At 40.9% G+C, this 57,671-nt stretch carries 52 protein-coding genes and 1 pseudogene (1 of these 53 running past the window's edge); 39 read left to right on the top strand and 14 right to left on the bottom strand.

Translation table 11 applies throughout. The features are described from left to right. The 6 genes from QZ135_RS11205 to QZ135_RS11180 form a co-directional block, all read right to left on the bottom strand. Nucleotides 1–719 carry the 5' portion of an ABC transporter ATP-binding protein gene (locus QZ135_RS11205; RefSeq protein ID WP_294608997.1) on the bottom strand. It extends 106 nt beyond the left edge of the window, so 719 of the gene's 825 nt are visible here — the first part of the coding sequence; the start codon lies at nt 717–719; its stop codon lies off the left edge, out of view. Nucleotides 720–827: 108 nt separating this feature from the next. Beyond that, entirely contained in the window at nt 828–1,487 is a 660-nt protein-coding gene (locus tag QZ135_RS11200; protein ID WP_294608995.1) for a hemolysin III family protein, read from the bottom strand. Between the two features lie 370 nt (nt 1,488–1,857). After that, complete coding sequence (gene gcvP, locus QZ135_RS11195; protein WP_294608992.1) at nt 1,858–4,704, bottom strand: aminomethyl-transferring glycine dehydrogenase; 2,847 nt, start codon at nt 4,702–4,704, stop codon at nt 1,858–1,860. A 21-nt stretch (nt 4,705–4,725) separates the two neighbouring features. Beyond that, entirely contained in the window at nt 4,726–5,364 is a 639-nt protein-coding gene (locus QZ135_RS11190; protein WP_294608990.1) for an MBL fold metallo-hydrolase, read from the bottom strand. Between the two features lie 31 nt (nt 5,365–5,395). Further along, nucleotides 5,396–6,016: a 16S rRNA (guanine(527)-N(7))-methyltransferase RsmG gene (gene rsmG, locus QZ135_RS11185; RefSeq protein ID WP_294608988.1), complete on the bottom strand. Its 621-nt coding sequence runs from the start codon at nt 6,014–6,016 to the stop codon at nt 5,396–5,398. Nucleotides 6,017–6,104: 88 nt separating this feature from the next. Then, a complete protein-coding gene (locus tag QZ135_RS11180) occupies nt 6,105–6,956 on the bottom strand; it encodes a DUF3298 and DUF4163 domain-containing protein (protein WP_294608986.1) in 852 nt (283 codons plus the stop codon). Nucleotides 6,957–7,095: 139 nt separating this feature from the next. Between QZ135_RS11180 and QZ135_RS11175 the strand changes: the two genes are divergently transcribed. From QZ135_RS11175 to QZ135_RS11160, 4 genes are all read left to right on the top strand, one after another. Further along, nucleotides 7,096–7,503, top strand: coding sequence for a hypothetical protein (locus QZ135_RS11175; protein WP_294608984.1), 408 nt, complete (start codon nt 7,096–7,098; stop codon nt 7,501–7,503). Nucleotides 7,504–7,800: 297 nt separating this feature from the next. After that, nucleotides 7,801–10,017 (top strand): TonB-dependent receptor, encoded by a 2,217-nt coding sequence (locus QZ135_RS11170; RefSeq protein WP_294608982.1) that lies wholly within the window; start codon nt 7,801–7,803, stop codon nt 10,015–10,017. Nucleotides 10,018–10,173: 156 nt separating this feature from the next. Continuing rightward, nucleotides 10,174–10,485 (top strand): heavy-metal-associated domain-containing protein, encoded by a 312-nt coding sequence (locus QZ135_RS11165; protein WP_294608980.1) that lies wholly within the window; start codon nt 10,174–10,176, stop codon nt 10,483–10,485. 158 nt (nt 10,486–10,643) lie between these two features. After that, complete coding sequence (locus tag QZ135_RS11160) at nt 10,644–12,851, top strand: heavy metal translocating P-type ATPase (protein WP_294608978.1); 2,208 nt, start codon at nt 10,644–10,646, stop codon at nt 12,849–12,851. On the opposite strand, the gene QZ135_RS11155 is transcribed toward QZ135_RS11160, so the two are convergent. Then, complete coding sequence (locus tag QZ135_RS11155) at nt 12,848–13,687, bottom strand: helix-turn-helix domain-containing protein (protein ID WP_294608976.1); 840 nt, start codon at nt 13,685–13,687, stop codon at nt 12,848–12,850. The two genes, QZ135_RS11160 and QZ135_RS11155, sit on opposite strands and share 4 nt — an antisense overlap. A gap of 62 nt (nt 13,688–13,749) precedes the next feature. Here QZ135_RS11155 and lipB point away from each other — a divergent pair, with 62 nt between their 5' ends. After that, entirely contained in the window at nt 13,750–14,412 is a 663-nt protein-coding gene (gene lipB, locus QZ135_RS11150; protein WP_294608975.1) for a lipoyl(octanoyl) transferase LipB, read from the top strand. Nucleotides 14,413–14,495: 83 nt separating this feature from the next. On the opposite strand, the gene QZ135_RS11145 is transcribed toward lipB, so the two are convergent. The 4 genes from QZ135_RS11145 to QZ135_RS11130 all read right to left on the bottom strand — a co-directional run bounded on the left by QZ135_RS11145 (nt 14,496) and on the right by QZ135_RS11130 (nt 21,682). Beyond that, nucleotides 14,496–16,604: a S9 family peptidase gene (locus tag QZ135_RS11145; RefSeq protein ID WP_294608973.1), complete on the bottom strand. Its 2,109-nt coding sequence runs from the start codon at nt 16,602–16,604 to the stop codon at nt 14,496–14,498. 40 nt (nt 16,605–16,644) lie between these two features. Next, complete coding sequence (locus QZ135_RS11140) at nt 16,645–17,976, bottom strand: MATE family efflux transporter (RefSeq protein WP_294608972.1); 1,332 nt, start codon at nt 17,974–17,976, stop codon at nt 16,645–16,647. 174 nt (nt 17,977–18,150) lie between these two features. Beyond that, nucleotides 18,151–20,001 (bottom strand): membrane protein insertase YidC, encoded by a 1,851-nt coding sequence (gene yidC, locus QZ135_RS11135; protein ID WP_294608971.1) that lies wholly within the window; start codon nt 19,999–20,001, stop codon nt 18,151–18,153. A 55-nt stretch (nt 20,002–20,056) separates the two neighbouring features. After that, nucleotides 20,057–21,682: a CTP synthase gene (locus QZ135_RS11130; RefSeq protein ID WP_294608970.1), complete on the bottom strand. Its 1,626-nt coding sequence runs from the start codon at nt 21,680–21,682 to the stop codon at nt 20,057–20,059. A gap of 262 nt (nt 21,683–21,944) precedes the next feature. On the opposite strand from QZ135_RS11130, the gene QZ135_RS11125 reads away from it, so the two are divergent. From QZ135_RS11125 to galE, 9 genes are all read left to right on the top strand, one after another. Then, nucleotides 21,945–23,387, top strand: a complete 1,443-nt coding sequence (locus tag QZ135_RS11125) for a DUF3078 domain-containing protein (RefSeq protein WP_294608968.1) — start codon at nt 21,945–21,947, stop codon at nt 23,385–23,387. Nucleotides 23,388–23,707: 320 nt separating this feature from the next. After that, nucleotides 23,708–24,127: a SoxR reducing system RseC family protein gene (locus QZ135_RS11120; RefSeq protein ID WP_294608967.1), complete on the top strand. Its 420-nt coding sequence runs from the start codon at nt 23,708–23,710 to the stop codon at nt 24,125–24,127. Nucleotides 24,128–24,169: 42 nt separating this feature from the next. Further along, nucleotides 24,170–25,033 (top strand): Fe-S cluster domain-containing protein, encoded by an 864-nt coding sequence (locus QZ135_RS11115; RefSeq protein WP_294608965.1) that lies wholly within the window; start codon nt 24,170–24,172, stop codon nt 25,031–25,033. Between the two features lie 126 nt (nt 25,034–25,159). Next, the gene (gene rsxC / locus QZ135_RS11110) at nt 25,160–26,497 is read left to right on the top strand and encodes an electron transport complex subunit RsxC (RefSeq protein ID WP_294608963.1); all 1,338 of its coding nucleotides are present in this window, start codon (nt 25,160–25,162) and stop codon (nt 26,495–26,497) included. 6 nt (nt 26,498–26,503) lie between these two features. After that, on the top strand, nt 26,504–27,496 hold the full coding sequence (locus QZ135_RS11105) for an RnfABCDGE type electron transport complex subunit D (RefSeq protein ID WP_294608961.1): 993 nt from the start codon (nt 26,504–26,506) through the stop codon (nt 27,494–27,496). Beyond that, nucleotides 27,493–28,155: an RnfABCDGE type electron transport complex subunit G gene (locus QZ135_RS11100; protein WP_294608959.1), complete on the top strand. Its 663-nt coding sequence runs from the start codon at nt 27,493–27,495 to the stop codon at nt 28,153–28,155. The genes QZ135_RS11105 and QZ135_RS11100 overlap by 4 nt, the downstream gene beginning before the upstream one ends. A gap of 17 nt (nt 28,156–28,172) precedes the next feature. Beyond that, complete coding sequence (locus tag QZ135_RS11095; RefSeq protein WP_044137435.1) at nt 28,173–28,757, top strand: electron transport complex subunit E; 585 nt, start codon at nt 28,173–28,175, stop codon at nt 28,755–28,757. 78 nt (nt 28,758–28,835) lie between these two features. Then, a complete protein-coding gene (gene rsxA, locus QZ135_RS11090; RefSeq protein ID WP_007217954.1) occupies nt 28,836–29,414 on the top strand; it encodes an electron transport complex subunit RsxA in 579 nt (192 codons plus the stop codon). Nucleotides 29,415–29,566: 152 nt separating this feature from the next. Continuing rightward, nucleotides 29,567–30,601: a UDP-glucose 4-epimerase GalE gene (gene galE, locus QZ135_RS11085; protein ID WP_009128415.1), complete on the top strand. Its 1,035-nt coding sequence runs from the start codon at nt 29,567–29,569 to the stop codon at nt 30,599–30,601. A 303-nt stretch (nt 30,602–30,904) separates the two neighbouring features. Here the strand turns inward: galE and ispE are convergent, their stop codons facing one another. The 3 genes from ispE to QZ135_RS11070 all read right to left on the bottom strand — a co-directional run bounded on the left by ispE (nt 30,905) and on the right by QZ135_RS11070 (nt 33,070). After that, nucleotides 30,905–31,735, bottom strand: coding sequence for a 4-(cytidine 5'-diphospho)-2-C-methyl-D-erythritol kinase (gene ispE, locus QZ135_RS11080; RefSeq protein WP_294608955.1), 831 nt, complete (start codon nt 31,733–31,735; stop codon nt 30,905–30,907). A 222-nt stretch (nt 31,736–31,957) separates the two neighbouring features. After that, on the bottom strand, nt 31,958–32,656 hold the full coding sequence (locus QZ135_RS11075) for a DUF4373 domain-containing protein (RefSeq protein ID WP_294608953.1): 699 nt from the start codon (nt 32,654–32,656) through the stop codon (nt 31,958–31,960). Between the two features lie 48 nt (nt 32,657–32,704). Continuing rightward, nucleotides 32,705–33,070, bottom strand: coding sequence for an SH3 beta-barrel fold-containing protein (locus tag QZ135_RS11070; protein WP_294608951.1), 366 nt, complete (start codon nt 33,068–33,070; stop codon nt 32,705–32,707). 1,181 nt (nt 33,071–34,251) lie between these two features. Between QZ135_RS11070 and QZ135_RS11065 the strand changes: the two genes are divergently transcribed. The 25 genes and pseudogenes from QZ135_RS11065 to QZ135_RS10945 all read left to right on the top strand — a co-directional run bounded on the left by QZ135_RS11065 (nt 34,252) and on the right by QZ135_RS10945 (nt 57,626). Beyond that, nucleotides 34,252–34,788 (top strand): UpxY family transcription antiterminator, encoded by a 537-nt coding sequence (locus QZ135_RS11065; protein ID WP_294608949.1) that lies wholly within the window; start codon nt 34,252–34,254, stop codon nt 34,786–34,788. Nucleotides 34,789–34,843: 55 nt separating this feature from the next. Next, entirely contained in the window at nt 34,844–35,332 is a 489-nt protein-coding gene (locus QZ135_RS11060; protein WP_294608947.1) for a UpxZ family transcription anti-terminator antagonist, read from the top strand. Between the two features lie 1,032 nt (nt 35,333–36,364). Continuing rightward, nucleotides 36,365–36,775, top strand: a complete 411-nt coding sequence (locus tag QZ135_RS11055) for an FdtA/QdtA family cupin domain-containing protein (protein WP_294608945.1) — start codon at nt 36,365–36,367, stop codon at nt 36,773–36,775. Continuing rightward, nucleotides 36,762–37,178, top strand: a complete 417-nt coding sequence (locus QZ135_RS11050) for an FdtA/QdtA family cupin domain-containing protein (protein WP_294608943.1) — start codon at nt 36,762–36,764, stop codon at nt 37,176–37,178. Before QZ135_RS11055 ends, QZ135_RS11050 begins: the two co-directional genes overlap by 14 nt. Next, a complete protein-coding gene (locus tag QZ135_RS11045) occupies nt 37,175–37,774 on the top strand; it encodes an acyltransferase (RefSeq protein WP_294608941.1) in 600 nt (199 codons plus the stop codon). The genes QZ135_RS11050 and QZ135_RS11045 overlap by 4 nt, the downstream gene beginning before the upstream one ends. Beyond that, the gene (locus QZ135_RS11040; RefSeq protein WP_294608939.1) at nt 37,767–38,708 is read left to right on the top strand and encodes a GNAT family N-acetyltransferase; all 942 of its coding nucleotides are present in this window, start codon (nt 37,767–37,769) and stop codon (nt 38,706–38,708) included. The genes QZ135_RS11045 and QZ135_RS11040 overlap by 8 nt, the downstream gene beginning before the upstream one ends. Continuing rightward, complete coding sequence (locus tag QZ135_RS11035; protein ID WP_294608937.1) at nt 38,705–39,622, top strand: DegT/DnrJ/EryC1/StrS family aminotransferase; 918 nt, start codon at nt 38,705–38,707, stop codon at nt 39,620–39,622. The genes QZ135_RS11040 and QZ135_RS11035 overlap by 4 nt, the downstream gene beginning before the upstream one ends. Continuing rightward, on the top strand, nt 39,619–40,119 hold the full coding sequence (locus QZ135_RS11030) for an acyltransferase (RefSeq protein ID WP_294608935.1): 501 nt from the start codon (nt 39,619–39,621) through the stop codon (nt 40,117–40,119). Before QZ135_RS11035 ends, QZ135_RS11030 begins: the two co-directional genes overlap by 4 nt. 2 nt (nt 40,120–40,121) lie before the next feature. Then, complete coding sequence (locus tag QZ135_RS11025; protein ID WP_294608933.1) at nt 40,122–41,219, top strand: DegT/DnrJ/EryC1/StrS family aminotransferase; 1,098 nt, start codon at nt 40,122–40,124, stop codon at nt 41,217–41,219. Next, the gene (locus QZ135_RS11020) at nt 41,220–42,707 is read left to right on the top strand and encodes an oligosaccharide flippase family protein (protein WP_294608931.1); all 1,488 of its coding nucleotides are present in this window, start codon (nt 41,220–41,222) and stop codon (nt 42,705–42,707) included. After that, nucleotides 42,704–43,717, top strand: coding sequence for a glycosyltransferase (locus tag QZ135_RS11015; RefSeq protein WP_294608929.1), 1,014 nt, complete (start codon nt 42,704–42,706; stop codon nt 43,715–43,717). Before QZ135_RS11020 ends, QZ135_RS11015 begins: the two co-directional genes overlap by 4 nt. Before the next feature lie 370 nt (nt 43,718–44,087). Beyond that, complete coding sequence (locus tag QZ135_RS11010; protein ID WP_294608927.1) at nt 44,088–45,122, top strand: polysaccharide biosynthesis protein; 1,035 nt, start codon at nt 44,088–44,090, stop codon at nt 45,120–45,122. Nucleotide 45,123: 1 nt separating this feature from the next. Then, complete coding sequence (locus QZ135_RS11005) at nt 45,124–46,212, top strand: DegT/DnrJ/EryC1/StrS family aminotransferase (protein ID WP_294608925.1); 1,089 nt, start codon at nt 45,124–45,126, stop codon at nt 46,210–46,212. 3 nt (nt 46,213–46,215) lie between these two features. Further along, complete coding sequence (locus QZ135_RS11000) at nt 46,216–47,139, top strand: DapH/DapD/GlmU-related protein (RefSeq protein WP_294608923.1); 924 nt, start codon at nt 46,216–46,218, stop codon at nt 47,137–47,139. Nucleotides 47,140–47,145: 6 nt separating this feature from the next. Next, entirely contained in the window at nt 47,146–48,183 is a 1,038-nt protein-coding gene (locus QZ135_RS10995; RefSeq protein ID WP_294608921.1) for an aminotransferase class V-fold PLP-dependent enzyme, read from the top strand. Between the two features lie 28 nt (nt 48,184–48,211). After that, nucleotides 48,212–49,312 (top strand): glycosyltransferase, encoded by a 1,101-nt coding sequence (locus tag QZ135_RS10990; protein ID WP_294608919.1) that lies wholly within the window; start codon nt 48,212–48,214, stop codon nt 49,310–49,312. Beyond that, nucleotides 49,313–50,542, top strand: a complete 1,230-nt coding sequence (locus tag QZ135_RS10985; protein ID WP_294608917.1) for a hypothetical protein — start codon at nt 49,313–49,315, stop codon at nt 50,540–50,542. A gap of 8 nt (nt 50,543–50,550) precedes the next feature. Further along, the gene (locus QZ135_RS10980; protein ID WP_294608915.1) at nt 50,551–51,468 is read left to right on the top strand and encodes a hypothetical protein; all 918 of its coding nucleotides are present in this window, start codon (nt 50,551–50,553) and stop codon (nt 51,466–51,468) included. Between the two features lie 224 nt (nt 51,469–51,692). After that, nucleotides 51,693–52,505, top strand: a complete 813-nt coding sequence (locus tag QZ135_RS10975; protein WP_294608913.1) for a glycosyltransferase family A protein — start codon at nt 51,693–51,695, stop codon at nt 52,503–52,505. 20 nt (nt 52,506–52,525) lie between these two features. Next, nucleotides 52,526–52,912 (top strand): annotated as a pseudogene (locus QZ135_RS10970) (GDP-mannose 4,6-dehydratase); the annotation flags it as partial. Nucleotides 52,913–53,073: 161 nt separating this feature from the next. Continuing rightward, entirely contained in the window at nt 53,074–54,078 is a 1,005-nt protein-coding gene (locus QZ135_RS10965) for an acyltransferase family protein (protein WP_294608911.1), read from the top strand. A gap of 215 nt (nt 54,079–54,293) precedes the next feature. Continuing rightward, nucleotides 54,294–54,497, top strand: a complete 204-nt coding sequence (locus QZ135_RS10960) for a hypothetical protein (RefSeq protein WP_294608908.1) — start codon at nt 54,294–54,296, stop codon at nt 54,495–54,497. 221 nt (nt 54,498–54,718) lie between these two features. Further along, entirely contained in the window at nt 54,719–55,798 is a 1,080-nt protein-coding gene (gmd, locus tag QZ135_RS10955) for a GDP-mannose 4,6-dehydratase (protein ID WP_294608906.1), read from the top strand. 55 nt (nt 55,799–55,853) lie between these two features. Further along, a complete protein-coding gene (locus QZ135_RS10950) occupies nt 55,854–56,990 on the top strand; it encodes a glycosyltransferase family 4 protein (protein WP_294608904.1) in 1,137 nt (378 codons plus the stop codon). Between the two features lie 27 nt (nt 56,991–57,017). Next, on the top strand, nt 57,018–57,626 hold the full coding sequence (locus QZ135_RS10945) for a sugar transferase (RefSeq protein ID WP_294609005.1): 609 nt from the start codon (nt 57,018–57,020) through the stop codon (nt 57,624–57,626). The last annotated feature ends 45 nt before the right edge of the window (nt 57,627–57,671 follow it).

Here is a 57,671-nt window from a genome sequence, read left to right as displayed (position 1 = left end):
AAATATCCGGGTAATTCCTGTTCACTGTAAATGCTGTCTTCGGGCAGACTGTCTGTCCGGACAAAGAGGAGGCGCTGGCTGATTTCGTCCAACGAACGGTTCAGCAAGATTTCGCCTTCGCCGAGGATAATGAGGTGATCCAGCAGGTTCTCGAAGTCGTGTGCCTGGTGAGTGGAGATGAGGAGCGTACTGTCATCATCTATGCTGCGGCTGATGATACGTTTCAGAGCTTGTCGGGATGTGATGTCCAGCCCGTTTGTAGGCTCGTCGAGTATCAGGAGCGGGGTATGCAGTGCAAAGGCATACGCCAGCATCGCCTTTTTCTGCTGACCATAGGAAACTGCGGATAACTTCTGTTTCCTGTCAATCTTCAGTTCTTCAAGATTCTGTTCAAACTCTTTGTGGTTGAAGTGAGGATAGAAAGCAGAATGCCGTGTGGCAAAAGCGGAAATGCTTTCGGAAGGCATCTGCATTTCTTCGGGCAGAAAGAAGTAGCGGCTCAATAAGGCGGGTGCTCTTTTTGCCGGATTCATTCCATCAATGCTGCATTCTCCTTTCCAGGGAAAAAGTAGTCCGCAAAGGAGATGTATCAGTGTGGTTTTACCTACACCGTTCTCTCCCAGAAGTCCGTATATTCCGTTGCCTATTTCCAAAGATATATCATTGAAAATAGGACGGTTAGACTTGTAGCCGTAGCTGACGTTTTCTATCTTTATCATAGTTTCTTAAGTGTTGCACTGATGTACAACACTGCAAACGTAAACGAAGCGGAGGAGAAAAGCAAGGAAGGGGGAGGATTATTAATATATTTTAGCAGTTGGTAGCAACTATAGAATCAGCCATACCGCCATCATGTGGCACACCGAACCTCCCAGTACAAAGAAATGAAATACAGAATGCATATAGCGTTGCCGGAAAGAGTAAAACACTGCTCCGGTGATGTAACAGATGCCTTCACCGATCATCCAGTAGCACGTTCCTGCGGCAACGGCATATAGAGGTTTGAAGGCAACCAGTACGGACAGCCCCATAACGATGAAGCAGATTGTCTCTACATTGCTATGTTCCTCCATTTTGCGGAAACTCACGATGGTGCCGATAATGGCACATAACCAGACAAAACCGAATAATCCCCATCCCCAGGCACCTTCACCCCGTAGTGCTATCAATGTAACGGGCGAGTAACTGCCCGCAATATGCCAATAGATAGCCGCATGGTCCCAGTTCCGCAACCGTTTCTTCCAGGGATTATGGTATTTCAGTGCATGGTAGAGGGTGGAGGCAACGTAAGAACCGAGCATGCCGAAGAGATAGAGCCAGATGCCGAATACAGCCCAGAAGTTTCCACTCTGATAGCTTTTTACGAGAAATATCGTGCCGACAACGACTCCCATCAGGATGCCTGCGGCATGCGAGAGGGTATTTATTCTCTCTTCGGTTTTCGTGTAGAAAAGTCCGTTTTGTTTCTTTTTCCGGATGATGCTCATTTATAAAAGTGCGATGGTTATACTTCCCTTTTTATCTCTTTCATATCATTCTCTGTGTGTTATTGCTTCAATATGAGGCGTTATCTTTATCACTCGACACTGCTTTTGTTGCGCAACATTGCAAAAGTACTTTATTCTTTCCGAAAGAACAAAGGAAGCGGACGGAAAGTTGTTGTCCGGCAATATCAAGTATTATAGGAGTAATGTCAACAAGAGAAAGGATTACAGTTATATCGAAAGAGGGTGAGAGCAATAGTTGCCTTAAAAACAAAATAGAGTGTTTCAATTCCCCTCATCCATCGGACGAGGGGAATTGAAACACTCTATTTATTGAATACGGGTTATCTGTATTATTATGGGGAAATGCAATTTAGAAACATCCGTAGCACGTCGGCAACAACTTACGGTCGCCCAGCGTGTTATCCACACGTGCCACATTTATCCAGAACTTGTTTTCGCGTACACTTTCTATCGGATAAGCTGCCTTTTCCCTTGTATAGCTGTGTTCCCAGTTATTGGCAACTACCTCATATTCGGGATGCGGGGCATTTATCAGAACGTTATCTTCCTTATCCGCTTTTCCTTCTTTCACTTCCTGGATTTCCCCCCAGATGGTCAACATCACGTTCACGAAGTTATCCAGTTCGGCAAGGCTTTCGCTTTCCGTAGGCTCTATCATAAGCGTGCCGTGAACGGGGAAGGAAAGGGTAGGAGCATGATAACCATAGTCCATCAGTCGTTTGGCGATATCGTTTTCGCTGATACCCGTCTCTTCGTGTACCTTGCGGCATTCCAATATCATTTCATGACCCACAAAACCGGTTGCGCCCCGATATACGATACCATACGTATCTTTCAGACAGGCTGCCAGGTAATTAGCGCTGAGAATAGCGATTTTGGTAGCACGTGTCAATCCTTCCGTACCCATCATACGGATATATCCGTAAGTGATAGGCAGAATACCCGCACTACCGAACGGAGCGGCAGACACCGTATTGGCAGGATTACCGAAAAGCGGATGTCCCGGCAGGAACGGAACCAGATGTTCCGCAACGCAGATAGGACCTACCCCCGGACCACCACCGCCATGAGGCGAAGCGAATGTCTTATGCAGGTTCAGGTGGCAAACGTCCGCACCGATAAAGCCGGGATTCGTCAGGCCAACCTGGGCATTCATATTGGCACCGTCCATATATACCTGTGCTCCGCAATCATGGATGATACGGCAGATTTCTACGATTTCAGTCTCAAAAATGCCGTGCGTGGAAGGATAGGTAATCATCAGTGCGGCAAGGTCGTCTTTGTTTTCTTCCGCCTTGGCACGAAGGTCATCCATATCCACATTGCCCTGTGCATCGCAAGCACAAGTTACGGTAGTGAAACCTGCCTGGATGGCAGATGCGGGATTGGTGCCGTGGGCGGAAGCAGGAATCAACACTTTGTTGCGGTGCCCCTGACCGATGTTTTCCAGATAAGCGCGGATAACTCGTAGTCCTGTATATTCACCTGCTGCACCGGAGTTCGGTTGCAGACTGACACCTGCAAAGCCTGTGATGACTTTCAGTTCTTCGCTAAGATTGTTTATCAATTCACGATACCCCTCTGCCTGATCCTCGGGAACAAGCGGATGCATGCACATAAATTCCGGACGGCTGAGGGGGAGCATTTCTGCCGCAGCATTCAGTTTCATGGTACAGGAACCAAGGGAAATCATGGAGTGGGCGAGGGAGATGTCCATACGGTCGAGACGCTTGATGTAACGCATCATCTCCGTTTCCGTATGGTATTTATTGAAGACCTCGTGTGTCAGATAGGAACTACGGCGCTCCAAAGCCTTGCTGATAGTGCTGCTAACGGGAATATCTTCTGTCTTTGTCCAGTCTTTACCGGCGGCAATGGCAAAAATGGAAAGCAGGACGTTGGCAGCAGATACATCTGTTGTTTCGTCGATACTCATACCTACATCTCCATTATGGAAATAGCGCAGGTTGACTTCTTTACTCAGGGCGATGGTACGTATCTGTTGTGCCGAAACGGTATCGGGCAATGCGAAACGCAGAGTATCGAAGTACTGGGCATTCACTTGCTTGTACCCCAGTTTATTAATGGTCTTCTCCAGATATGCAGCGATGCTGTGGATGCGCTCTGCAATGCTGTGGATACCTTCCGGTCCGTGATATACGGCATAGAAACCTGCCATTGTAGCCAGTAAAGCCTGTGCGGTACAGATGTTTGAAGTTGCTTTTTCCCGTTTGATATGCTGTTCGCGGGTTTGCAGTGCCATGCGGTAACAGAGCTTTCCATATTTATCTTTCGACCAGCCAATGATGCGTCCCGGCATATTACGTTTGTATTCATCGCGGGTGGCGAAGTACCCGGCAGACGGACCGCCGTAGAACATCGGCGTACCGAGACGCTGGGTGGTTCCGAATACGATATCGGCTCCCCATTCTCCCGGAGGGGTGAGTAAGGCTAGACTCAGGATGTCGGCAGCAACAGCTACTTTACAGTTTGCTGCGTGCGCTTTCTCCACAAAGCTACGGTAATCTTCCACATTTCCGCTTGCATTGGGATATTGCAGTACGCAGGCAAAGATGTCCGGAGTGAATTCCATTTCGGAATATTTTCCTGTGCGTATCTGGATACCCTGCGGAAGGGCACGCGTAGTCATTACTGCCAATGTCTGCGGGAAGATTTTCTCGTCCACAAACACAACGTTTGCACCGGACTTCTGCATATCGCGCGGACGCAAGGCATACATCATGGAGACGGCTTCGGCCGCAGCCGTCGCTTCATCCAGCAGTGAGCAGTTGGCAAGGGGCATACCCGTCAGGTCGCAGACGGCCGTCTGGAAGTTCATCAACGCTTCGAGGCGTCCTTGCGAAACTTCTGTCTGATAGGGGGTATATGAGGTATACCATACCGGATTCTCGAATACGTTCCGTTGAATAACGGCGGGGGTGATGGTGTTGTACCAGCCGAGGCCGATGTACGTAGTGTAAAGTTTGTTTTTGCAAGCCAATCGGGTGATGTGCTGTCCGAATTCATATTCTGTCATTGGTTCGGGCAATGCCAACGGTTCTTTCAGACGAATATTTGCAGGGATGGTTCTGTCTATCAACTCATCCAGACTGCTGACTCCTATTTTGTGGAGCATCTTTTCTTCATCTTTCTCGCTGATGCCGATATGGCGGCAAGCTAATAGGTCGCTTTTCATGATAGTATCTGTTTTTTAAGTTTATCTGAAGAATGGGTTTTCTGCCTTTTCAATGCCGATGGTAGTCGGTGCACCATGTCCAGGATAGACAATCGTCTCGTTGGGCAGAATGAACAGGCGGCTGCAAATATGCTCTTTCAGTTCGTCAAAATTGCCACCGGTGAGGTCAGCACGTCCGATACTTCCCTGAAAGAGTACATCGCCGGAGAACATACAATGGTCTTTGGCAGAATAATAAACCAGGCTGCCCGGTGAGTGTCCCGGCACGTGGATGGCTTCAAGTGTTGTGTTACCAAAGGTGATGATGTCTCCGTCGTGCAGGTATTGCCCTATTGGCGCCGGTATTTCGTTCCATTGGAAACCGAACATGCGGCTTTGCTTCGGAGCTTCGTCAATCCAGAATTCATCTGCCTTGTTAGCTTCCACCGGCAATCCGAATTCCTTGACCATATAAGCGTTTCCGAAGATGTGGTCCAGATGCAGATGTGTGTTGAGGAGGTGTTTCACGTTCAGTCCATTCTTTATAATGAAATTCTTCAACGCTTGTTTTTCCTCCTCATAAAAGCAGCCGGGATCTATCACGGCGGCTTCAAGGGTGTCGTCCCACAGAACATAACAGTTCACAGGGAACATATTAAACTCAAACCTTTTTATTTTCATGATAGGTATATGTTAGTCATTACTTTTGCAATCAGGGTACCGCGTAGACCACTTTTTTTGTTTCAAAGAATTCTTCGTGGAAGTAATCTTTCAGGTCGTACATCATGGTTTTGTGCTTGAAAGGCATAGCTTCGTTTGCCAGTTCACCACCTTTCAGGCAAATCAGTCCGTTGGGCAAAGCATTGTGCTGTTCAGGGGCAATGTTTTTGCGGATGATTTTCAGCAAATCCGCGAGTGGCATTACGGCACGGCTCACGACAAAATCGAATAATTGTTTCTCTTCCTCAGCCCGTGCGTGGCGGAAGGTAACGTTTTTCAGTCCTATACTGTTTGCAACTTCCGTGGCTACGCGTACTTTTTTGCCGATGCTGTCAACGAGGTGAAACTTCACTTCGGGAAATAAGATAGCAAGGGGAATGCCCGGAAAGCCACCGCCTGTGCCCAAGTCCATAATGCGGGTGCCGGGCTTGAAGCTAATGATTTTGGCTATGCCCAATGAATGAAGCACGTGGTGTTCGTACAGGTTTTCGATGTCTTTACGGGATATAACGTTTATTTTTGCATTCCAGTCCGTATAGAGGTCATAGAGGGATGCGAATTGCTGCTTCTGCGCCTCTGTGAGGTCTGGGAAATACTTCAGAATGATTTCCATTTTATTTAAATATTAAATTAAATACAAACTATTAAATATTTAATTATTAATTGCGAGCCGGAATTATGAATCTGCATAGGATTAATAATTAATAATTCATAATTAACACCCCTTTTTCATCGCTCAGCAGGTGCGACATAATCTCATAAGGTAAGGTGATTTCTACCGGCCCCATTACGTAGGGAGCGATTTCGTAGATATTATAATAGAAAGTGATGCCTTTGTCATCGAGATAAAAGTTTTCTGTAGGTTCCAGGTCACCGGTACTTGTGTAACCCATTTCCTCTACTTCCTGGCGTGTCGCAACTTTATTGTCTGCCATAAGTTGGTTCCACAATAAATCGGTGAGCGCTTCTTTATATTCCCCTACAAAAATATCATCCAGGCGTACGGGACTCAGCGTGCGCAAATCCATATTGAGGAAGGTGGACATATAAATGCCATGTGCGCCTCCGGTGAACTCATTATAATCGATGCGATAAACCAGCAAATGTTTCTTATAGAACTGTACGTGGCTTTCGATACCTTTATAATAAGAATACCACGCAAGTATGGAGGCGGAATCTTCTTTTTCCGCTTCATCCTTGGCATACATCGGTTCCAGATCTTTGAGGTAATCTTTGATGTAAGTTTCCTTGTAGAGTTTCACAGCTTCTTTGGGCTTCAGCGTCATGTACTTATCGCCGAAACAAGCAGAGAGGAAATAAGTGTTCAGACTATCTTTCAATTTTTCATCGGTCGACTTGCTGGCGTATGCAAAGTTGATGGTGATGTTACAACCGGGCTTTGCGGTATCTCCAAAAAGGTGTCCGACTTCGTTTACCTGTATACTATCGAACTCCAACGCGCCTGCGTTTTTGTTCACGGTGTTACCGCAAGAAAATAAAAAGCCACTTGCCGCAAGTAGAATGACAAGTAGGCTGACATATTGCTTTTTCATTTGGACTTTCTTCGTTAAATTCAACATTTCTCTTTCGATTCGCTATCGACAAATATAGAACATATTAACGAATAGAACATATAAAAAATGAAAAAATAATAGGCATGAATGCTTTTATCTGCCTATCTTTGCATTGGATATGAAGAGACTTCGTTACATATTGGCAGTTTTACTGTCCCTGACAGTTATCTATGCGGGGGCGGGAGTTTCTATTGTCCACTATTGTTGTGCCGGTTGCGAGACGGCGCAGGTATGTTGCACTCATGGTTGTGCCAAATGCCATAAATCTCATAAATCTTCTCATAAACCGGAAAAATCTTGCAAAGACGAAGGCTGTACGGCTACCTTTTATAAGGTAGACTTGGTGAAATACTCGTGCGAAAGCCCTGTAATAACCGTACCTGTCATCCAGCTTTTCTGCGAGGCATTGCCGGATTTCCAATGCTCCTTGCCTACGGGTGAATTGAAAGAGGTGTCATATGCCGTACCTCCGCATCCCGACAGTTCGAGGCAGTATCTGGCTTTATATTCTGTTCTCATTATTTAAAATCGATTGGCGTGCAAGAAGTGTTTCCCTTCTTGCCCGGTTCCATCCAAAGGTATATTTGAGCCGTATCCGGTCCGTACCTGCTCCGTAGTTTGTCCGTATCTAAGAGTACGGAGATGATACGGACGAGGTACGGACAAGCTACGGAGATACTATGGAGCCGCTACGGAGATTGTACGGACGGAATAGAGATTTTCTTTGTCCGGTCTCTTTTTAATTGATAGCTGGATAGTCTTGCAACCTTGTTGCACAGCATATATCCTATTTTTGTACCCTCTAATTAATGAATTCAGATATATGAAACATATATTTTTATTAGTATTTCTTTTCACTTTTCAATTTATACAGGCTCAGGTAACAGGTGTTGTAAAAGATGCTGCTGGTGAACCTATTCCGGGAGCCAATATCTTTTGGATGAATACCACTGATGGAGTAACTACCAACGAAGATGGCAATTTCTCCATCCATAAGCCTGCCCGCAGCCACATGCTCGTAGTTAGCTTTATCGGTTTTGAAAATGACACGATACATGTGGATAAAGCGAATCAGCACCTCGATATTGTGATTCGTGAGGGAGTGGAATTGAATGAAGTGAATATCGTATCCCGTAAACTGGGTACGATGAAATTGCGTACCAGTGTGATGAATGAAGATATGATTAGCAGTGCCGAACTGACGCGTGCAGCTTGCTGTAATCTGGGAGAGAGCTTCGTTACGAATCCTTCCGTAGACGTCAGCTACTCGGATGCGGCCACGGGTGCCAAGCAGATTAAATTATTGGGACTCTCCGGTACGTATGTGCAGATGATGACCGAAAACATTCCGAACTTTCGGGGGGCTGCTTCTCCTTATGGATTGGGTTATGTGCCCGGACCGTGGATGCAGAGCATACAGGTCAGCAAAGGTAGCTCGTCCGTAAAGAACGGGTATGAGTCTATAACCGGACAAATCAATGTCGAGTTCAAGAAACCACAATTGCCGGAAGCGGACTGGGTGTCGGCAAATCTCTTTGCCAGCAGCACAAACCGTTATGAAGCGAATGCGGATGCTACGGTGAAATTGTCGAAACGATGGAGTACTTCGTTGTTGGCTCACTATGAGAATGAGACGAAATCTCACGACTCTAATGATGATGGTTTTGTTGACATTCCACGTGTGGAACAGTATAATTTCTGGAATCGCTGGGCATATATGGGAGATAACTATGTATTCCAGGCTGGTGTGAAAGTATTGCAGGAAACGCGTAATAGCGGTCAGACTGCACACGGACAAGCTCCGTCTCACGACCTTTATGAGATAGGTATCAAGACGAATCGTTACGAAGCGTTTACCAAGAATGCCTATATATTCAATAAGGAAAAAAACACGAATCTTGCCTTGATTCTACAAGGAACGTTGCATAATCAGGATGCCACTTACGGGCGTAAACTGTATGATGTGGACCAAAGCAACTTTTATGCTTCGTTGCTTTTTGAAACGGAGTTCAGTAAGCAGCACAGTCTTTCTACCGGATTGAGTTTCAATTATGATGGTTACGACCAGCATTATCGGTTGACAAATCAGGTGGAAGATGGGCTAACGAAGAAGTTTGTTAAGGAATCCGTTCCGGGCGCATACGTTCAGTACACCTTCAATCTGAATGATAAACTGATGCTGATGGGGGGACTTCGCGGAGATTATAGCAGTGAGTACGGTTTCTTCGTTACACCGCGTGCGCACGTCAAGTATAATCCGAATGAGTATGTGCACTTCCGCGTGTCTGCCGGTAAGGGATACCGTAATACGCATGTATTGGCAGAGAACAATTATCTTTTGGCAAGTAGCCGTAAGGTGAAGATTGCTTCCCATCTGGACCAGGAAGAAGCATGGAACTATGGAGCAAGTGTATCGACTTACATTCCGGTTTTTGGTAAGACGCTGAATGTGAATGCAGAGTACTATTATACGGATTTCCTGAAACAGGTAGTTGTGGATATGGATAGTAATCCGCATGAAGTGGCTTTCTATAATCTGGACGGGCGTTCCTATTCGCAGGTGTTTCAGGTAGAAGCCAATTATCCATTGTTCAAAGGCTTCACTCTGACGGCGGCTTACCGTCTGACGGATGCAAAAACTACCTATAATGGTAAATTAATGGAGAAGCCACTTACTGGTAAGTATAAAGGCTTGTTGACTGCTTCTTATCAGACTCCTCTGGGTTTGTGGCAATTTGATGCTACTTTACAGTTGAATGGTGGTGGACGGATGCCTGAACCTTATGAACTGGCGGACGGAAGCCTTTCATGGGAACGGCGCTATGGTAGTTTCCAACAATTGAGTGCGCAGGTGACGCGCTATTTCCGTCGCTGGTCTGTTTATGTAGGAGGTGAGAACCTGACGAACTTTAAACAGAAAAATCCGATAATAGATGCTTCCAATCCGTGGGGAGAAAACTTTGATGCCACTATGGTGTGGGGGCCGATGCATGGGGCGAAAGCGTATATAGGGTTGAGATTCAACTTGGCAAGAAACTAGTCTAGCTACGAGCTACAAGCTACGAGTGACAAGTACCTTTCGGTGTGATAGCCGGGCGAAAATTATTCGTTCCTAGTATATAGCGTAGCCACTCGTAGCTTGTAGCTTGTAGCTCGTAGCTTAAAATATTATTAACCAATAAATAAGGAGGTATTTATGAAAACAAAGAGAATGATGGCTGCCCTTGTAGTAGCTTTATTGAGTGTAACGGCAGTAATGGCGAAAGACATCCGTACCGCTGTCTTCAAGGTTTCTCAGATGCACTGTGAGAATTGCGAAAAGAAAGTGAAGAACAACATTAAATTTGAGAAAGGAGTAAAAGAATTCTCTACAGACTTGAAAACGAAAACAGTTTCCATCACATACGATGCTGAAAAGACAAATGTAGACAAACTGAAAGATGGTTTCAAGAAGTTCAACTACGAAGCCGAATTTGTGAAGGAGACGAAGCAAGAGGACAAGAAGTAATCGAACAAACGACCTGTAGAGATTGTTTATAACACTGGGTAGAACACAAATTACGCGAATTATACGAATCTCCTTCGCGCTTGTAGCGAAACCTGCATTTGTGTGATTCGTGTAATTTGTGTTCTGTTTTTTCGGAACTTCTAAAAAACAATATATATATGGGTAATATAAAAAAACAGACGTTTCCTGTGCTGAATATGCACTGTGCAGGATGCGCCAATAATGTAGAAAAGACAGTTCGCAAGTTGGTGGGTGTTACGGATGCCTCGGTCAACTTTGCTTCCAACACACTGTCTGTCTCTTATGAGACGGATAAGCTGACACCCGGAGAAATCCGTGCTGCCGTGCTGTCTGCGGGCTATGACCTCATCATTGAGGAAGAGCATGCCGAAGAACGCCAGGAGGAAGAACAACATAAACGCTATCGACACCTGAAAGCGCGCGTGATAGGAGCGTGGATATTTGCTGTTCCCCTGTTGCTGCTTTCCATGGTCTTTATGCATATGCCTTATTCCAACGAGATACAGATGGTGCTGGCTATCCCTGTACTGGTGTTGTTCGGTACGCCGTTCTATACCGGTGCCTGGAAACAAGCACGTCTGGGACGCAGCAATATGGATACACTGGTTGCACTAAGTACATCCATCGCCTTTCTGTTCAGTGTCTTTAATACTTTCTTCCCCGATTTCTGGTATAGCCGTGGGTTGGAACCTCATGTCTATTACGAAGCTGCTGTTGTCATCATCGCCTTTGTCCTGACAGGTAAATTGATGGAAGAGCGTGCCAAAGGGAATACTTCTACTGCCATTCGTAAGCTGATGGGTTTGCAGCCCAAGATAGCCCGTGTAGTGCGTGATGGTAAGGAACAGGATATTCCTTTGGAACAACTGAACATAAACGACTTTGTCAGCGTCCGCCCCGGCGAGCAAATCCCCGTGGATGGTTTCCTGACCGAAGGTGACTCTTATGTGGATGAAAGCATGATTAGCGGCGAACCTATTCCGGTAGAAAAGAAGATTGGTTCACACGTATTGGCGGGAACCATCAACCAGAAAGGTTCGTTCATTATCCGTGCCGAGAAAGTAGGCGGGGAAACGGTGCTGGCGCGTATCATTCGCATGGTGCAGGAAGCGCAAGGTAGCAAGGCGCCTGTGCAGCGCATTGTGGACAAGGTAACAGGAATCTTTGTTCCTGTCGTATTAGGTTTATCCGTCCTGACATTCTTTATCTGGATGTTCTTTGGCGGTGTAGATATGCTTTCTCATGCTATGTTGTCGGCCGTTTCCGTGCTGGTGATTGCCTGTCCCTGTGCATTGGGATTAGCTACCCCTACTGCCTTAATGGTAGGCATCGGTAAAGCTGCCGACCATCATATCCTGATAAAAGATGCTGTTGCGCTGGAACAGATGCGGAAGGTGAATGTGGTTGTATTGGATAAAACCGGTACATTGACCGAAGGCCATCCCACTGTTACCGGTTGGCTTTGGGCACAGCCGCAGGAAGAACATTATAAAGATGTGCTTCTGGCAGCCGAACTTAAATCCGAGCATCCGTTGGCTGGTGCCATTGTCACCGCCTTGCAAGAGGGGGAACAAATCGTTCCCGCTACTTTTGATGGTTTTCAAAGCATTACCGGAAAAGGCATCAAAGTATCTTATCAGCATACTGAGTACTGGGCAGGCAGCCATAAACTTTTGAAGGATTATCATGCCACCCTTACCGATGTATTAGGCGAAATGTTGGCTCAATACGAGTCCGATGGCTGCAGTATCGTTTACTTCGGACGTGAGAATGAACTTCTTGCGATTGTTGCCATCAAAGACCAGATAAAGGCAACTTCCGTTGAGGCTGTCCGCGAACTCCGTAATCAAGGTATTGAGGTGTGTATGCTGACGGGAGACGGCGAGCGTACGGCTTCAGCAGTTGCTGCACGATTAGGCAACATCCAGTATATTGCCGATGCCTTGCCGGACGATAAAGAAGAATTTGTCCGCCAGCTCCAGCTTCAGAGAAAAACGGTTGCTATGGTAGGTGACGGTATCAACGACTCGCAGGCTTTGGCTTGTGCCGATGTCAGCATTGCCATGGGTAAAGGAACGGATATTGCGATGGATGTGGCGATGGTCACTCTTATGACTTCGGATTTGCTGTTGTTGCCGAAAGCATTCAACCTCTCCCGTCAAACGGTAAAGCTGATTCGTCAGAATTTGTTCTGGGCATTCATCTACAACCTGATAGGTATTCCTATCGCTGCCGGATTGCTTTATCCCATCAACGGATTGTTGCTGAACCCCATGCTGGCAAGTGCTGCCATGGCATTCTCCAGCGTATCAGTGGTGTTGAATAGTCTTCGCTTGAGATACTAACTATTTCTATATTCCAACGGACTCATCCCCATGTGCCTCTTGAAATACTTTCCGAAGAAAGAGGCGCTGGGGAAGTTCAGTGAATAGGCTATCTCCTGGATAGTCATATCTGTAGACTTTAACCGTGCTTTGACGTCAATGATTACTACATGCGAAATGATATCGAGCACATTTCTTCCTGTCACTTGCTTTACGGTGGTGCTGAGATGCTGCAATGAAATCCCCAGTTTGTCGGCATAGAATTGGGCACGCCGCTCGGTCATATAATTCTCAATAACCAGTTGCACGAACTTTTGGCAAATCTCTTCTTTACGGCTCTTGGCAAGAATGCTTTGAGGATGGCGGGCATAGAGGGTGTTTATCCCAAGCAGAATGCTGTGAAGCACACTTTGCGCCATTGCTGTACTGGTGGCAGTTGGGTGGGAGATGGATATACGTGTCAGCAATGCAAAATAATCCACGAAATAGGAGGCCACTAAATCGCTGACGCTGACAATAGGGTTTTCCCATATCTTGGAAAATGATCCCATAGTGGCTTGCAGCAGATTAATGCCATTGACACAATGAGAAGAGAAACCAACAAAGCAGAATCGTACCTTTTCTTTTTGCTCGTTGAGCTGTATAATAGTACCCGGCATCAGAATAACCAAATCGTTCTTTTTTATTTCATGTTCCATCAGGTTGATGGTTACTTTGATCGTTCCTTCTGTGCAAAGTGCAAATATACAAGCCTTCAATCGGCATGACTGGCGATAGAGGTTCAGAATATCTTCTGTAACGTCTCTCCATGCCAGCATTTCGACCGGCAAATCTACTTGTGGGAAGTTATGTTTCATCTTTATTCATTTTGCTGTCGGCAAATATACGATTTTATCCCTAAAATCTTAACTTTGCCCTCATGAAACTGAATATAACAGACTGGAATATCATTCCGTATGCCGAAGCGTGGACCCGGCAAACGGAGTGTTTTGATGCTCTTATCCATGCCAAGCAGGCGGGAGAGGAGTATGAGAATCATATCATTTTGTGCGAACATCCGCATGTCTACACCTTGGGGCGTAGCGGAAAAGAAGGAAACATGTTGCTGGGTGAAGAACAACTTCAGCGGATAGGGGCTACACTCTATCATATAGACCGGGGCGGAGATATAACTTATCATGGTCCGGGGCAATTGGTGTGTTATCCTATCTTGAATCTCGAAGAATTTTCTCTGGGATTGAAAGAATATGTTCATTTGCTCGAAGAAGCTGTTATCCGCGTTTGTGCTTCCTATGGTATTACTGCCGGAAGATTGGAGAAAGCCACAGGTGTCTGGTTGGAAGGCGATACGCCGCGTGCCCGAAAGATTTGTGCTATCGGCGTGCGTAGCAGCCACTTCGTCACCATGCACGGGCTGGCGCTAAATGTGAATACTGATTTGAGGTATTTCAGCTATATTAATCCTTGCGGATTTGTGGATAAGGGAGTGACTTCACTGCAACAGGAACTGAAAAGGGAAATACTGCTCAGTGAAGTAAAAGAGCATTTATGTGTAGAATTAAAAGACTTGCTCCGGAAATAAAAAACAGACCATCTATTTATGTGAAATAGATGGTCTGTTTGTATCAGATAGACGGTCTGTTTGAGGTTAACAGACCATCTGTTTTATTTCAGCCATTTGTCCAGCCATTCAAAGAATGTGCGCTGCCACAGAATGCCATTCTGTGGCCTCAATACCCAGTGGTTTTCATCCGGATAAATCAGCAACTCGGCAGGAACGCCACGCATTACTGCGGCATCAAATGCTGCCATAGCTTGGTTGGCAAGGATGCGGTAGTCCTTTTCACCGTGGATGCAGAGAATAGGTGTATCCCATTTATCTACGAACTGATGCGGAGAGTTGGCAAATGTGCGTTGTGCCACCGGATTTTGTTTTTCCCAGTATGCACCGCCCATATCCCAGTTGGCAAACCACTTCTCTTCTGTTTCCAGATATTGCATTTCCATATTGAAGATGCCGTCGTGAGCGATGAACGCCTTGAAACGTTTGTCATGATGTCCGGCAAGCCAGTAAACGGAGAAGCCGCCGAAGCTGGCACCTACACAACCGAGGCGGTCGTTATCTACAAACGGTTCTTTTGCCATTTCATCAATCGCTGTGAAGTAGTCTTTCATGCACTGACCACCATAATCTCCACTAATGGCTTCATTCCATTCCACACCGAAGCCCGGCAGACCGCGACGATTGGGAGCTACGATAATATAATCGTTTGCCGCCATAATCTGGAAGTTCCAGCGATAGCTCCAGAATTGGCTGACGGGACTTTGCGGACCACCTTCGCAGAACAGGAGGGTAGGATACTTCTTGTTCGGGTCAAACTGTGGCGGATAGATTACCCATGTCAGCATCTGTTTGCCGTCTGTAGTTTTCATCCAACGAGCTTCAACTTTACCCATTTCCAGTTGATCGTAAATCTGTTTGTTTTCAAAGGTCAGTTGTTTTGCCTCGGCAAAAGCATCACTGTTACGGGTAGCAGCTACAGCATAGATTTCATCACCCATACTCATGGAGTGGCGTAAAGCGATAATCTTATTACCCGCAAGGGCGAGCGAAGCATAATCATACATGCCGTCCGTCAGTTGCGTAACCTTATCATTGGCTGCCAGATCGATGTTGTAAATCTGTGTTTCACCATGCCATACGCCGATGAAGTAGATGCTCTTGGAATCCTTGTTCCAAAGGAAACCATCTACATTCGATTCGAATGCTTTGCTGACGAAACGTTTCTCGCCTGTCTCCAGGTTCATGATGAAGAGGCGGTTCAGGTCGGCTTCATATCCGTCACGTTCCATGCTTTGCCAGGCAATGTATTTGCCGTCGGGAGAATATTGCGGATTGGTGTCGTAACCTTTGTTCTCTTCGGTGATATTCTCTGTTTTCCCGGTGGCAAGATCATAGATATAAATATCCGAGTTGGTGGATATGGCATAAGCCAACCCAGTCTTCTTGCGGCAGGTATAAGCCACTTTGTCTCCTGCAGGGCTCCATGCCAGTTGTTCGATACCGCCCCAAGGTCTCATCGGACTTTCATAAGGTTCGCCTTCCAGTATATCCTTTATATTGCTGATGCCGTTTCCATCAAAATCGGCCACAAAAGGATGCGGGGCGCCGGTCACCCATTCATCCCAATGTTTATACATCAGGTCGGTGACAATGATGCCCGTTGCTTTCGGCAGGTCGGGATATTTCTCTGCGGTGCTTTGTTTGGTTTGCACCTGGGCGATGAAAAGTAATTTCTTGCCATCGGGAGAGAAAGAATAACCTTCGAGGTCACCATCATATTGCGTCAACTGCTTGCGTCCGCTGCCGTCAGGGTTCATTTCCCACAACTGGCTGCTGCCGCTCTCGTTAGAGAGGAATGCCAGTTTGGTGCCACCCTTTATCCAGGTCACTTCATTTTCCTGCCACGGGGTACGGGTGATTTGCTTGTTATCTGTTCCATCTGTGTTCATCACGAAAACCTCGCGGTTACTCTTGTTTTCCGGCACGCTGTAGTAAGCCACCGTGTAAGCGATTTGTTTTTCGTCGGGCGACACGGCAACACCGCCGATGCGTCCCATGGCCCAGAGAGCTTCGGGAGTCATGCGCTTGCCTTCAATCTTGATGTCCGACCGCTCGATAAGCGGTGCTCCGGCTTGCCCTGCGTCTTTTGTCCCGCCGCAGGCAGCCAATGTCATAGCTGCTGACATAAGCAATAAGTTTACTTGTTTCATATATGTTGTTCGTTACGGTTATTTGCAGCAAATATACAAATTATATGCGTTTCTCTTGCCATCGTCCCCGCTTAATATACCACCAGCAAAATATTAAGATAAAGAAGGAATAAACCATTTCTGACGTCCAGCACAGAGCTACATCCAGGCGTAAGTAAAGAATGATGTATGTGATATAGGCTACGTAAACAACCAGTGTCGCCAATTCCATTACCAATGCCGTACGCGTGTTACCCGTTCCCGATACTGACTGGAAATATACATTGGCAGGCACAAGCAGTAAGTAGGCTGAGCACATCACCCATAGCGAATGTACCGCTGCATCCTGTAAATCAGGCATATCCGTATAGATACCCAATATCAGTTTAGGGAAGAGCGAGAAGAACAATGCCAACGGCAATACGAATATATAGGCAATGCGTATATGCTGCCGGATGGTGCCCGCTACGCAATCCTTCTCACCGGCACCAATCAGGTTGCTGACCAGTGAGCCGCAAGTGGAGGCAAATGCCATCATCACCATGAACAATATGCCGGATACACTCCGGACAATGTTTGTAACAGCCAGCGACCGTTCTCCCAGATGTTCCACATAGAGAAAGAACAGAAACCAGGTGGACAAGGAGACGACATTTTGTATCATTGTCCAGAAGGAGACGTTCAATATGCGTTTCAGTACCTCATGGCAGAATTTAGGTATGCGATCCAGTCCATACTTGCGGCAGTCAATGCGGCTGCGAGTATAGAGGATGAAGAATACCAGTGAAACCAGTTCGGCAAGAGACGAGCCGATAGCTGCTCCGGCAATGCCAAGAGCCGGAAAACCGAATTTACCGAATATCAGTATGTAGTTGAAGACTACGTTGCTTAACACCATCACTACGGAGTTCAATGTCAATGTCTTCGTCTGTGTAGTGCCCAGGAAGAAGGCACGGAACATGACTGCGCTGAATGAGAAGAACGCGCCGAATACGCGCCAGTTCAGGTAACTGATGGCGGCTTCGTAAATGTGTTCCGAAGCTACAATACGCTTCAAAATCAACGGAGAGAGGAAGTAGGAGAGAAAGAACATGACTGCCGCCAATCCCACCTGGAAATAAATACCCTGATAGAACAGGTTTCCGATTTCCTTGTACTGGTGTTCGCCGTTGCGCCGTGCAATGAGTATCTGTGCTCCGATGCTGAAACCGAAAGCTGCCATGAATATTACCATGTAGAAGACACCTGCAATGGCAGATGCTCCCAGTTCCACTTCGCCTACCCGTCCCAGGAAAGCGGTGTCTGTCATACCTATCATTTGCTCCATTAGCAGGCTGATGAGGATGGGATAGGCTATCATCCATATCTGTTTGTTGGTGTATTTTGTTTTCATTTTCTTCTTTTCTTTCCGTTACTTAGTAATATTTGAAAATAAAGTGGTATAAATGAGCGTTTAATTTTCTCCAATAGGAGAATTTTTTTTCCCAATAGGAGAAAAAAAGGGCTGCACTATTCATATAGAGTACAGTGCAGCCCTTGTATTTTGTTAACTCGTTCCCTTGTCAACTCACCTCTTATTCTGTCTCTCTTTCAACAACTGTTCCTGTTGCTTCTGCATTGCCTCCAGGCGGGCGGCAAAGCCGGTTTTCTTAGCTTTCTTCGGGTCCTTCTTTCTTGCTTCGAGTTGGGCGAGAAGTTTCTCTTCATTCGTCGTCTTTCGCAGGATGATTGTGGTCACTACGCTGATTAACGTCGATATGAAGTAGTAATAGTTCAAACCCGAAGGATAACTGTTCAAGATGAACAACATCATGATCGGCATGAGATACGTCATCCACTTCATTGCTGCCATTTGCGGGTTGGCACCGGTGTCTTGTTGCTGCATCATGAACTTGGAGTTCAATACGTTCACAATCGTCATCAGTAAGCAGAACAAACTGAGGTGACTACCCAGGAACGGAATGTTGAACGGGAAGTTGATGAAAGCATCGTACGTAGAGAGGTCGTCAGCCCACAAGAAACTTTGTTGGCGTAACTCGATAGCACTCGGCACGAACATGAACAATGCAATCAGAACCGGGAATTGCACCAGCATCGGCAAACATCCACCCATTGGACTCACACCGTACTGGCTGTACAGTCCCATTACTTCCTGCTGTTTCTTCATCGCATCTTCCTGCTTGGGATATTTCTTGTTAATCTCGTCTATTTTCGGTTTCAACACACGCATCTTGGCGGAAGAGATATAAGTTTTCCAGGTAGCGGGGAATACGACTGCTTTCACAATCAAGGTCATCAGCAGTAATACGATACCCATGCTCAGTCCCCAGCCGGACAACCAGTCGAAGATGTTGATGGTGAACCATTTATTGACCCAGCGAATCAACGGCCAACCCAGATAAACCAGACGGTTCAATTCCCATTTTTCCTCGCGTCCTTTATCAAGTGCAGTCAGCGTCTTGTAATGGTTCGGGCCGAAGTAGAAGAACATTTGCGTTGCTTTCTGACCAGTCGGGTCGAAAGTCGTACTCATTTCAGCCGAGTAATCCTTGATATATCCGCTTCCTTCGCGTTCCATTTTAGAAACTAACTTCGTTTTCTCGAAGTCGGCATCTGCTATGAATACCGAGGAGAAGAATTGATTCTTGAAAGCAATCCAGTCAAGGCGTTCCGGCACTTCTTTTTCGTCATCCTTGTTGGCTGACAGATAGTCTGTGCCATTTCCTAAAAACTTGTAGGTCAATTCAGACAAACGGTTCTCGTATACATAACCTTTCTCAATCTGACGGGCACGTTGTGCCCATTCGATGTCGACGTAGTTATTGCTTGCTGCCAGCTTATCTGTCATACCTTTAGCTTCGATGCTGAAGTCCACCAGGTAAGTGTTGGGATGCAATGCATATTTGAAGTCTATATAACTTGCACTGTCGGCCGCCAAACGCATCGTTACGGTGCTGTCCGTACGGTGTACAGTGCTGAAGTAATAGTCTTTTGTCTGTATCGTTTCCTTCTTATTATAGAAAAGGAAATTCATGGAAACATCGTTTCCGGTGAATAGAGTTACAGGAGTTTTCTTGTCCTGTTCCATGTACTCTTTCAATACAGCGGAGAATATGGAACCGCCTTTAGTACTGAGGGTCAACTCTGCCAGATTATTCTGGATGGTAATCAGCGAATCCACTCCCTGGCGTGCATTGAAGAAGAGTGCTGTGGAGTCCACGGTTTCCACGTCTTTCTCATTTGCCAATGCTGCGTCCGCTTTGGCTTTCAGTGCTTCTTCGCGTTGCTGTACCAGCGCAATGGAATCGTAATAACGTTGCTGTGCCTCCAATTGCTCTTTGCTGGGGCGACTCAGAAAACTGAAGCCGACTAACAAAATGGCTATTAAAACAAGACCTGTAATGGTATTTTTATCCATGAATTTATTTACAATTTATCTATTTACAATTTACTATTTCGGGATTGCAATAATCTTATTTTTTTGCTTTTTCCTCAAAACTCTCGATGGCAGCTTTAATAAATGCTACGAACAACGGATGAGGTTTCAATACTGTACTGCTGTATTCCGGATGGAACTGAGTTCCAACGTACCATTTCAGTTTCGGTATTTCTACGATTTCCACCAGGTCGGACTCTGGATTGATACCTACACATTTCATGCCTGCAGCTTCGTATTCCGCTTTATACTGATTGTTGAATTCATAGCGATGGCGATGACGTTCCTGGATGTGTTCTGTTCCGTATGCTTCATAGGCTTTGCTACCTTTATGCAAAATACACTCGTAAGCTCCCAGACGCATGGTTCCACCCATGTTGGTAATGGACTTTTGCTCTTCCATAATGTCGATAACATTATGAGGAGTCTTTTCATTCATCTCACGTGAATCGGCATCGGCGTATCCCAATACGTTGCGTGCAAATTCAATAGCGATGCACTGCATACCCAGACAAATACCGAAAGTAGGAATATCATGCGTGCGCGCATATTTGATGGCAACGAACTTTCCGGCAATGCCACGTTCGCCGAATCCCGGGCCAATCAATACACCTGCCATTCCCTCCAGTGCTTCTGCAACGTTATCTTCGGTCAGCTTTTCGCTGTTCACATAGTCTACAGATACTTTGCGGTCATTGTAGGTGCCGGCCTGTGAAAGGGCTTCACGGATTGATTTGTAAGCATCCTGCAAGTCATATTTACCAACCAAAGCAATATGCAAAGGTTCCGTATCTTCTGCTTTATGACGACGTTCAAGGAAAGCACGCCACGGACCCAGTCCCGGGGTGTCGCCTACGGGCAGTCCCATTTTCTTCAATATTGTTTCATCCAGTTTCTGAGCCTGCATCAGGATGGGTACTTCGTAGATGGTAGGGGCATCAATACTCTGTACCACTGCATTTTCATCTACGTTGCAGAACAAAGCTACTTTCTTGCGAAGGTTGGTGCTCAGTTCGTATTCTGTACGCAATACCAATACATCCGGTTGGATACCTGCGCTTTGCAGCTCCTTGACGGAGTGCTGAGTTGGTTTGGTCTTCAATTCGCCGGCTGCTGCGAGGTAGGGTACATAAGTAAGGTGTACGCACAAAGCGTCACGTCCCAGCTCCCATTTCAACTGGCGGATACTTTCCAGATACGGCAAAGACTCGATGTCGCCCACTGTACCGCCGATTTCTGTAATCACGAAATCGAATTTATATTTGTTGCCCAGCAACTTCACGTTTCGTTTAATCTCGTCCGTGATGTGAGGAATTACCTGAATTGTCTTTCCTAAATAGTCACCACGGCGTTCTTTGTCGATAACGCTTTTATAGATACGTCCGGTCGTGATGTTATTGGCTTTGGTGGTCTGGATGCCCAGAAAACGTTCGTAGTGACCTAAGTCGAGGTCAGCTTCATGGCCATCTACGGTCACGTAGCATTCTCCGTGTTCGTAAGGATTCAGAGTACCCGGGTCAATGTTGATATACGGGTCAAACTTTTGGATGGTTACTTTGTAACCTCTTGCTTGCAGCAATTTACCGATGGAGGACGAAATGATGCCTTTACCTAATGATGAGGCAACGCCACCGGTGACGAAAATATACTTTGTTTCTCCCACAGCTATACTGTTTTTAATATTATTGTTTCGTTTGGTGTGATGTACACATTTGTGTATCTATCCGTCTACACGTGAGACTTAAAAAGCGCAAAATTACAAAAAAAAGAGGAAGTATATCAAGTTTCGGCGAAACAATTCTTAAAAAAAACTCGATTTCAGTGAAACTCCGTATCCGGCCATTGTTAATCTTTTCTTTTGCATTTCTATGTTTTCTAAACATTTTGCTTTACTTTTGCACTCAAAACATAGATTTTAGGGCGTTATGAAGAATAGACACTTAGCATTGTGGGCAATTGCCGCACTATTTTCTTCGTCGTTGATGGCGCAGAATTCGGTGAAGCCTGTTTTGAAGGCCGCGGAGAAATCGGCTACCGTACAAGCAGATACCTTGTCGGATTTGATGAAGCAATATTTTGTCTTAAAGTTGAAACCGGGAAGTAATACTCAACAGTTGGACACTGTTTCCATTTTGCATGAACAATATTTTGGAGTATTGAACTACCTGAATGACCCCTCTACTCCGGAGCGTTATATTGCAGAGAATCCTGATTATTACCGTTTATTCATTCCATTGACTTATTATAATTCTCCAATGGAGAGTATATCCAAGTTGGACTGGAAATTTCAGCCTCTCGACACGCTTAAGGCTCCCGTAAAGGAATTGTTGCCTTTTGATGAAAAGCTTTTCACATCAAAGAAACATGCTAATGAGACGGTGGATCGCGCGTTGTTGTACCTGTATGTGAATAATGACCCTCGTCATATTGTAGCGTGGGAAGATGAAATAATGCAGGTAAAAGCCTTCAGAGATAATATTGAGAAAGAGGTCTCTTCCAAACCTTCTGTAATCAAACTGTTTGCACAGGAGAGCATGGCTAATGTGAAAGAGGATGCGGAAGTGGTTATCCGTAAACCCAACTGGTGGGTGACGGGCGGAAGCGGTTCTTTGCAGATTACCCAGAACTATATTTCAGAGAACTGGTATAAGGGTGGGGAGAGTACGAACTCTTTCCTGGCCAACTTGCAGCTTTTTGCCAATTATAATGACCGGGAAAAGATACAGTGGGAAAACACTTTAGAAGCTAAATTAGGCTTTGGTTCAACTCCTTCGGACAAGTATCACGATTATCTGGTAAATACCGACCTTTTCCGTATATATAGTAAATTAGGTATTCAGGCTGCTTCCAATTGGTACTATACCATTTCTACGGAGTTTAAAACTCAGTTCTGTCATGGCTATAAGGCAAACAGTGAAAAACTGGTTTCTGCTTTCTTTGCTCCGGCCGACTTATCTACCAGTGTCGGTATGGACTATAAATTAAAGAAGAAAAAGTTCAGTCTTTCTGTCTTCATAGCTCCGTTGACCTGGACGATGCGTTACATCGGTAATAAGGACGTAAATGAGGTGGATTTTGGCTTGGAAAAAGGCAAAAGTGTGCGCCACAACTGGGGTTCGCAGATACAACCGACACTGAACTGGAAAATAATTCCTTCTATCGTGCTGGATTCCCGTCTGAACTATCTGACCAGTTATGAATGGACTCGTATAGAGTGGGAAAATACAATCAATTTCATTTTGAACCGCTATCTTTCTACAAAGCTATATGTACATGCCCGCTATGATGATAGTAGCAAGCCGACCACGGGAGACAGCCATTTCCAGGTAAATGAAATCCTGAGTTTCGGTATCAATTACAAATGGTAAATAATCATATTCAATCTTGAATTTTCCGCAAAAGAAATCCCGTTTGGTGTGTATCAAACGGGATTTTTTATAAGGTTATGAATTAATTTCGCTAACAGGTTAAAATATCATTTTGTCATTTCATGGAGGAAGATAAAGCAAAGTAAATGAAAAGTGGTGTTCTAAAGCAGATTTTTTTTGCTTATTCTGTGAAAAATGCAAAGAAAAATAGTTAAAACGGGAAAAAGTACGTTGGCGTACACATAAAAAAGTAGGCGAATGCCTTGCAGTTCACAAATAATGCGTAAATTTGCCGCAATTTGTAATGCACAGTTTGCAAAATGGCAGATATTATAAAACATCAAGGTATTGTGGAAAACATAAATGGTTCTCATGTGAAGGTGAGGATTGTCCAAACGTCAGCTTGTGCGGCATGTAGCGCTAAGGGACATTGCGCATCGGCTGATACCAAAGAAAAATTAATCGACGTGACCACCGGCGATGCATCTTCCTATCACCCCGGAGACCGGGTGATTGTCTTTGGAGAACTCTCCATGGGAATGACGGCAGTGTTGCTGGCTTTTGTAATACCTTTCTGTGTTCTGGTTATTTCCCTCTTTATATTCATGGCTATCTGGAATGACGAACTTCGCTCCGCGCTTTGTTCGTTGGCACTCCTTATACCTTATTATTATATATTATGGCTAAATAAAACACGTATGGGAAAGAAATTCTCTTTCTCTATAAAGCCGATAGACTGACTATAATACTTTAAAATGAATAATTAAATAAATAACTAATTTATGAATGTAATTCTGATTGCAGTGATTTCATTGGGAGCCATAGCGCTGGTTTCAGCCGCTATCTTGTATATCGCTTCCAAGAAATTCGCCGTGTATGAAGATCCGCGAATTGCACAAGTAGGAGAGGTATTGCCTCAAGCAAATTGCGGTGGATGTGGTTATCCGGGTTGCAGCGGTTTTGCCGATGCTTGTGTAAAGGCAGGTTCGTTGGATGGTAAGTTCTGTCCGGTAGGCGGGCAACCTGTAATGACGCAAATAGCTGAAATCCTTGGTTTGGATGCTACCGCTGCCGAGCCTATGGTTGCAGTGGTGAGATGTAACGGAACCTGTGCCAATCGTCCTCGTACTAATATGTACGATGGTGCAAAGAGTTGTGCTATTGCAGCTTCTTTGTATGGTGGCGAAACAGGTTGTAGTTTTGGATGCCTGGGCTGTGGCGACTGTGTAGAAGCCTGCCAGTTCGATGCTATCCACATGAACCCCGAAACAGGGCTTCCGGAAGTGGACGAAGCTAAGTGTACGGCTTGTGCGGCTTGCGTCAAGGCTTGTCCGAAGAACATCATCGAAATTCGTCCGCAAGGCAAGAAGTCACGTCGTATCTACGTGCAGTGTGTAAACAAAGACAAGGGCGGCATAGCACGCAAGGCTTGTACGGTTGCTTGTATCGGCTGTGGCAAGTGTGTGAAAGTTTGTCCGTTCGAGGCCATTACTCTGGAAAATAATCTGGCTTATATCGACCCGATTAAATGTAAATCATGTCGTAAGTGCGAAGAGGCTTGTCCGCAGAACACGATTATCGCACTCAATTTCCCGCCGCGCAAGCCGAAGGCAGAAGATGCCGCTCCCAAAGTGGTTGAGGCTTGAGCTGACAAGGGAATGAGTTGACAAGGAAGTGACGTATTAAGGAGTAGTAATCTCCTTGTGTCTTGTCCCCTGATGCCTTGTCCCCTAAAATAAATAAATAATAAACGACTAAAAATACAGAATTGTATGTTGAAGACATTTTCAATCGGTGGTGTTCATCCACACGAAAATAAACTTTCAGCACATCAGCCCATCATCAAGGCGGAAGTTCCTGCCAAAGCTGTGATTCTGCTGGGACAGCACATCGGTGCGCCTGCAAAACCGGTTGTGGCTAAAGGAGATGTGGTGAAAGTCGGCACAAAGATTGCCGAAGCCGGTGGTTTCGTATCCGCAGCCATCCACTCGTCTGTCAGCGGCAAGGTTGCCAAAATCGATACAATTATCGATGCCAGTGGTTATCCGAAACCTGCTATCTTTATTGATGTAGACGGTGATGAATGGGAAGAAAGCATTGACCGCACTGAAACATTGGTGAAGGAATGTACTCTTACATCAGAAGAAATTGTGAAAAAGATTGCCGATGCTGGTATTGTAGGTTTGGGTGGTGCATGTTTCCCTACTCAGGTGAAGCTCTGTCCGCCACCTGCATTCAAGGCTGAGTGTGTCATAATCAATGCCGTGGAGTGCGAGCCTTATCTGACTGCCGACCACCAGTTGATGTTGGAGCACGCTGAAGAAATTATGGTGGGCGTATCCATCCTGATGAAAGCGGTAAAGGTGAATAAAGCATTTATCGGTATCGAAAATAATAAGCCCGATGCTATCCAGTTGATGACGAAAGTGGCATCCAGCTATGCAGGCATCGAGGTGGTAGCTTTGAAGGTGCAATATCCGCAAGGAGGTGAAAAACAGTTGATCGATGCTATTACCAACCGCCAGGTGGGAAGTGGTGCACTGCCCATTTCTACAGGTGCAGTGGTACAGAATGTAGGTACTGCATTTGCTGTCTATCAGGCTGTACAGAAAAATAAGCCATTGTTTGAGCGTGTGATTACTGTGACCGGCAAATCAGTGGCAAAACCTTCCAACTTCCTGGCACGTATTGGTACGCCGATGAAGCAGTTGATTGATGCTTGTGGCGGTCTGCCCGAAGATACGGGTAAGATTATCGGTGGTGGCCCGATGATGGGTAAAGCACTGGTGAATACGGATGTCCCGACTGCCAAGGGCAGCTCCGGCATTCTGATAATGAATCAGAAGGAGGCTAAGCGTGGTGAAATACAACCCTGCATCCGTTGTGCGAAGTGCGTGGGCGCTTGTCCGATGGGGCTGGAGCCTTATTTGCTGTCGGCACTTGCCGAACACGCAGAATTCGAGAGAATGGAGAAAGAAAGAATTATGGATTGTATCGAGTGTGGTTCTTGCCAGTTTACCTGTCCTGCCAGCCGTCCGTTGCTGGACTACTGTCGTCTGGGTAAAGGCAAGGTAGGAGCGATCATCCGTGCACGTCAAGCTAAAAAATAACGAAGTATGGAAAATAAATTAGTAATATCACTTTCGCCCCACGTTCACAGTGGAGACAGTGTGAAGAAGAATATGTATGGCGTGCTCATCGCATTGATTCCTGCATTTCTCGTATCACTCTATTTCTTCGGACTGGGTGCACTGATTGTAACAGCTACTTCGGTGGCTGCCTGTTTGTTCTTCGAATGGGCTATCGGCAAATACCTTATGAAAAAAGAAACCACAACCATTTGCGACGGTTCTGCCGTGATTACAGGTGTGTTGCTGGCATTCAATTTACCTTCCAATCTGCCCATCTGGATTATTATTCTTGGCGCACTGTTTGCTATCGGCGTCGGCAAGATGTCTTTCGGTGGATTGGGTAACAACCCGTTTAATCCTGCATTGGCAGGTCGTGTGTTCCTGTTGCTCTCTTTCCCTGTGCAGATGACGAGTTGGCCGGTTGTAGGCCAGTTGACTGCATATGCAGATGCTACAACGGCAGCTACGCCGCTTAACCTGATGAAACAAGTAGCCGGTGGAAATATAGAAGCTCTGAAAGACCTGCCTTCTTCTTTCGACTTGCTGATTGGTAACAATGGCGGTTGTCTTGGTGAAGTAAGTGCGTTGGCATTGTTGCTGGGATTGGCTTATATGCTCTGGAAGAAAATCATTACTTGGCATATTCCTATTTCCATATTGGTTACGGTGTTCATATTCTCAGGTATCATGCACTTGGTGGATCCGGAACTTTATGTTTCTCCGGTGCTTCAGTTGCTTACCGGTGGTCTGATGCTGGGTGCCATCTTTATGGCCACGGACTATGTTACTTCTCCGATGAGCAAGAAAGGTATGTTGATTTATGGTGTTTGCATCGGTCTGCTGACGGTGATTATCCGTCTGTTCGGAGCTTATCCCGAAGGTATGTCGTTCGCTATCCTGATTATGAACGCCTTCACTCCGCTGATTAATACATATTGTAAACCTAAACGCTTTGGGGAGGTAGCGAAGAAGAAATGAAAAAGTTAGAATCATCCTTGAAGAATATGTTGCTGGTACTCACGGGCGTTACTGCTATCTCCGTGGCATTGCTGGCATATGTAAATGAATTGACTAAAGAACCCATTGCGCAGGCCAATGCAAAGACATTGAGCGATGCAGTCAGTGCGGTGGTTCCCGGTTTTGATAATGACCCGATTGCAGAAAAGAAGATGCAGATGGTGAATGATGTGGAATATGCCGTGTATCCTGCAACAAAAGGCGGAGAGTTTATTGGTGCTGCTGTGGAAGCCGGTGCAATGGCATTCGGTGGTGAACTGAAAGTGCTTGTAGGCTTTGATGCGGAAGGAAACATTATCGATTATTCCCTGTTGTCGCATGTGGAAACTCCGGGATTGGGCTCCAAAGCTGCCGACTGGTTTAAAGAAGGCAATAAAGGAAGCATCAAAGGTATGAATCCGGGTAAGACTCCTTTGTCTGTGACTAAAGACGGTGGTCAGGTGGATGCCATTACGGCTTCTACTATTACTTCACGTGCTTTCCTGAATGCTGTGAATGCTGCTTATGCCGCTTATGCCGGTCAGAATGTATCTGATGCCGCTACGGGCGCCACACAAAAAGTTGTTGAACCTGCTGAAAACGCAGCCACTGAGGCTACGGACTCTATCAGCGCTAAATAAAGAAAGGAGTAGAAGATATGAATAATTTTAAAGTTATGATGAATGGGATTATTAAAGAGAATCCTATATTTGTGCTCCTGCTTGGTATGTGTCCCACGTTGGGTACGACCTCTTCCGCCATTAATGGTATGGGTATGGGCCTGGCCACCATGTTCGTGCTCATTTGTTCCAACGTGGTGATCTCTCTGATTAAGAATCTTATCCCCGATATGGTACGCATTCCGGCTTTCATCGTGGTAATCGCTTCTTTTGTGACGCTGTTGCAAATGGTTATGCAGGCTTTCGTTCCGGCATTGTATGCAACGTTGGGTCTGTTTATCCCCCTGATTGTAGTAAACTGTATCGTATTGGGGCGTGCCGAGGCTTTTGCTGCCAAGAATGGCCCGGTTGCTTCTTTGTTCGATGGTTTAGGCATGGGCCTTGGTTTCACCATTGCCCTGACGCTGCTGGGTGCTGTGCGTGAGTTCCTGGGCACAGGTAAAATCTTCGACCTGACCATTCTTCCCGAAGAATACGGTATGCTGGTGTTTGTGCTTGCTCCGGGTGCTTTCATCGCATTGGGTTATCTGATTGCATTGATTAACAGCTTGAAAAAGAATTAATAATGAAAAATTAAAAATTAGAGATGAGAGTAGCAACTACTTTTAATTTTTAATTTTTAATTCTTAATTTTGAAAAGTATGGAATATATATTAATATTTATCTCGGCAATCTTTGTCAACAACATCGTGTTGTCGCAGTTCCTGGGTATCTGTCCGTTCCTCGGTGTATCCAAGAAAGTGGAAACAGCGTTGGGTATGTCGGCTGCTGTGGCATTCGTGCTCACTATCGCCACTATCGTAACGTTCCTTATTCAGAAATTTGTGCTCGATGCTTTCGATTTAGGCTACTTGCAGACTATCACCTTCATTCTGGTGATTGCTGCATTGGTTCAGATGGTGGAAATCATTCTGAAAAAAGTATCACCTTCCCTGTATCAGGCTTTGGGCGTTTTCTTACCTTTGATTACAACTAACTGCTGTATTCTGGGTGTGACTATTCTCGTTATCCAGAAAGATTACGATTTGCTGACCGGTGTGGTTTATGCATTCTCTACCGCTATTGGTTTTGGCCTGGCGTTGACTCTTTTTGCCGGTTTGCGCGAACAGATGAGTTTGGTGAATATCCCTAAAGGAATGAAAGGAACTCCGATTGCTTTAATCACGGCAGGCCTTCTGGCTATGGCTTTTATGGGCTTTTCCGGTGTGGTGAAAATCTGAAAAATAGAACATTCAATGTGGGTGAGGGGTAGAAGAAATTCTACCCCTTTCTTTTTTAAATTAAAAAAAATACTCTTTTTGCTTTCTATCTAAATAAATTTCCTTAAATTTGCCCCCACAAACAATGATAACCTAATAAGAATAAATCACTGATGAAAGAAAAGATTTTAGTTACAGGTGGAACCGGTTATATTGGTTCACATACTGTAGTAGAGCTTCAAAACGCAGGTTATGAAGTAGTGATAATAGATAATTTGTCAAACTCCAGCGCCGATGTCGTTGATAACATCGAAAAAGTATCGGGTATTCGCCCAGCATTCGAGAAGTTGGATTGCTTGGATTTCGCCGGTCTTGACGCTGTGTTTACTAAATATAAAGGCATTAAAGCCATTATCCACTTTGCAGCCAGTAAGGCTGTAGGCGAGTCGGTTCAGAAACCGTTGCTTTATTATCGCAACAATCTGGTTTCATTGATTAACCTTCTCGAACTGATGCCGAAGCACGGAGTGGAAGGTATTGTGTTCTCATCTTCTTGTACAGTTTACGGTCAGCCGGACGAATTGCCGGTAACGGAGAATGCTCCGATTAAGAAAGCGGAATCTCCTTACGGTAATACGAAGCAGATCAATGAAGAAATTGTTCGCGATACTGTGGCTTCAGGTGCTCCTATCAATGCAATTTTGCTGCGCTATTTCAATCCGATTGGTGCGCATCCTACAGCATTGCTTGGTGAGTTACCCAATGGTGTGCCTCAAAACTTGATACCTTATCTGACCCAGACCGCTATCGGTATCCGTGAGAAACTGAGCGTGTTCGGTGATGATTATGATACGCCCGACGGCTCTTGCATACGCGACTTCATTAATGTAGTCGATTTGGCAAAAGCACATGTGATCGCTATCCGCCGCATCTTGGAAAAGAAGCAGAAAGAAACAGTGGAAGTGTTCAACATCGGAACGGGACGCGGTCTTTCAGTATTGGAATTGATTAATGCTTTCGAAAAGGCAACCGGCGTGAAGCTGAATTATCAGATTGTCGGTCGTCGTGCGGGAGATATTGAAAAGGTATGGGCCGACCCTAAATTCGCCAATGAAGAGTTGGGTTGGACTGCTGTTGAAACCATCGAAGATACGTTGCTCTCTGCTTGGAACTGGCAGTTGAAGCTTCGCGAAAGAGGTATTCAATAAGCAAAAAAGCGATTTTTGTTTTTATTAACAAATAGGTCATGAACAAATGCTTCCCCGCATTTGTTTATAAATTGCAAATCAGCCTGACGCTGTTTATGTATATGTGAATATCCGTAACTAGTACTTATGCCTCCCCGGCATAGACAGGTAAGATTGCATAGTAGTTTTGTCGTGTTTTATTTTGTGTTTGTGTTGTGAATAAGCCTTGTCGGGAGACAGGGCTTATTTTTTTGTTCATTGGTGAACAAAAAAAGAGGCCTGGAATCAGCCTCTTTGATGGTATATGCAAAGTTTGTCTGTCTGTTATTTCAGTACGCCCCGATATACAAATGCTTTTTTCCCGAAATCTTCTTCCGCTGTTTTTGTATCTTCCGGTTTGAACAAACCAAATACAGATGAGCCGGAGCCTGTCATTGCCGCGTATATGGCCCCTTGCTTATAAAGCTTCTCCTTAATCTCTTTGATGTCCGGAAATTGAGGGAATACGCTTTCTTCGAAGTCATTTACCATTAGTTCCCTCCATTCTTCCATGGGACATTTTATCACTTCCTTCAACGGGATTTCCTGGCGATGCGGTTTTATCTGCGCAAAAGCTTCGCGGGTGGAAACAAAAATATCCGGTTTTACTAAAACAATCTGATAGCCTTTCAAGGATAAAGAGATAGGAGAGAAGATGTTTCCTATTCCTTCAGCATACGTTGGAGTATTCCGGATGAAAAAGGCGCAATCTGCTCCCAATCTGGCGGCATATTCTTCTAAGGTTTCATTCGTCAGTTCCAGACTGAACTTCTCATTCAATAGTTTCAGCATATAGGCGGCATCAGATGAGCCGCCACCTAAGCCTGCACCGGAAGGAATGTGCTTGAACAGATGGATATCTACAGGCGGCAGGTTGAACTCTGCGTCTAAAAGCTTATAAGCCTTTACCACGAGGTTGTTTTCGGCTTCTCCTTCAATTTCTAATCCTGCCTGATGCAGTCGGACCTTTTCATTACCTTCATTCAGAATGTTGACTTCCAAGGCATCTTCTACAGGAACCGGATAGAATATCGTTTCCAGATTATGATATCCGTCGGGACGCTTTTCTACGATGTTCAGTCCCAGGTTTATTTTGGCATTCGGAAATGTTATCATGATAAAAATGTTTTTTTACTTGTTTTTGATACAAGCGATCCACGCTTGTCGCACATTGTGTAGCAAATATACGAATTTGTTTAAAGCGGAAAGCAAATTGCGCGAGGATTTGTTTAGGGTAGAAAGCAATCGGCTTGTATTGCAACTTTAACAGGAAAAAGAACAAAAGAGGTTACTTCTGGGGGGAAGTAACCTTTTTGAACTTTTTTGTCTGACCAGATTTTAGTTTTGCAGCAACTTCAGAATATATTTTCCCGGCATCACAATTCTTGCTTTCATTTGTGGTGAGTTGTTGATGTCATATAGGATCTTCCAAATCTTTCCTTTCAGTTTACCGAAATCTGTCAGTCTGAGGATGGCATTGATTTCTTTGACGACAGTCACTTTTTGCCGCTTCAATTCTTCCATCAGCCCTTCATAGTTATGCGTCTGTTTGTTGAGTGCATACTCCGGAGGAACCAGAAGAATCTCCTCATTCTTCTCAGTCTCCCCTTGGGGAGATATAGAGGGGGAGTTATTTATCTTATTAGTTTTATTTATAGCTAAAGCGTCGCTTGGCATGCCTTGCCTGATTTTCTGTTGGTTAGCCAGTCCTCCGCGTCTGCCCGACTCTCTGTTGGCTTCGCGCTTGGCTTCCAGTGGGCCCATGCGTCGGGTGAGTCCGGGTGATGAGAAGGTTGTGTCGTCCACTCTAAAGAGTCCCGACTCGTAGATGAATCGCTTCAAAGTAGTTACTGTCACTCTCATCTTTTGTGCCAGGATAGGCAGCACTCTCAAGTCAGCCTTGTATCCATCCTGTAGTCTCAGAAACTCCAGTATCATCCAGTAGATGCCGTATCCTTTCATCCCTTCTTTCTGTATCATCATCATAATTTTAAAGTTATTGCCTGCATTGGCGTCATGTATCAAATATGAGTCCATAATCTCTTATTTTTCAATTTTCAATTCTCAATTTTCAATTCTCAATTTTTAATTTACCACCGGTTTCCATTCCAGAAAGTTCTCTATCTGGAACGTTCTCCATCCCTGTTGTTCTATATCCCAGTACACTACGTGGTTTCGGATATGTTCAATGTCATACTTTCGATGGAAGTCTGCTTCATAATACACAAGTGTTCCTCTTACCATGCAGAATTCCCCATTCTGTTTTCTGTAGGCTATCAGTGCACATCCGTATGCCATGTAGTCTGTCAACTGCAGAATGCGTCGTGTCATCCATGCGATAGTTTCATCTGATAAATCGGTTTCCTGTCTGATAAGTTTCTTCCATAGACTTTCTACTCTTTCTTCTTTCGTTACATGATTTGGTTGGTGACCCAACGTTTGCTTCTTCATTTTAATGAATTTACTCGTTTATAAATGATTAATAATCAACCTTCTGTGATGGCTACACCCTTTGCTTCGGATAGCTACACCCTTTTATGCTTAGGGCTACACCATCCGGTTGAAAGGGTGTAGCCCTTCCACATTCAGGTTGACAGGGGCAAAGTTATGCCCTTTCTTTGGAGTAAACTATTAATGATTTATTCTTACATCATATCCGTATGGATCTATGTGTTCAGTATCTTCCTTTTGTATCACTGCCCAAATCTTTCTTAGTTCTGTCATTAAACTGCTTAGTTCCAATAAAGTATCTTCCCCTTTTTCGTGTTTTAAGCCATCACCCGATTCGTATAAATGCATTCCTAAATCGCTTATAGTGTCGATATTTAGACCTCGGAAATAGCCTAATTTGAAACTTCTTAGAACTCCTACATACATGTGAGTTTTTGTGCCTGCATAATACCGCTCAGCCAGTAAATTCTCATCGACTATACTAATTCTGCTTACTGTTCTGCCACTGCTTGTGCTTTGATTTCCAACTTGATGAGACTTTTTCTTTGTATCAGATTCATTCTGATTCTCTTTTTTTTAAATCTTTCATATTATATAAATTTTAATTAAGGATTTAACTGATATTTGCAGTTAAAAAAATGTTGCAAAAGTAGAAATTAAAGTTTAGATATGGTAACGAGGAGAAGGAAAGTGAAAAGAATGTGATTTTTTATTGGATTCAAATGGCTGTAAATTAAGTTGATAACTTACTATTTGTGGGTGTATAAAAAAACGTTCGTTTAATGGACGCAAAGATAGAGGTGTTTTTGGAAACGACAAAATGTTTGATAAAAAATCTTCTTGTTGCTACTCTTTTAATGTGCTAACAGATTGATTATTAGAGATAAAGTAAAAATAAAAATTTCCGTTAATATCTATTCATTTTATTATTTTATTTATCCCTCGCTTTTTCTAAATTTTGACGTCCATTAAACGAACGTCTAAAAGACACTTTTTGGTTGTGATTGGTTCGTTTATAGCTTTTTACCTGTAAGGTAATGAACTGCTACAGAAAATATGTTGGCAAGAGGGGCGCAAGGCTTGCTATATTCTACATAAAGCGTTCGCAAATGATTGAATTTCAAGTGTATGCAAGGAATTCAAAGCCCCGAGAGAACACCCTTTTCTGAAATAATCATAAAATGGAAGTGGAGAAAGAGAGCGAAATATGGTACGCCATGCGTGCTACTTATCGCAGGGAGTTGGATGCTATGCGACTACTTGAAAAAGAAAAGTTGGGTTGCTTTATTCCGATGCAATATAAGATAAGTATAAAGAAAGGTAAGCAAGTTCGTGTTTTGATGCCCGTCATCCACAATCTGGTTTTTGTTCATGCCTGTCCTTCTGAAGTGAAGCGTGTTAAATCACAGATCAATTACTTGCAATATATAACTGATACTCGTAGTGGTCAGAAAATAATTATCCCAGACAACGATATGCAGCGTTTCATTGCTGTTGCCGGTACCTACAACGACCATCTCTTATACTTCCAACCCGATGAACTGAATTTGTCTAAGGGTACCAGAGTTCGTATTATCGGTGGTGATTTCGAAGGGCAGGAGGGGATTTTCTTGAAAGTGAAAGGAGCACGCGATCGTCGTGTGGTTATCGAAGTACAAGGTGTTATTGCTGTTGCTTTGGCCACTATCCATCCGGATCTTATAGAAGTAATCGAATAATTAACAGCTGTCATTTGGTGGCTGGTAAATCATAAATTTGAAATCATAAATTGTTATGACTCTTTCCGAAGAAACATTTGCTCTTCAGCGTGCAGCGCACGAACTGATGTATTTAGGTATGGACGGGAGTCCGGTCTATAGCGATGACCTTTCCCGTCGTAATGGTGAAGTTTATCGTCTGACCACGGCTTTGTATAACTCTGGTGCCAAAGGTTCTACTACTGAAGAACAGGCAAATGTCTGTCTTGCACTGCTGATGGGTTATAGTGCTTCGTTCATAGATCACGGTGAGAAGCAGAAACATGTTCAGGAAATATTGGATCGTTGTTGGGACATCCTTGATGTCCTGCCTGCATCATTGCTAAAACTTCGTCTGCTTACTGCTTGTTATGGTGAAGTATTCGACGAACCTTTAGCGGACGAAGCTCGTGCCATTATCGCCTCTTGGAATCCCACTTCACTAGCTCTTGAACAACAGGAAGCCATTACGGAGTTTCAGAATGTAATGAATAATCCTTACCCGTGGGAATATATTGATGAATGAAAATATCTCATAACTATTTTGGTGAATACTTTAATTAGACCTCAATAAAGATAATAAAGTAATGCTTGATAGTGAATATCTCGAAAAATTTCACTTTCAATGCCAAACAGCGGCTTTGTTATTTTACTTTTCTCGGTAATGATATTGTGTCTGAACAGTGCTTGCCTTCTGAGAAAAGTTTCAATTCTTTCCATACAGGTAAAGTAATCATTGCCTGAGATTATTTAGGGAGAGATAGGATTGAGTACCGTGTTCTTTTTGGTATTCTAGTAACACAAATTGAAGAAAGTTGTGCCTTTTTCATTATAATTGGTATATTAGGTGACTACCTAGGATTGGGTTCAAAAATGATGTTTCCCAAGAGTCGGGATAAAAATCAAACTTTATAGCTGTATAACAATAACCAAAACTTATAAATTCTCTGTTTTTCAGGAGCGATAAATGATAAGGGTAACTGTATTTATACATCATCTCTATTTAACTTACAAGATACAGGAAGTATTCGTGTTAGGTTATTCCAAGAAATTCTTCAGTGAAATTGTTAAAGGTCATAAGGATTATAAACACTATCACTCTTGGTCTTAGATTAAAAAATGTAAAAACATTAAAGAAAAATATTGTTTTTTTAGCATATAAAAAAACTACCTAGTGACGGCTTTCCTTAGGCTACACGTCAAAATTGGACGCTAATAAAATAAAGAATTATGCAATGCTGATTTTACAAGGTATGGAATGAAACTAAGTTTATATGTGAAAGTTTTACTTTTCCTTTTTTAGGAAGGTTTAAACTACTAATGATTCAATTGTAAGTATCTAAAATGTGTATTTTGTTTTTATGCTAATTCTTTTAGCTTTGTGCTGTATTCATCTAATTAATAAAGACATAGTTCCAAGATTTTGAATATCTGTCCTGAGGTGGTATGCTGTTTTGAGGACGCTTACACATCAGTTTTCCACCTTGCTGATTTTCTGTGGATGGAAGAGGTTGAGCGCTTACTTTTATGGATGATTGAAAATTTGAAATAGTTAGTTATGAAAATTTCACCTCAGATTATTGAACTTCCAAAGTTCCTTGATAAGCGTGGTAACTTATCGTTTGTGGAACAATTTAATCAGATACCTTTTGCTATTAAACGTACTTATTGGATTTATGATGTTCCAGGCGGTGAAGCTCGTGGCGGTCATGCGTATCGTGAGAATGAAGAGTTTATCATTGCTCTTTCAGGTAGCTTCGATGTAATACTGGATGATGGAAAAACAAAGAAGACATTTTCTCTGAACCGCTCTTACCGCGGGCTGTATGTTCCGGAAGGCTTATGGCGTAAAATGGACAATTTTTCGACTAATTCTCTTGCTCTTATCCTTGCTTCAACTTCATATGACAAGGATGACTACATCTATGATTATAATGAATTTCAAGTCTACAGCAATGAAAAAAAGTAGTGTTTATGATTGTACCATGATAGAGCTTGATTGTCATCATAGTGATCGAAATGGTAATATATCCGTTGTGGAGAATAACCTTACGGTGCCTTTTGAAGTTAAACGTACCTATTATTTATACGATGTACCTGGTGGGGAGAATCGAGGTGGTCATGCTCATAAAGATTTGAGTCAACTGATTATTGCGGCCAGCGGTAGCTTTACGGTGACCTTAGATGATGGCAATGTTAAGCGTACCTTCATGCTCAACCGTCCCTATCAAGGACTCTATGTTGTGCCGGGTATCTGGCGGACACTTGATGATTTTTCTTCAGGTGCAGTATGCTTAGTATTGGCTTCACATGTGTATGATGAGAATGATTATATCAGAGATTATAACGATTTTATTGAATATAAGAAATGAATAAGATTCATTCATTGGCAGATGTTCAAAGTACAAACATCGGTGAAAATACTTATATTTGGCAATTTTGTGTCATCTTACCTCAGGCTGTTATTGGAAATGACTGTAACATATGTGCACATGTATTTATTGAGAACGATGTGGTTGTAGGAAACCGTGTTACGGTGAAGAACGGTGTGCAGCTTTGGGAAGGTGTACATTTGGGAGATGATGTGTTCGTCGGCCCCAACGTCACCTTTACCAACGATCTTGTGCCTCGCTCCAAGCAGTATCCCCAATCATTTTTCAAGACCATTGTGATGCGTGGTGCTTCTATTGGTGCCAACTCTACTATCATTGCTGGTCACACCATTGGCGAGTATGCGTTAATTGGTGCGGGTAGTGTGGTGACTAAAGATGTGCCTGCTTATACTGTGTGGGTTGGAAATCCTGCAAAGTGTGTGGGCACAATTACTAAAGAAGGAGTAATAAATAAAATGAAAGATATTGATATGTTAACAAATATAAACGGGGGGGTAAAATCATCTTGCTTAATGCATTCATATCGGATAGCCGCTCCTCTCGTATCACAGTATAACGGTTACCGATATGTTTGAAATAGTAAGATACAACCCAGAACAGAAAAATAGTTGGAATCAATTTGTGGCAAATTCTAAAAACGGTACTTTCCTGTTCGACCGTAATTATATGGATTATCATTCTGATAGATTCTCTGATTATTCGTTGATGATATACCGCAAAGGTAAGTTGTACGCTTTGCTCCCCGCTAATGAGAAAGGTCATACGCTCTTTTCTCACCAAGGCTTGACTTATGGTGGCATGATAATGAATGACAAAGTCACGGCATTAGAAATGGTTGATGTGTTTGCGCTAATCAATAGCTACCTCAAACAGCAAGGGGTTGAAAAGGTAATATATAAGGCTGTACCATGGATCTATCACCAACGACCTGCACAGGAAGATCTCTATGCAATGTTTCGCAATAGCAAATCATTTCGCATTATTGGGCGAAATCTTTCATCTACTATTATGCAGAGCAACAAAATTAAGTTTATTGAGTCTCGTAAATCTGGTATACGCAAAGCTACTGCTAATAATATTACAGTGTGTAAAAGTGACGATTTTGCATCTTTTTGGGAAATTCTCAACACTAATCTAAAAAATCGATATGGAGTGGCTCCGGTGCATACCCTCAAAGAGATACAGTTGCTCCAGTCTCGATTCCCACAAAATATAAAGCTCTATTTAGCTTATAAGGACGAAAAAGTATTAGGGGGTACGTTGCTGTATCTTACCAAGCAAGTAGTGCATACACAGTATATTTCTGCCAATGTTGAAGGTAAAGAGTTAGGTGTACTTGATCTGCTTTTCGACTATATCATAAATCAAAAATATACTAATTATCCCTATTTTGATTTTGGTCAATCCACAGAAGAAATGGGACATGTATTAAATGAGTCTCTCATCTTTCAAAAAGAAGGTTTTGGTGGAAGGGGTATGTGCTATGACATCTATGAGTATGGTTTATGAGTATAGAAGTTAGAGATGGATTTGTTGTAAATCCTACAGTAGAAGTAACTCCCACCATTCGTATTTCTCCATTTATGGAATGCGATTTGGGGATGGTGGCTGAAGACGCTACGTGTGCCAAAGATTATTTGAACCAAAGATTCCATAGTTATTGCCTTACAATAAAAGCACGCGAAGCAATCAAGGTGGCATTGACATTTTATGATTTATCTACAGATGATGTGGTGACCATTTTTACCACTTCCAATAACTATTATGTGAGTGGCTGTGTAACACGTACCATAGAGACGATGTGTAAATGGTCACGAGAGATTACTGAGAAAACCAAGGTTATTTTAGTAATTCATGAATTCGGGTATCCATGCCTGAATATGAAAGAAATCCTTCAATATGGATTGCCCATTATAGAAGATTGTGCCTTGTCGTTTGCTTCAAACGATCAAGATAGAATGACTGGAAAGACTGGTGATTTTGCCATATATAGCCTTCCTAAGTTTTTCCCTATGCAAATTGGAGGAGTGTTGGTCTCTCACAAGTACGACTTGTCTACTTTATCTCCACAAATAACAGAAGAGCAAGAATCATTCATACTTCGTTCGCTATCCTTGTATGTTCCACTTCTATCAGATATGTTGCAAAAGCGGATGAATAACTATGAATATCTTCAAGAGAATCTGAGCGGATTAGGTGTTCAGCCGTTTTTCTCATTGGTAGAAGGTACATATCCTGCAGTATATCTTTTTAAATGGGCTGAAGATATGGACTATTCCTTATTAAAAGAGTATATGCAAGGCAATGGGATAGAAGCTAGTGTATTCTATGGGAAGAGTGCATTCTTTGTTCCTATCCATCATAGATTAAGTAAACAGCATTTAGATTACATAATAACGTTACTTAAGCAATTTGCACCATGATATATTCAAATATTCAATTAGGCAAGAATGTTCAGATTGATCCTTCTTCATCAATCAATAACATTACGATAGCAGATGGCGTAAAAATATCGAAGCGAGTTTCTGCATTTGGAAGCAAAGAACACCCATTAATAATTGGGGAGTATACATATGTTGGGATGAATACTATTCTGAATGGATATTCAGATCACCTTACGATAGGAAATCATGTTACTTTTGCACAAAATGTGAATGTAATGGTTGATTCTGGACCTAATGCAAGTGAGCTGTTGCAATGTATATTCCCATTACAACATGGCCCTGTAATCATTGGAAATCATTGTTGGATAGGTGCATCGGCTATCATTATGCCCAATGTAACTTTAGGGAAGTTTTGTGTTGTCGCTGCGAATAGCTTTGTCAATAAATCCTTCCCAGACTATTCAATAATTGGTGGAATTCCTGCCAAACTTATCCGGATGATGACAAAAGAAGAAATTGAAAACCTAAATAAATAATTGTGATTAAGTTTTTAGACTTACAAAAGATTACTCAGAAGTACTCTGGAGAGATACGCGAAGCTGTTAATCGCGTAGTAGATAGCGGTTGGTACCTTCAAGGAAAAGAAAACGAGAAGTTTGAAGCGGACTACTCTCGGTATATTGGAACAAAATATACTGTGGGTTGTGCTAACGGTCTTGATGCGTTGATTTGGATTTTCCGTGCCTATGTAGAAATGGGGGTGATGCAACCTGGTGACGAGGTGATTGTACCTGCAAATACGTACATCGCTTCTATCCTTGCCATTAGTGAAAATAGCTTGAAACCTGTGTTGGTGGAGCCGAGTATCGAGACATATCAGATTGATGACTCGAAGATTGAAGCTGCTATCACAGAACGCACCAAAGCTATTTTGATTGTACACCTCTATGGTCAATGTGCTTACACTGAAAGGATTGGCGAAATCTGTAGGAAGCATAATCTTAAATTGGTGGAGGACAATGCACAGGCACATGGCTGTAAGTTCAACGGTAAGAAAACAGGCTCGCTTGGCGATGCGGCAGGTCATAGCTTCTATCCGGGCAAAAATTTGGGTGCGTTTGGCGATGCCGGAGCGGTGACTACCGACGATGAAGAACTGGCTCGTGTGGTTCGTGCCGTGGCCAATTACGGTTCCACCAAGAAGTATGTATTCAAGTACATTGGTCGTAACAGCCGTTTGGACGAGATTCAGGCTGCTGTGCTTGATGTGAAGCTGCACCATTTAGACAAGGATGTGACACTCCGTAAAGAAGTTGCTCGCTATTACATCGACCATATCATCAACCCTGCCATCATCACTCCTATAGTGAAAGATTGGGATGCCCACGTATTTCATATCTTTACCATTCGTACCAAGAAGCGTGACGAACTTCAGAAGTATTTCGCGGAGAATGGTGTGCAGACCATCATCCACTACCCGATACCTCCTCACCAGCAGGAGTGCTACAAGGAGTGGAACAATCGGAGTTTCCCCATTACAGAGCAGATTCACAACGAAGAGCTGAGCTTGCCCATAAGTCCGGTGATGACGGAAGAGGAAGTTAAAACGGTTGTTAACATAATTAATAGATACTAAATGTCTTCTGATCAACAAAAGAGGCAGAACAATTTTAAGGCTAGTCTTAAAGGGACATCCCTATTGGGTGGCGTACAAGTATTTCAAATATTAATAGCTATTATTAGATCCAAAGTTTTAGCTGTTTTTTTAGGCCCTACTGGGGTTGGTGTCTTAGGAATGTTAAATTCGTCACTTGACGTCGTTTATAGTATTTCTAACTTGGGGCTTGCTACGAGTGCGATTAGAGATATTTCAGAGGCGAATCAGGAAGAGAATAGAATAAGGTTATCAAAGATAAGTAAGATATTTAAAAATATAGTTTGGGGAACTGGTATTTTCGGTTGCTTACTTTGTTTAGTATTGTCTCCTTATTGGAGTGTTCTCTCTTTTGGCAATCATGATTATACTATTACTTTTGCTTTACTGTCAGTAACAGTTTTTTTTAGATTACTATCTGAAGGTCAGAACGCACTATTGCAGGGAACACAAAACTTACGCCTTATGGCAAAGTCTAATGTATTAGGGAATGCATTAGGACTTTTATCTTCTTTACCTTGTTATTATTTTTGGGGGGTAGCAGGGATTGGACCATCGATATTTTTAATGTATCTAATTAATCTGATATTATCCTGGTACTACTCTAATAAGATAAAGTTAGAGAAAGCCGCAGTTACGATAGAGGAGACTTTTTCCGAAGGTTATGTAATGCTAAAACTTGGTTTTTTTATTTCTTTAAGTGCATTATTGACAACAGGGACTACATATATTATCCGGATTTTTATTGGTAAAGATGGAGGTTTGGAAGATGTAGGTTTATATACAGCAGGTTTTGCTATAATAAATACATACGTAGGAATGATATTTTCGGCTATGAGCAAAGAGTATTTCCCGCGATTGTCTTCAGTTGCTAAAGATTCAGAAGCCTTTTCTGTTGCCATAAATCAGCAAATGCAAATGAGTATAATATTGATTGCGCCATTCATATCAGTATTTATGATTTTTTGTAAGATTGGTATAGGAATATTATATTCAAACGAGTTTTTGGGAATTGATTTGATGCTTTGTTTTGCCATATTAGCTATACTCTTTAAGGCCCCAAGTTGGTGTTGCTCTTATGCTATTATTGCAAAAAGAGACTCTAAAGTGTTCTTTTGGGGTGAATTTGTATCTCTTTGTGTAATGTTGGTTGCAAACCTTACTTTGTATCATTTTTTGGGGTTAGTAGGATTAGGCGTTGCGTATATCATAATTTATATTTATTATATGATCCAAGAGTGGGCAATTTGCAAAAAACGCTACAGAGTTAAAATTTCCAGTGATGTAATAAAGATATATATACCTCATTTTTTACTATGCCTGTCTTGCTTTATAATTAGCCTATCTTTTTCAGACATTTATAGATACTTAGTAGGTATAATACCCATTTTTTTTTCATTCTTACTTTCATTTAAACAATTAAATGAGAAGATAAATATCATAGGAATACTCAAATCAAAATTAAAATGATATATCAAGATATTTGTAAATTGATGCCAAATCCTATAGCATCGGCTTTTATATTTACTTATAATCAGGAACATCTTATTGATAAAACAATAGAAGGCATGTTGAATCAAAAATGTGATTTCGCATATGAAATAATTATATGTGATGATTATAGTAAAGATTCAACTGTACAAAAATGCCTTAGTTATCAAGAAAAGCATCCTGATTTGATAAGAGTGGTGCAAAATGGTAAAAATTTAGGTGCTAGAACTAATTTCTTTACCAATATACTAACCTTTTCAAGAGGAAAATATATAGCCATTTGTGCAGGTGATGATTGGTGGGTCGATCCTCAAAAATTACAAAAGCAAGTACACTATTTACAATCTCAACCAGAATATGGTCTTGTACATACGCATGCTTCTGTGTATGTAGATAAAGATAAGAAATACTCAAACCGTATTCTTGGTTCAGACAATAACACATTTCGGGAAAATCTCTTTAATAATCACGTCGCAGCTCTTACCATGTGTTTCTCTATGAAATCATTTAGAGAATATGTTGATGAAGTTGATCCAATCAATTTGCCTTATTCTGAGGATTATCCTTTAGTTCTATGGTATTCATACAGGAGTAAAATTGGCTTTATTCCTGAAGTGACCTGTGTATATAGATTGTTAACTCACAGTTTATCACATTCAACCAATATAGAGAAGATATATAAAGGTCCTCTTGATTTTTTTAATTGTGGAATGCATTTTATTAAACTGTTTAAGATTGATGACGATGAATTAATAAACAGAATGTTTTTGCGTTTATATATTGGAAGAATGAGATACGCTCATCTGTTGAATGATCAATCTAATATAAGCAAAGGTGAAAGTTTATTCAGAAGCAATAAATACTATAGCTTTTTGATAATATCAAAACTTTACAATATTGCGGGTGAAAATAAGTTAGCTAATTCAATAGTCTTTTACTTAGAAAGGGTGATTAGGAAGTTTCATCCAGCTCGTCAATTATTTTTATAATCTTATTCGTCCTATTTGCAAGACAGAATACTTTTGTAACGAATAATTGTAGCGCTTTTTAGCTTGGCTGGTTTTTGTATTTGGTATATCTATAGGCGTGTCAGCTATTATATTAATGAATAATTTATTTAAGGCGCTTAACTTGTATTCTTTTCAATGTTAAGATATGCGGGTCTAAATGTTGTTATTTCCTTAATAACACATTGGATAGTTAGAAATATATTACTTGAATTTCTTTTTTCTTCTGGTAATAAGTGGCTTTTTATATTTTTTGTAGCGCAATGATTATAACACTGCCCATATTGAGTTGGCCTTTCAATCAAGGAAAATTAAAATATTTAATTGGCAAATAATTGTAAATCATAAAATTATGTCGGAATTTGAGGACAAAACATTATTAATTACCGGAGGTACTGGTTCTTTCGGCAATGCGGTTTTAAGAAGATTTATTAATGAGGATTTTAAGGAAATCCGCATTTTTAGCCGTGATGAAAAAAAACAAGACCAAATGCGACATATGTTGCAGGATAGCAAGGTTAATTTTATCATAGGTGATGTACGTGATTTCGAAAGTATAAATAACGCCATGGCTGGTGTGGACTATGTATTCAGTGCTGCAGCTTTAAAACAAGTGCCTAGCTGCGAATTTTATCCGATGCAAGCAGTTCGTACCAATATTTTGGGTTCTGAAAATGTACTTGAAGCTGCTGTTAGAAACAAAGTAAAAAGAGTTGTAGTACTTTCAACAGACAAGGCTGCATATCCCATTAATACAATGGGTATGACAAAGGCTCTTATGGAGAAGTTGGCAATTTCTAAGGCTAGAGATCCACGAGCAATTAAAAATGGAACTGTGATTTGTGCTACTCGCTATGGTAATGTGATGGCATCACGTGGTTCAATTATCCCTTTGTTTGTTCATCAGATTAAGAATAAATTGCCAATGACAGTAACTGTTCCTGAAATGACACGCTTTATGATGTCACTTGATGAAGCTGTAGACTTGGTTCTCTTTGCATTTAGAAACGCAAATCCTGGAGATTTGTTTGTCCAAAAAGCCCCAGCTGCTACTGTTGAGACTTTGGCTCAAGCTGTGAAACAACTTTTCCATGCAGACAATGAGGTTAAAGTTATTGGTGCACGTCATGGTGAAAAGATGTTTGAAACACTCTGTACAAGTGAAGAAATGGCAAAGGCCATAGATCTGGGTAACTTTTTCAGAGTTCCAGCAGACCTTCGTGATTTGAACTATTCTAAATACGTCGATACATTTGGACATAGAGTTGATGTAGAACAGTATAACTCTGATAATACACAGCTTTTGAATATTGAGCAAATGAAAGAAAAACTTTTGAAGCTTGACTATATGCAGGAAGAATTAAGAAACTTTTTTGAGGAAAAATAAAATGATACCATTAGTTAAACCTTATATTGCACCGACTTCTGAAATGATGCCTGCTATAGAGGAAATACTTTATAGTGGATATATTGCAACGGGCCAAGCTGTATCTGATTTTGAAAATAAATTTCGATCATATATAGGAAATCCTCTCACTTTATCACTTCATTCTGGAACGGATGCTTTACACATAGCTTTGATTTTAGCAGGTATAAATCCTGAAGATGAGGTGATTAGTACACCAATGACAGCTGAACCCACTAACACTAGTATCGCAATGGTTAGGGGTAGAATTGTATGGGGAGATGTAAATCCAAACAATGGATTGCTTGATCCTCAATGCGTTCGCTCTCTCATAACGGAGAGAACGAAAGCAATTGTGTTGGTACATTACGCTGGAATGGTTTGTGACATGGATGAGTTTAATAAGATCTCTGAAGAGTATAATATTCCTATCATTGAGGATGCAGCCCATGCACTGGGAAGTAAGTACAACGGCCAAATGGTTGGATGTAACTCTTCTTACACAATATTCTCTCTTCAAGCGATTAAACATTTGACTACAGTAGATGGTGGCTTTTTATCATTGAAGAACGAGAATGAAATGAATCGGGCATTGAAACTTCGTTGGTTTGGACTTGATAAAACTCATTCTCGATTAGAAAATGATATAACTGAAGTTGGATATAAGTATGCAATGAATAACGTCAACGCAACAATTGGACTTATTCAAATGAATCATATTAACGAGGTTGTTGGCAAATATATTGCTAATGGGCAATTTTATGATGATGCTTTAGCAGATATAAGCGGAGTAACTCTTGTAGACTACTCTCCCAATACGGTCCCCTCTTATTGGCTTTATACCATGAAGGTGGAATGTCGAGAAGATTTTATAAGGATGATGGAGTCTGCAGGTGTAATGGCATCGCCCCTCCATCATCGTAGTGATACTCATAGCATCTTTAAAGAGTCACGCAAGGAGTTACCAAATATGGACAAATGGTATAATAGCTTCGTTCATATACCTTGTGGCTGGTGGGTGACTGCCGAAAATCGTGAGAGAATCGTAGAACTGATCAAAAAAGGCTGGTAAACCATGAAATATAGAAGTGTGACAATATCAGAACTATCTGATATTTTGGGGATTTGTCCAGTTTATGGAACTAGAAACACTAATTTTGAAGATTTAGACCATCTTGTTATACATGGATTAAATCTGTGTAATCATACTACGGTTTTTAATTCAATTTTATCGTATGTGACAAACGATAAGTTTTTAGATACAATAAAAAATAATCCATCAGTTACAGCTCTTATTTTATCGCAACAAGTATATCATAACATTGCTGGTTATTTAAATCCCGATATGGTTTATTTTATATCAGATACACCAGAAAGGGTCTTTTATGATTTACATAATTCGCTATGGTACGATTATGATTTTTACGACCATTACACAACTGATCCTATAATTGGCGTTGATTGCAACATCCATAAATCTGCAGTTATAGAAAATGGTGTCATTATCAAAGATAGAGTAACTGTTGGACCTAATAGTGTAATTCGCTCAGGAACTATCATAGAATCGGATTCCTATATAGGTTGCTGTAGTGTTATCGGAAGTGAAGGTTTTCAAGCTATACGTGGTTATCATAAAAGTATTAAGCATGTAGGTGGTACTCATATTGGAGCAAATGTATGGATAGGTGACAATACCACTATCGGAAATGAAGCCTTTGAAGGATATTCAGAAGTAGGAGAGAATACCAAAATAAATAATCATGTGCATATAGCGCATTGTTGTAAAATAGGTAAAAACTGTGTCATTACAGCGTCCGTACTAATGATGGGGTCGACAAAACTCGGGGATAATGTGTGGTTAGCTCCCAATTCGGTTCTTATGAATAAGGTTTTAGTAGAGCAAGATGCATTTGTTGGAACAATGTCTTTGGTTACAAAAGATGTTCCTGAAGGTATAACTGTAGTTGGCATTCCTGCAAAATCATGGGTAAAAAAATAGAATTGTATGAATCCACTTTTTAAACCATATATGCCAAAATATTTGCCCGAGATTGAAACTATCCTTCAATCGGGACAGTTGACATATGGTAAATGGGGAAGAGATTTTGAGAGATTGTTACGCAAGTATATTGGGGTAGAAAATGTGATGACGACTTGTAATTTCTCTACAGCTATTCAGATTGCGTTGACTGCTCTTGACCTTGAACCAGGAAATGAGGTCATTGCATCACCAATGAGTTGTTTGAATTCAACGATGCCCTTATGTACTTTTGGTTTGAAAGTAATCTGGGCAGATATAGATCCTGCCACTGGAACGTTAAGTCCCCAAAGTGTAGAAGAACATATTTCTGATAAGACTAAGTTGATTTTCCACAATCATTATTGTGGCTATATAGGATATGTAGATGAGATAAATCATATTGGGAAAAAGTATGGAATTCCGGTAATTGATGATTGCGCAGAGGCTTTTGGAAGTAAATATAAAAATAATATGGTAGGAAATCTTGGAACAGATGTTTCAATCTTTTCTTTCCAAACTGTTAGACTTCCCAATACTATAGACGGAGGCACCGTTATTTTCAAAGACGAAACGTTGTACGAAAAGGCTTTGCTCATTCGTGACCAAGGGATACGTCGTAATATATTCAGAGATACAGATGGAGAAATCTCAAAAGACTGCGATATTTCTATGCGTGGATTTGCAGGAACAATGAACGAACTGAATAGTTATATTGGTTGTGAGTCAATGAAAGTAATTGAAGATTTACTTTCAATTCAGAAAGTAAATGCTATAAAATGGCAGGAGAACGATATTCAGTGTCCTTTTCTTCGTAAAGATATTGAACCTAATTTTTGGGTTTATGGAATACTATCCAATAATAAAATAGAAACGCTTCGTCAATTTAAAACTAACGGACAAAGCTGCTCTGGAGTGCATCTTCCAAATAATTATTATTCTGTATTTGGAAATCAAGATCTTCTGCCTGGGGTGACAGATTTTTATAATAAATTTTTAGCAATTCCCTGCGGATGGTGGATGTAGAGTAACAAAGTAAGTTTAGAAAAATTATATGGAATTATTATCAATCGTTATTCCTACAAGAAATAGAGAGAAATATTGCATATCTGCTATAAAGCAAATATTAGAATATGAGTCAGAATCTTTTGAGATAGTTATTCGCGATAATTCGGATTCGGACGAAATTGAAAATTATGTGTCAGCTATAAATGACAGTAGGGTGGTATACATACATATTAAGGAACGCATTAATTCTGTAATTAATATGGATAGTGCCATGAGGATGGCCTCTGGTGAATATATTTGCATGATAGGAGATGATGATACAATTCTACCGTCAATTTTTGATGTAGCTAAATGGGCTAAACTTAATGGTTTCGATAATGTTACTCCGTTAAATATGATTACTTATTTTTGGCCTGACGGAAAAGAACAAAGTGGAACTATTTCGTGGAATGTATATAATGACTCGAGGATTCAAATCAAAAACTGTGAAACTCAATTAAATAAATTTGTTCGAGATGGCTGTATTCGTTATAATGAATATCTTCCGAGAGTTTATCATGGGCTTATTAAGCGCATTGCATTAGAAAAAGTGATGAGTAAAACAAATCACATAATTGGCGGATTATCTCCAGATATATATATGGCAATTACTGTAGCTTGTGTTTGTGAATCATTTGTAGTTATAGAAAAACCCTTTACAATCGCAGGAGCCTGTCCAAGTAGTTATACTTCGCGGGATAATACAGGAAGGAATAGTTTTAGCATAGACGAAAATCCACAATTGTATAAGCGCGGACCATATACTTGGGATAATAGAATTCCAAGGGTAAAAACATCTCAGACAATTTGGGCAGAAACAGCTATTAAGGCGCTTGAAGAGATTCATAGGGCCGATTTGATAACACATTTCAATCAAGGTTGTTTATTTGCTGAAATGCTTAGATATAATGCAAAACATAAACATATCCTTTACCCTGCCATTAAAAAAACAAAATTGGTTACTTCAAAACTCACAGTTATATTGGGTTATGTAGGTTATTATGTTACCAAATCTTTTAATAAAATTTTTAGGTCAAAAGTTCAGAAAGTAAATATCTGCAACATACAAGATATGGATGTAGCTATACATATTTACAATGAGTATTAAATGAAGAAGTGGATAAATAAAATAATTTTCTATTCTTTACTGTTTGTTTATGTATACAGTATCGTATTTGATTTCTTTCCTTTAAGTACCAAAATTATATTAGAAGTTTTTGGCTTGTTATTATGCATAAAGTATCTTGCATCAAATAGATGGAAATTAAAAAGCGAATATAAGCTCATATTAAGTTATATATTATTGCTAGCTATTTGGGATATTGTGATAAGCTTATTAAATGGGCAGAGAGAATTTCACATAATTAAGTCCATGTTTGCTGTAGTTTTTAGTATATTCGGAAGCGAATTACTTTATAAATACTACAAAAGAACATTTTCTACTAGTGACAAGTTTTATTATACTTTAGTAATTGTAATATTTATAGAAAGCTCACTAGCCATACTAATGAAAATATTTCCTGAGCTATATAATTTTATTGATTCTATTATTGTTTTTGATTTAGGAGATGAGTCGAGAGATGATATTTTTGAAGTTGCAAGATTGAGTGGAATTGGTAACGCAATGTACTTTGGTGTATTGCCATCGTGTTGTTTAGGCGTTATGTCTTCGGTGTATGTTATGTCTCAAACCAAAAGCTGTTTGGGACGATTTTACATAATGATAATGTGGATAGTAATATCTATGGCTTCGTTTATGACAGCAAGGACTTCAATTTTACTTGTTGGAATTTCGGTGTTATATTTTGTATACTGTCAAAAAGAAGCTGGGCTTAAAAGGTCTATCTCAATATTTTTCTTATTTATAACATTAATCTTTATTGCATATTCAGTTACTATGAATAATGTAGACCAAGAATTACAAAAATGGGCTTTTAGTTTTTTGATAGATCGTGACTCTGATGATGGATCTGCTGAAACAGTAATGCATTGGTGGTTGAATACGGATGTATCGCCTGGTACTCTTTTTTGGGGTGACGCTCAATACATAGATCCTAAAGGCGGATTTTACAGACATGTTGATGTCGGAGTATTTCGCGAGATTTTTTATGGGGGATTACCTTTCTTACTGATGAATCTATATATTCATTGGCGCGTTTTAAGAATGTGTTTAAGATATAATAATGATAAATTTTACAAGTTATTTCTTGCTTCCATTATGATTGGTTATATTGGTATTCTAGCTAAAGGTGATGCCTCTATGCTTACTTTCTTTATTCTTTTCTTGGTGTTTCAAACTCAAGGAGTATTTGAACTACGCTTAAATATAAATCAGTAAATTAGTTAATGATGAATAGTATAGATTTGATAATCAAATCATATGATTTTTTGCATAATCGGAAATGGATATCTCCTTATTTTTTTACCCCATTTCGAAGAATAGTGCGTTATATTGCCAATAGAAAACTACCACATTTATTAATGAAGGATAACAATTCCGTCAATAAATCAACTTCGAATATAATAGTATCCCTTACTTCTTTTCCAGCGCGTATCAATAACGTTCATTTAGTTATTCGTTGTCTTTTTAGACAAACTATCCTACCTCAAAAAATAATATTGTGGCTTTCAGAAGAACAGTTCGAAGGAGTTACCATCCCATTTAGTTTAGAAACCTTGAAAAATGATATATTTGAAATTAGGTTTGTCGAAGGAGATATTAGATCTCATAAAAAATACGCTTATGTCTTGAATGAATACACAAGTAATCGAGTCTTAATAGTTGACGACGACATATATTATCCTAGCGACATGATAGAAAAAATGGAAGAAATGGCCAATAAGTATCCTGAAGACATCATTTGTCGTTATGGTAGTCTCATGCATTATGATGGTAATAAACCAAAACCGTATAACTCATGGTGGTGGGAAATTTCAGATGAATGCCACGATTCTAATTTTTTTTTTGGTTCTGGAGGAGGACTGCTCTTAAAAAAAAGCATGCTGTATCAAGATGCTCTTAACATTGAGGTAGCTCTACAATTGACACCACTTGCTGATGATATATGGTTAAATGCTATGGTAAATTTGCAGGGAACTAAAAAACATAAAACTAAATGTGGGCTTTTGTTGCCAATTGAAGAGCAACAGCAGACTACACTAACACAAGAGAATGTTGGAAATAATATGAATGACATTCAATTTGATAATATCATAAATTATTATAAGTCTGTTATTCTAATTAATCCCTTTCGTGAATTTTAACTGACTATGTTGTAAAAGTGTCAATCGTAAAAACATATATATTATTTGTTATATTCTCGAATACTTCCTAATAGAGTAGATATTACTGTTACTCATGTTATATTATTATGATTTAGCTAAGCCTTAGGGGCTATAGGACTTAACAACTTAACTTTTATTTTGTGTTTTTGCATATTTATTTCTAAATAGTCTATTTAATCTTAATTTAATGAAGTGCTTGATTAATGAAAATTTCTGTCATTATACCAACTTATAAACCTGGTGATTATATCAAAGAGTGTTTAGCTTCTTTGGTTAATCAAACTCTTTGTAAAGACATTTTTGAAATTGTTATCATATTAAATGGTTGTAATGAACCTTTTTATTCTATGATATCAAATTATATAAAGAATTATATGTCAGAATATACTGTAAAGTTGATGCAAATAAATAAAGGAGGGGTTAGCAATGCACGTAATATTGGTATAGACAATTCTATAGGTGAATTTTTATGTTTTATAGATGATGATGATGTTGTTTCCCCTAATTATTTAGAAGAATTGCTTGATATTAGCAGTAATTTTTGTATTGGCTGTTCTAACTCTTACAGTTTTATAGATGATATACAAATTAAAAATGAAAATTTTCTTTCAAAAAAGTATTTGAAATGTGTAAACAAACATTACTCTATGTATAGATTTAGAGGGTATCTCTCTCCTCCCTTTGCTAAGTTAATACATAGAGATATTATTGGTCATGTTAGATTCGACACACATTTATCATTTAGTGAAGATTCGGTTTTTTGTTTTCAAATTGCTCCTCGAATACGACGAATGACCGTAACATCTATTAATTGTATATATTATATAAGGGATAGAAAAGGTTCAGTTACTAGAAATGGCATATCTATTTCTAAATATTTGCCGCAATTCTTTAGAATCTTTGGTAGTTATATAGAACTATACATAAAGAAACCGATGGACTACGAATTGCTGTTTTTTGCATCTCGACTATTTGCTGTATTAAGACATTTATGGTGGGTGTTTATTAAGAAATAGTTTTAATCAATTTAATCATAATGAGAACTGCTCTAATCACTGGTGTCACTGGACAAGACGGCTCATTCTTAGCCGAATACCTCTTAAATAAAGGTTATGAAGTACACGGCACTATCCGCCGTTCATCTATAGATTTTCGCGAGCGCATCGCTCACCTCGAAGGTACTCCCAATTTCCACCTGCACTATGCGGACTTGGGTGATTCGATGAGTATCATTCAGGTGCTGAATAAGGTGCGTCCGACTGAAATCTATAATCTTGCTGCACAGAGTCATGTGCAGGTGTCGTTCGACTCTCCCGAGTTCACTACCGATGTGGATGCTACGGGTGTGCTTCGCATTCTTGAAGGAGTGCGTCAATGCGGACTGGCTCAGACCTGCCACATCTATCAGGCTTCGACTTCGGATTGTGGCATTAGCATAGACTCTTCGACAGAAGAGGCAATACGCGATTCGCTCAGCCAGCTGACAATAGAGCAACTTGACAATATTTCTAGAAAGGAATATGAAATAGGGCACGAAGAGGTTTTTGATAGTATGGATAATCTTTCAACATTACTTGAGGAGATATGCAAGAAAAGAAAGAATTGAATTGGGTAAATATGGCCAAAGCGATAAGTATTATCACTGTGCTGTTTGTGCATACAGAAAACTATTACGGTCTGAAACTCGGCGAAATCAATCAATTCTTGTGCGGATTCTATGTAAATGCTTTCTTCTTGATTAGCGGGTATTTACTTTTCCGCAAGCAACTTAATAAACCTGCCATTGAAGCAGGTTCGGCTCAATATATAATAGGAGATGGCAAAAAGCTGATATTTAATATTTTATACAGGATGTATATCCCCATGATAATATTCTCAGCAATTGAGTTTTTACCGAAGATTATGATAACTCACAGGGTGTTTGAATTTAATGCACTCTTAATTGAGACAGTAGGAGCAGGCACCTATTGGTTTACATCTGCTCTTCTAATTGCTGAGGTGATTATTGCCTTGCTTTTGGTAACTAGAAGGCCAAATATTGGGTTTTACGTCGTAGTTCTAGGAATAATATCTTCTATAGGCATGTATCTTTATGACATAGAAATTTTCCACCTACATCGCGAACCATTTTTTGTTAGCAGGGGAATACTGGCCTGCTTCTTCTTGGGATTAGGAGCCTTATATTGGAAATATGAGACATGGTTTGATAGAGTTATCAACAAATACACCATCCTGCTTCTTATAGCACTCTATTTGTATATAGCTTATTTCTGTCCAGTTGCTCCAAGATTTTTGGTCTCAATGGGTGATATGGATGTATTAGGCTACTTTTTCGGATTCCTTGGGTCTGTTATATTAATCTGGTTTTGTAAACAGTTGCCACAGATAAAAACTCTCACATTTGTTGGTCGAAATAGTATCTGTTTCTATTTCATGAGTGGTGCATTGCCAATCATATTATCTGCTTTTGTGAAAATAATTTATCCAGAGGCGTCTCTTGGGGGGGGTATTTTTAGTATTTGGCCTTACATTAATTGGGGCGTATATAGCAAGCTTGGTTATTGTGAAATATCTGCCATGGATGCTTGATATTAGGAAATTAAAAAAATGATGAAAAAAAATGTTCTTGTGAATCAAACATCTGGTTTCCTTGTGGTGGATGACTTGAATGCATATTGCACGAAATATGACAGTGTAAGTGTGTTTGCAGTGCAGTAGGCTTCACCCAAGGGGGAAGACCTGTTAATCCGAAGATTAATATTGATAAAATATGTAAATACAATAGGTCAAGTAGCGCAAAGTGAATGGCAACTTGGCTGTTGGCATCCACACAGGTATTCTTCAAGTTACTCTTCAAGTATAGAGATTGTGAAGTAGTCTATTATATCAATCCGCCAATGGCTTGCTTCTCAGCCTTACTCTTGAATAACAAGTTTCGTATTGTGGAGTATGACATCTATCCTGATGCTCTTAAGGCAATTGGTATAAGTGAAAAAAAATATGGGTAATGCTGAAAAAAACGTCTCTATAAAAAGGCAGAGAAGATATACACTTTGAGCGAAGGGATGAAGGAGGTTTTGGCAACCTATGGTTCAGCAGAAAAAATAAAAAGTCCTTTGTTTTTAAGGGGTTAAAAGCAGCTGAGTGCTCACTTTATATCAAGAAATACTTAAAATATAGCTACAGAATATATGTTGCAAATTAGAAATACTTTAAATAATAAAGACTAATGAGAAAAAAAGCATTAATAACTGGCATCACTGGTCAAGATGGGTCTTTCCTTGCTGAGTTTTTAATTGATAAAGGTTATGAAGTTCATGGGATTCTTCGCCGTTCTTCCTCTTTTAATACAGGTCGTATTGAGCATCTTTATTTGGATGAATGGGTGCGTGACATGAAGAAAGATCGTCTGATAAATCTACATTATGGGGATATGACGGACAGTAGTTCGTTAATTCGTATTATTCAGCAGGTGAAACCCGATGAAATCTATAATCTTGCTGCGCAAAGTCATGTAAAAGTATCTTTTGATGTTCCTGAATATACGGCTGAAGCTGATGCTATAGGAACACTTCGTATGCTTGAAGCTGTCCGTATTCTTGGTTTGGAGAAAAAAACGCGAATTTACCAAGCTTCTACTTCTGAACTTTTTGGTAAAGTTCAAGAGGTCCCTCAGAAAGAAACTACTCCTTTCTATCCTCGTAGTCCTTATGGGGTAGCCAAACAATATGGTTTCTGGATTACAAAGAATTATCGGGAAAGTTATGATATGTTTGCCGTGAACGGCATTCTTTTTAATCATGAGAGTGAACGACGTGGTGAAACATTTGTTACAAGAAAAATTACTTTAGCTGCTGCTCGTATTGCTCAAGGTTTTCAAGATAAATTATATTTGGGTAATCTTGATGCTCGCCGTGATTGGGGATATGCGAAAGATTATGTAGAGTGTATGTGGCTCATCCTTCAACACGACACACCGGAAGACTTTGTAATAGCTACTGGTGAGATGCATACTGTTCGTGAGTTTGCTGTTTTAGCTTTTCGAGAGGTTGGCATTGAACTTTGTTGGGAAGGTGAAGGAATTCATGAAAAGGGAATTGATGTAAAAAGTGGTAACGTTATTGTTGAGATAGATCCTAAATATTTCCGTCCTTGTGAGGTAGAACAATTGTTAGGTGATCCAACTAAAGCAAAAACTTTACTCGGCTGGAATCCGACAAAAACTAGTTTTCCTGAGTTAGTGAGAATCATGTTAGCCCATGACATGAGTTTTGTGAAGAAGTTGTATCGGAAAAGTTACATTAAATAAAATTGATTGATTTGTACTGCTGTATGGTATTGACAAAGCTAGGCGTTGATTTAAGATGAAAATGAATATAAATAAAGTGGTTATAATAAATCAGTCAACAGGTTATTTGACTGTTGATATTGTTAATGCATACTGTAAGGTTTATAAAGATGTTACACTCATAACAGGAAGGGTGGAGGAGTATGAACGAAAATTGTCTCCTAATGTCAAAACATATAAGATAATATCTTATAATAAATCGTCTATTTTTAAAAGAGTTCTTACTTGGACTATTGGTTTTGTACAAATATTCTTTATTTTATTATTTAAGTTTTCAAACGTGTTGATTGTTTATGTCACTAATCCGCCTATTACCTATTTTGCATCTTTGTTATTGAATAATCAATATATAATTATTGTATATGATATTTATCCAGATGCACTTAGAAATATGAAGATATCATCTAATACTTTAATTTATAAATTTTGGGCGAAAATTAATGTAAGGTTATATAAAAATGCTATACGGATTTTTACTTTGAGTGGTGGAATGAAAGAGTTACTAAAACAATATGTAGATGAATCTTTGGTTCGAGTAATACCAAATTGGAGTTCTACAAATTCTCTGGCTCCAATTCTTAAAAAAGATAATCCTTTTATACAAGAGCATGGATTACAAGGGAAATTTGTAATTATGTATTCTGGTAATATCGGTTATACACATAATGTAGAGATTATATTGGAATTAGCTCGTAAATTTAAGGAGACTAAGGAAATTTATTTTATGATTATAGGTAATGGCGGAAAGAAATCTCAATTAATGGATTTGGCAAACCAATATAATCTAAGTAATTGCACGTTTTTAGATTGGCAACCAGCAAATAAAATGAAGTACTCACTGTGTGTGGCTGATTTGTCTGTTGTGACATTGACGGATGATACAGCATTTGTTAGTGTACCTAGTAAGACTTACAATATTCTATCTGTTGGTTCACCCTTGTTGTGTATTGCTCCCAAGAAGTCAGAAATAGGTTTATTGGTGGAGAAAGAACATTGTGGGCAATGTTTTGAGAAAGACGAGGTTGAACGGATGATTTGTTATATTAATCGGTTAGTAGAAGATAAAGAATATAAGGCTTGTTTGGCGAGAAATGCACTAAATGCAGCTTCTCATTATACTTATGAAAATGCAAATCAATATGTGGTTTGGTGATATTTAAATTAATTGGGTTTTGTATTCATGTATGTACATTTTGTAAAGCGGTTGATTGATTTTATCATAGTCTTTTGTGTATTAATGGTTATCTGGCCGATATTGTTAGTAATCTCTATCTGGCTATATTTTGCCAATAAAGGTGCTGGCATTTTTTTTACTCAGGAACGTCCGGGTAAGTGTGGCAAGATTTTCAGGGTCATCAAATTCAAAACGATGACTGACGAACGCAATGAAGATGGAATTCTATTACCGGATGAGAAACGTTTGACTAAACTAGGAAAGTTCATCCGTTCTACTTCTATTGATGAATTACCACAGTTGATTAATGTATTGAAAGGAGATATGTCCTTAATAGGACCGCGTCCTTTACTACCTCAATATCTTCCTCTTTATTCTGAAGAGCAGGCTCGCCGTCATGAAGTCCGTCCGGGTATAACTGGTTGGGCTCAAGTGAATGGTCGTAATGCAATTAGTTGGACAAAGAAGTTTGAACTGGATGTATGGTATGTCGATCATTGCTCTTTTCTACTTGATATGGAAATATTATTTATGACAATAAAGAAGGTGTTTATAAGGGAAGGTATCAGTTCTGATACCTCGGTAACTATGGAGGTTTTTACCGAAAATAATTAAAAAATTAGCTAAGGATACAAGAATATTATTTAAAATACAAGAACT

Source organism: uncultured Bacteroides sp. (genome assembly GCF_905207245.1).
Lineage (GTDB): Bacteria > Bacteroidota > Bacteroidia > Bacteroidales > Bacteroidaceae > Bacteroides.
Note: the sequence above shows the minus strand (reverse complement) of the source record. Positions and strands in the feature narration are given on the sequence as shown.

Bases quoted from the DNA above. Each gene is read 5' to 3' on its own strand.
- QZ135_RS11200 (WP_294608995.1), bottom strand. From the start codon at position 1,487: ATGAGCATCATCCGGAAAAAGAAACAAAACGGACTTTTCTACACGAAA.
- gcvP (WP_294608992.1), bottom strand. From the start codon at position 4,704: ATGAAAAGCGACCTATTAGCTTGCCGCCATATCGGCATCAGCGAGAAA.
- QZ135_RS11190 (WP_294608990.1), bottom strand. From the start codon at position 5,364: ATGAAAATAAAAAGGTTTGAGTTTAATATGTTCCCTGTGAACTGTTAT.
- rsmG (WP_294608988.1), bottom strand. From the start codon at position 6,016: ATGGAAATCATTCTGAAGTATTTCCCAGACCTCACAGAGGCGCAGAAG.
- QZ135_RS11180 (WP_294608986.1), bottom strand. From the start codon at position 6,956: ATGAAAAAGCAATATGTCAGCCTACTTGTCATTCTACTTGCGGCAAGT.
- QZ135_RS11175 (WP_294608984.1), top strand. From the start codon at position 7,096: ATGAAGAGACTTCGTTACATATTGGCAGTTTTACTGTCCCTGACAGTT.
- QZ135_RS11170 (WP_294608982.1), top strand. From the start codon at position 7,801: ATGAAACATATATTTTTATTAGTATTTCTTTTCACTTTTCAATTTATA.
- QZ135_RS11165 (WP_294608980.1), top strand. From the start codon at position 10,174: ATGAAAACAAAGAGAATGATGGCTGCCCTTGTAGTAGCTTTATTGAGT.
- QZ135_RS11160 (WP_294608978.1), top strand. From the start codon at position 10,644: ATGGGTAATATAAAAAAACAGACGTTTCCTGTGCTGAATATGCACTGT.
- QZ135_RS11155 (WP_294608976.1), bottom strand. From the start codon at position 13,687: ATGAAACATAACTTCCCACAAGTAGATTTGCCGGTCGAAATGCTGGCA.
- lipB (WP_294608975.1), top strand. From the start codon at position 13,750: ATGAAACTGAATATAACAGACTGGAATATCATTCCGTATGCCGAAGCG.
- QZ135_RS11145 (WP_294608973.1), bottom strand. From the start codon at position 16,604: ATGAAACAAGTAAACTTATTGCTTATGTCAGCAGCTATGACATTGGCT.
- QZ135_RS11140 (WP_294608972.1), bottom strand. From the start codon at position 17,976: ATGAAAACAAAATACACCAACAAACAGATATGGATGATAGCCTATCCC.
- yidC (WP_294608971.1), bottom strand. From the start codon at position 20,001: ATGGATAAAAATACCATTACAGGTCTTGTTTTAATAGCCATTTTGTTA.
- QZ135_RS11125 (WP_294608968.1), top strand. From the start codon at position 21,945: ATGAAGAATAGACACTTAGCATTGTGGGCAATTGCCGCACTATTTTCT.
- QZ135_RS11120 (WP_294608967.1), top strand. From the start codon at position 23,708: ATGGCAGATATTATAAAACATCAAGGTATTGTGGAAAACATAAATGGT.
- QZ135_RS11115 (WP_294608965.1), top strand. From the start codon at position 24,170: ATGAATGTAATTCTGATTGCAGTGATTTCATTGGGAGCCATAGCGCTG.
- rsxC (WP_294608963.1), top strand. From the start codon at position 25,160: ATGTTGAAGACATTTTCAATCGGTGGTGTTCATCCACACGAAAATAAA.
- QZ135_RS11105 (WP_294608961.1), top strand. From the start codon at position 26,504: ATGGAAAATAAATTAGTAATATCACTTTCGCCCCACGTTCACAGTGGA.
- QZ135_RS11100 (WP_294608959.1), top strand. From the start codon at position 27,493: ATGAAAAAGTTAGAATCATCCTTGAAGAATATGTTGCTGGTACTCACG.
- QZ135_RS11095 (WP_044137435.1), top strand. From the start codon at position 28,173: ATGAATAATTTTAAAGTTATGATGAATGGGATTATTAAAGAGAATCCT.
- rsxA (WP_007217954.1), top strand. From the start codon at position 28,836: ATGGAATATATATTAATATTTATCTCGGCAATCTTTGTCAACAACATC.
- galE (WP_009128415.1), top strand. From the start codon at position 29,567: ATGAAAGAAAAGATTTTAGTTACAGGTGGAACCGGTTATATTGGTTCA.
- ispE (WP_294608955.1), bottom strand. From the start codon at position 31,735: ATGATAACATTTCCGAATGCCAAAATAAACCTGGGACTGAACATCGTA.
- QZ135_RS11075 (WP_294608953.1), bottom strand. From the start codon at position 32,656: ATGGACTCATATTTGATACATGACGCCAATGCAGGCAATAACTTTAAA.
- QZ135_RS11070 (WP_294608951.1), bottom strand. From the start codon at position 33,070: ATGAAGAAGCAAACGTTGGGTCACCAACCAAATCATGTAACGAAAGAA.
- QZ135_RS11065 (WP_294608949.1), top strand. From the start codon at position 34,252: ATGGAAGTGGAGAAAGAGAGCGAAATATGGTACGCCATGCGTGCTACT.
- QZ135_RS11060 (WP_294608947.1), top strand. From the start codon at position 34,844: ATGACTCTTTCCGAAGAAACATTTGCTCTTCAGCGTGCAGCGCACGAA.
- QZ135_RS11055 (WP_294608945.1), top strand. From the start codon at position 36,365: ATGAAAATTTCACCTCAGATTATTGAACTTCCAAAGTTCCTTGATAAG.
- QZ135_RS11050 (WP_294608943.1), top strand. From the start codon at position 36,762: ATGAAAAAAAGTAGTGTTTATGATTGTACCATGATAGAGCTTGATTGT.
- QZ135_RS11045 (WP_294608941.1), top strand. From the start codon at position 37,175: ATGAATAAGATTCATTCATTGGCAGATGTTCAAAGTACAAACATCGGT.
- QZ135_RS11040 (WP_294608939.1), top strand. From the start codon at position 37,767: ATGTTTGAAATAGTAAGATACAACCCAGAACAGAAAAATAGTTGGAAT.
- QZ135_RS11035 (WP_294608937.1), top strand. From the start codon at position 38,705: ATGAGTATAGAAGTTAGAGATGGATTTGTTGTAAATCCTACAGTAGAA.
- QZ135_RS11030 (WP_294608935.1), top strand. From the start codon at position 39,619: ATGATATATTCAAATATTCAATTAGGCAAGAATGTTCAGATTGATCCT.
- QZ135_RS11020 (WP_294608931.1), top strand. From the start codon at position 41,220: ATGTCTTCTGATCAACAAAAGAGGCAGAACAATTTTAAGGCTAGTCTT.
- QZ135_RS11015 (WP_294608929.1), top strand. From the start codon at position 42,704: ATGATATATCAAGATATTTGTAAATTGATGCCAAATCCTATAGCATCG.
- QZ135_RS11010 (WP_294608927.1), top strand. From the start codon at position 44,088: ATGTCGGAATTTGAGGACAAAACATTATTAATTACCGGAGGTACTGGT.
- QZ135_RS11005 (WP_294608925.1), top strand. From the start codon at position 45,124: ATGATACCATTAGTTAAACCTTATATTGCACCGACTTCTGAAATGATG.
- QZ135_RS11000 (WP_294608923.1), top strand. From the start codon at position 46,216: ATGAAATATAGAAGTGTGACAATATCAGAACTATCTGATATTTTGGGG.
- QZ135_RS10995 (WP_294608921.1), top strand. From the start codon at position 47,146: ATGAATCCACTTTTTAAACCATATATGCCAAAATATTTGCCCGAGATT.
- QZ135_RS10990 (WP_294608919.1), top strand. From the start codon at position 48,212: ATGGAATTATTATCAATCGTTATTCCTACAAGAAATAGAGAGAAATAT.
- QZ135_RS10985 (WP_294608917.1), top strand. From the start codon at position 49,313: ATGAAGAAGTGGATAAATAAAATAATTTTCTATTCTTTACTGTTTGTT.
- QZ135_RS10980 (WP_294608915.1), top strand. From the start codon at position 50,551: ATGATGAATAGTATAGATTTGATAATCAAATCATATGATTTTTTGCAT.
- QZ135_RS10975 (WP_294608913.1), top strand. From the start codon at position 51,693: ATGAAAATTTCTGTCATTATACCAACTTATAAACCTGGTGATTATATC.
- QZ135_RS10965 (WP_294608911.1), top strand. From the start codon at position 53,074: ATGCAAGAAAAGAAAGAATTGAATTGGGTAAATATGGCCAAAGCGATA.
- QZ135_RS10960 (WP_294608908.1), top strand. From the start codon at position 54,294: ATGGCAACTTGGCTGTTGGCATCCACACAGGTATTCTTCAAGTTACTC.
- gmd (WP_294608906.1), top strand. From the start codon at position 54,719: ATGAGAAAAAAAGCATTAATAACTGGCATCACTGGTCAAGATGGGTCT.
- QZ135_RS10950 (WP_294608904.1), top strand. From the start codon at position 55,854: ATGAAAATGAATATAAATAAAGTGGTTATAATAAATCAGTCAACAGGT.
- QZ135_RS10945 (WP_294609005.1), top strand. From the start codon at position 57,018: ATGTATGTACATTTTGTAAAGCGGTTGATTGATTTTATCATAGTCTTT.